This is a genomic window from Paenibacillus sp. ov031, assembly GCF_900143165.1.
In the GTDB taxonomy this organism is placed as follows: domain Bacteria; phylum Bacillota; class Bacilli; order Paenibacillales; family Paenibacillaceae; genus Paenibacillus; species Paenibacillus marchantiae.
Window position 1 is genome coordinate 346,029 of the sequence record NZ_FRDO01000005.1, and the last position, 52,933, is coordinate 398,961.

Annotated in this window: 46 protein-coding genes, 12 tRNA genes and 1 rRNA gene; 18 read left to right on the plus strand and 41 right to left on the minus strand. The window is 48.6% G+C overall.

Annotated elements, in window-relative coordinates:
• Window positions 1-103: 103 nt before the first annotated feature.
• Both cdaS and BUA17_RS21915 read right to left on the minus strand, forming a co-directional pair.
• Window positions 104-733, minus strand: coding sequence for a sporulation-specific diadenylate cyclase CdaS (gene cdaS, locus BUA17_RS21910; RefSeq protein ID WP_063566290.1), 630 nt, complete (start codon window positions 731-733; stop codon window positions 104-106).
• Between the two features lie 145 nt (window positions 734-878).
• Complete coding sequence (locus BUA17_RS21915) at window positions 879-2,390, minus strand: DUF6359 domain-containing protein (RefSeq protein WP_072735020.1); 1,512 nt, start codon at window positions 2,388-2,390, stop codon at window positions 879-881.
• 217 nt (window positions 2,391-2,607) lie between these two features.
• On the opposite strand from BUA17_RS21915, the gene BUA17_RS21920 reads away from it, so the two are divergent.
• The 3 genes from BUA17_RS21920 (at window position 2,608) to BUA17_RS21925 (ending at window position 3,828) form a co-directional block, all read left to right on the plus strand.
• Entirely contained in the window at window positions 2,608-2,901 is a 294-nt protein-coding gene (locus BUA17_RS21920; RefSeq protein ID WP_139295713.1) for a hypothetical protein, read from the plus strand.
• Window positions 2,902-3,054: 153 nt separating this feature from the next.
• Window positions 3,055-3,210, plus strand: coding sequence for a hypothetical protein (locus BUA17_RS31315; RefSeq protein WP_162842450.1), 156 nt, complete (start codon window positions 3,055-3,057; stop codon window positions 3,208-3,210).
• An 87-nt stretch (window positions 3,211-3,297) separates the two neighbouring features.
• On the plus strand, window positions 3,298-3,828 hold the full coding sequence (locus BUA17_RS21925; protein ID WP_072734974.1) for a GNAT family N-acetyltransferase: 531 nt from the start codon (window positions 3,298-3,300) through the stop codon (window positions 3,826-3,828).
• Window positions 3,829-3,961: 133 nt separating this feature from the next.
• On the opposite strand, the gene BUA17_RS21930 is transcribed toward BUA17_RS21925, so the two are convergent.
• Together BUA17_RS21930 and BUA17_RS21935 are read right to left on the minus strand one after the other, a co-directional pair.
• Window positions 3,962-5,032 carry a serine hydrolase domain-containing protein gene (locus tag BUA17_RS21930; RefSeq protein ID WP_072734975.1) on the minus strand — a complete coding sequence of 357 codons (1,071 nt, stop codon included), beginning with the start codon at window positions 5,030-5,032 and terminating at the stop codon, window positions 3,962-3,964.
• A gap of 282 nt (window positions 5,033-5,314) precedes the next feature.
• A complete protein-coding gene (locus BUA17_RS21935) occupies window positions 5,315-6,091 on the minus strand; it encodes a Crp/Fnr family transcriptional regulator (protein WP_244552206.1) in 777 nt (258 codons plus the stop codon).
• A gap of 378 nt (window positions 6,092-6,469) precedes the next feature.
• On the opposite strand from BUA17_RS21935, the gene BUA17_RS21940 reads away from it, so the two are divergent.
• The 6 genes from BUA17_RS21940 (at window position 6,470) to BUA17_RS21965 (ending at window position 10,739) form a co-directional block, all read left to right on the plus strand.
• Window positions 6,470-6,901, plus strand: a complete 432-nt coding sequence (locus BUA17_RS21940) for a GAF domain-containing protein (RefSeq protein WP_072734976.1) — start codon at window positions 6,470-6,472, stop codon at window positions 6,899-6,901.
• Window positions 6,902-7,061: 160 nt separating this feature from the next.
• The gene (locus BUA17_RS21945; protein ID WP_053780067.1) at window positions 7,062-7,712 is read left to right on the plus strand and encodes a response regulator; all 651 of its coding nucleotides are present in this window, start codon (window positions 7,062-7,064) and stop codon (window positions 7,710-7,712) included.
• Entirely contained in the window at window positions 7,705-8,817 is a 1,113-nt protein-coding gene (locus BUA17_RS21950; protein ID WP_072734977.1) for a PAS domain-containing sensor histidine kinase, read from the plus strand. Before BUA17_RS21945 ends, BUA17_RS21950 begins: the two co-directional genes overlap by 8 nt.
• Window positions 8,818-9,095: 278 nt before the next feature.
• Entirely contained in the window at window positions 9,096-9,590 is a 495-nt protein-coding gene (locus tag BUA17_RS21955; protein ID WP_063566298.1) for a chromate efflux transcriptional regulator ChrS, read from the plus strand.
• A gap of 12 nt (window positions 9,591-9,602) precedes the next feature.
• Window positions 9,603-10,190, plus strand: a complete 588-nt coding sequence (locus BUA17_RS21960; RefSeq protein WP_063566299.1) for a chromate efflux transporter ChrB — start codon at window positions 9,603-9,605, stop codon at window positions 10,188-10,190.
• 3 nt (window positions 10,191-10,193) lie between these two features.
• Window positions 10,194-10,739 carry a chromate efflux transporter ChrA gene (locus tag BUA17_RS21965; RefSeq protein WP_072734978.1) on the plus strand — a complete coding sequence of 182 codons (546 nt, stop codon included), beginning with the start codon at window positions 10,194-10,196 and terminating at the stop codon, window positions 10,737-10,739.
• A gap of 204 nt (window positions 10,740-10,943) precedes the next feature.
• Here the strand turns inward: BUA17_RS21965 and BUA17_RS21970 are convergent, their stop codons facing one another.
• On the minus strand, window positions 10,944-13,319 hold the full coding sequence (locus BUA17_RS21970; RefSeq protein WP_244552207.1) for an Ig-like domain-containing protein: 2,376 nt from the start codon (window positions 13,317-13,319) through the stop codon (window positions 10,944-10,946).
• Between the two features lie 206 nt (window positions 13,320-13,525).
• Between BUA17_RS21970 and BUA17_RS21975 the strand changes: the two genes are divergently transcribed.
• Complete coding sequence (locus BUA17_RS21975) at window positions 13,526-14,146, plus strand: methyltransferase domain-containing protein (protein ID WP_072734980.1); 621 nt, start codon at window positions 13,526-13,528, stop codon at window positions 14,144-14,146.
• Between the two features lie 155 nt (window positions 14,147-14,301).
• On the opposite strand, the gene BUA17_RS21980 is transcribed toward BUA17_RS21975, so the two are convergent.
• The 8 genes from BUA17_RS21980 to BUA17_RS22015 form a co-directional block, all read right to left on the minus strand.
• The gene (locus BUA17_RS21980; RefSeq protein ID WP_072734981.1) at window positions 14,302-15,438 is read right to left on the minus strand and encodes a glycoside hydrolase family 88 protein; all 1,137 of its coding nucleotides are present in this window, start codon (window positions 15,436-15,438) and stop codon (window positions 14,302-14,304) included.
• A gap of 15 nt (window positions 15,439-15,453) precedes the next feature.
• Entirely contained in the window at window positions 15,454-17,394 is a 1,941-nt protein-coding gene (locus tag BUA17_RS21985; protein WP_072734982.1) for a glycosyl hydrolase, read from the minus strand.
• 19 nt (window positions 17,395-17,413) lie between these two features.
• Window positions 17,414-19,432, minus strand: coding sequence for a heparinase II/III domain-containing protein (locus BUA17_RS21990; protein WP_072734983.1), 2,019 nt, complete (start codon window positions 19,430-19,432; stop codon window positions 17,414-17,416).
• Between the two features lie 208 nt (window positions 19,433-19,640).
• Entirely contained in the window at window positions 19,641-20,300 is a 660-nt protein-coding gene (locus BUA17_RS21995; protein WP_063568036.1) for an SGNH/GDSL hydrolase family protein, read from the minus strand.
• A gap of 196 nt (window positions 20,301-20,496) precedes the next feature.
• Window positions 20,497-21,300 (minus strand): NAD-dependent epimerase/dehydratase family protein, encoded by an 804-nt coding sequence (locus BUA17_RS22000; RefSeq protein ID WP_072734984.1) that lies wholly within the window; start codon window positions 21,298-21,300, stop codon window positions 20,497-20,499.
• A 92-nt stretch (window positions 21,301-21,392) separates the two neighbouring features.
• Window positions 21,393-21,722, minus strand: a complete 330-nt coding sequence (locus tag BUA17_RS22005) for an AzlD domain-containing protein (RefSeq protein WP_072734985.1) — start codon at window positions 21,720-21,722, stop codon at window positions 21,393-21,395.
• Window positions 21,713-22,387: an AzlC family ABC transporter permease gene (locus BUA17_RS22010; RefSeq protein WP_063568035.1), complete on the minus strand. Its 675-nt coding sequence runs from the start codon at window positions 22,385-22,387 to the stop codon at window positions 21,713-21,715. Before BUA17_RS22010 ends, BUA17_RS22005 begins: the two co-directional genes overlap by 10 nt.
• Window positions 22,388-22,672: 285 nt before the next feature.
• Window positions 22,673-24,646: a methyl-accepting chemotaxis protein gene (locus BUA17_RS22015; RefSeq protein WP_063568024.1), complete on the minus strand. Its 1,974-nt coding sequence runs from the start codon at window positions 24,644-24,646 to the stop codon at window positions 22,673-22,675.
• Window positions 24,647-24,955: 309 nt separating this feature from the next.
• On the opposite strand from BUA17_RS22015, the gene BUA17_RS22020 reads away from it, so the two are divergent.
• The gene (locus BUA17_RS22020; protein ID WP_063568023.1) at window positions 24,956-26,311 is read left to right on the plus strand and encodes a serine hydrolase domain-containing protein; all 1,356 of its coding nucleotides are present in this window, start codon (window positions 24,956-24,958) and stop codon (window positions 26,309-26,311) included.
• A 120-nt stretch (window positions 26,312-26,431) separates the two neighbouring features.
• Here the strand turns inward: BUA17_RS22020 and nagZ are convergent, their stop codons facing one another.
• The 7 genes from nagZ to BUA17_RS22055 all read right to left on the minus strand — a co-directional run bounded on the left by nagZ (window position 26,432) and on the right by BUA17_RS22055 (window position 34,488).
• The gene (gene nagZ / locus BUA17_RS22025; RefSeq protein ID WP_083584817.1) at window positions 26,432-28,123 is read right to left on the minus strand and encodes a beta-N-acetylhexosaminidase; all 1,692 of its coding nucleotides are present in this window, start codon (window positions 28,121-28,123) and stop codon (window positions 26,432-26,434) included.
• Window positions 28,124-28,192: 69 nt separating this feature from the next.
• Window positions 28,193-29,359 (minus strand): exo-beta-N-acetylmuramidase NamZ family protein, encoded by a 1,167-nt coding sequence (locus BUA17_RS22030; RefSeq protein ID WP_072734986.1) that lies wholly within the window; start codon window positions 29,357-29,359, stop codon window positions 28,193-28,195.
• The gene (locus BUA17_RS22035) at window positions 29,359-30,069 is read right to left on the minus strand and encodes a hypothetical protein (protein WP_064642815.1); all 711 of its coding nucleotides are present in this window, start codon (window positions 30,067-30,069) and stop codon (window positions 29,359-29,361) included. Before BUA17_RS22035 ends, BUA17_RS22030 begins: the two co-directional genes overlap by 1 nt.
• Before the next feature lie 30 nt (window positions 30,070-30,099).
• Window positions 30,100-31,209, minus strand: coding sequence for an ABC transporter ATP-binding protein (ugpC, locus tag BUA17_RS22040; RefSeq protein ID WP_072734987.1), 1,110 nt, complete (start codon window positions 31,207-31,209; stop codon window positions 30,100-30,102).
• 49 nt (window positions 31,210-31,258) lie between these two features.
• On the minus strand, window positions 31,259-32,092 hold the full coding sequence (locus BUA17_RS22045; RefSeq protein ID WP_062322342.1) for a carbohydrate ABC transporter permease: 834 nt from the start codon (window positions 32,090-32,092) through the stop codon (window positions 31,259-31,261).
• A gap of 64 nt (window positions 32,093-32,156) precedes the next feature.
• Window positions 32,157-33,080, minus strand: a complete 924-nt coding sequence (locus tag BUA17_RS22050; protein WP_072734988.1) for a carbohydrate ABC transporter permease — start codon at window positions 33,078-33,080, stop codon at window positions 32,157-32,159.
• A 55-nt stretch (window positions 33,081-33,135) separates the two neighbouring features.
• Window positions 33,136-34,488 (minus strand): ABC transporter substrate-binding protein, encoded by a 1,353-nt coding sequence (locus tag BUA17_RS22055; RefSeq protein WP_072734989.1) that lies wholly within the window; start codon window positions 34,486-34,488, stop codon window positions 33,136-33,138.
• 361 nt (window positions 34,489-34,849) lie between these two features.
• Between BUA17_RS22055 and BUA17_RS22060 the strand changes: the two genes are divergently transcribed.
• Together BUA17_RS22060 and murQ are read left to right on the plus strand one after the other, a co-directional pair.
• Window positions 34,850-35,812: an N-acetylglucosamine kinase gene (locus BUA17_RS22060; RefSeq protein WP_072734990.1), complete on the plus strand. Its 963-nt coding sequence runs from the start codon at window positions 34,850-34,852 to the stop codon at window positions 35,810-35,812.
• A gap of 22 nt (window positions 35,813-35,834) precedes the next feature.
• Window positions 35,835-36,740, plus strand: coding sequence for an N-acetylmuramic acid 6-phosphate etherase (gene murQ / locus BUA17_RS22065; protein ID WP_072734991.1), 906 nt, complete (start codon window positions 35,835-35,837; stop codon window positions 36,738-36,740).
• A 148-nt stretch (window positions 36,741-36,888) separates the two neighbouring features.
• Here murQ and BUA17_RS22070 read toward each other — a convergent pair whose 3' ends face one another.
• Complete coding sequence (locus BUA17_RS22070; protein ID WP_072735023.1) at window positions 36,889-37,728, minus strand: MurR/RpiR family transcriptional regulator; 840 nt, start codon at window positions 37,726-37,728, stop codon at window positions 36,889-36,891.
• A 123-nt stretch (window positions 37,729-37,851) separates the two neighbouring features.
• Window positions 37,852-39,081, minus strand: coding sequence for an anhydro-N-acetylmuramic acid kinase (locus BUA17_RS22075; RefSeq protein ID WP_072734992.1), 1,230 nt, complete (start codon window positions 39,079-39,081; stop codon window positions 37,852-37,854).
• Window positions 39,082-39,377: 296 nt separating this feature from the next.
• Here BUA17_RS22075 and BUA17_RS22080 point away from each other — a divergent pair, with 296 nt between their 5' ends.
• The 3 genes from BUA17_RS22080 to BUA17_RS22090 are packed head-to-tail and all read left to right on the plus strand — an operon-like array spanning window position 39,378 to window position 42,244.
• Window positions 39,378-40,202, plus strand: coding sequence for a hypothetical protein (locus BUA17_RS22080; RefSeq protein WP_072734993.1), 825 nt, complete (start codon window positions 39,378-39,380; stop codon window positions 40,200-40,202).
• A 24-nt stretch (window positions 40,203-40,226) separates the two neighbouring features.
• Window positions 40,227-41,648, plus strand: a complete 1,422-nt coding sequence (locus BUA17_RS22085; RefSeq protein ID WP_072734994.1) for an N-acetylmuramoyl-L-alanine amidase family protein — start codon at window positions 40,227-40,229, stop codon at window positions 41,646-41,648.
• 41 nt (window positions 41,649-41,689) lie between these two features.
• Window positions 41,690-42,244 carry a GerMN domain-containing protein gene (locus tag BUA17_RS22090; RefSeq protein WP_083584818.1) on the plus strand — a complete coding sequence of 185 codons (555 nt, stop codon included), beginning with the start codon at window positions 41,690-41,692 and terminating at the stop codon, window positions 42,242-42,244.
• Window positions 42,245-42,414: 170 nt separating this feature from the next.
• Here BUA17_RS22090 and BUA17_RS22095 read toward each other — a convergent pair whose 3' ends face one another.
• The 4 genes from BUA17_RS22095 to BUA17_RS22115 form a co-directional block, all read right to left on the minus strand.
• Window positions 42,415-43,977 carry an MBL fold metallo-hydrolase gene (locus BUA17_RS22095; protein WP_244552208.1) on the minus strand — a complete coding sequence of 521 codons (1,563 nt, stop codon included), beginning with the start codon at window positions 43,975-43,977 and terminating at the stop codon, window positions 42,415-42,417.
• The gene (locus tag BUA17_RS22105; protein WP_063568011.1) at window positions 43,974-45,659 is read right to left on the minus strand and encodes an ABC transporter permease; all 1,686 of its coding nucleotides are present in this window, start codon (window positions 45,657-45,659) and stop codon (window positions 43,974-43,976) included. The genes BUA17_RS22095 and BUA17_RS22105 overlap by 4 nt, the downstream gene beginning before the upstream one ends.
• Before the next feature lie 90 nt (window positions 45,660-45,749).
• Window positions 45,750-46,826, minus strand: a complete 1,077-nt coding sequence (locus BUA17_RS22110) for an ABC transporter substrate-binding protein (protein ID WP_072734995.1) — start codon at window positions 46,824-46,826, stop codon at window positions 45,750-45,752.
• Between the two features lie 77 nt (window positions 46,827-46,903).
• Window positions 46,904-47,920 carry an ABC transporter ATP-binding protein gene (locus BUA17_RS22115; RefSeq protein WP_072735025.1) on the minus strand — a complete coding sequence of 339 codons (1,017 nt, stop codon included), beginning with the start codon at window positions 47,918-47,920 and terminating at the stop codon, window positions 46,904-46,906.
• A gap of 170 nt (window positions 47,921-48,090) precedes the next feature.
• Here BUA17_RS22115 and BUA17_RS22120 point away from each other — a divergent pair, with 170 nt between their 5' ends.
• Window positions 48,091-48,999: a LysR family transcriptional regulator gene (locus tag BUA17_RS22120; RefSeq protein ID WP_072734996.1), complete on the plus strand. Its 909-nt coding sequence runs from the start codon at window positions 48,091-48,093 to the stop codon at window positions 48,997-48,999.
• 144 nt (window positions 49,000-49,143) lie between these two features.
• Window positions 49,144-50,004: a CYTH domain-containing protein gene (locus BUA17_RS22125; RefSeq protein ID WP_139295715.1), complete on the plus strand. Its 861-nt coding sequence runs from the start codon at window positions 49,144-49,146 to the stop codon at window positions 50,002-50,004.
• A 258-nt stretch (window positions 50,005-50,262) separates the two neighbouring features.
• On the opposite strand, the gene BUA17_RS22130 is transcribed toward BUA17_RS22125, so the two are convergent.
• The 15 genes from BUA17_RS22130 to rrf all read right to left on the minus strand — a co-directional run bounded on the left by BUA17_RS22130 (window position 50,263) and on the right by rrf (window position 52,930).
• A complete protein-coding gene (locus BUA17_RS22130) occupies window positions 50,263-50,868 on the minus strand; it encodes a short chain dehydrogenase (RefSeq protein WP_072734997.1) in 606 nt (201 codons plus the stop codon).
• A gap of 86 nt (window positions 50,869-50,954) precedes the next feature.
• Complete coding sequence (locus BUA17_RS22135; protein ID WP_072734998.1) at window positions 50,955-51,593, minus strand: pentapeptide repeat-containing protein; 639 nt, start codon at window positions 51,591-51,593, stop codon at window positions 50,955-50,957.
• A gap of 87 nt (window positions 51,594-51,680) precedes the next feature.
• Window positions 51,681-51,751 (minus strand) — tRNA-Gly (locus BUA17_RS22140).
• Between the two features lie 8 nt (window positions 51,752-51,759).
• A tRNA-Pro gene (locus tag BUA17_RS22145) sits at window positions 51,760-51,833 on the minus strand.
• A gap of 16 nt (window positions 51,834-51,849) precedes the next feature.
• Window positions 51,850-51,926, minus strand: a tRNA-Arg gene (locus BUA17_RS22150).
• Between the two features lie 6 nt (window positions 51,927-51,932).
• Window positions 51,933-52,007 (minus strand) — tRNA-Gly (locus BUA17_RS22155).
• 24 nt (window positions 52,008-52,031) lie between these two features.
• Window positions 52,032-52,109 (minus strand) — tRNA-Asp (locus BUA17_RS22160).
• Window positions 52,110-52,136: 27 nt separating this feature from the next.
• Window positions 52,137-52,210 (minus strand) — tRNA-Met (locus BUA17_RS22165).
• A gap of 20 nt (window positions 52,211-52,230) precedes the next feature.
• Window positions 52,231-52,306, minus strand: a tRNA-Val gene (locus BUA17_RS22170).
• A 9-nt stretch (window positions 52,307-52,315) separates the two neighbouring features.
• Window positions 52,316-52,387 (minus strand) — tRNA-Glu (locus BUA17_RS22175).
• A 19-nt stretch (window positions 52,388-52,406) separates the two neighbouring features.
• Window positions 52,407-52,498 (minus strand) — tRNA-Ser (locus tag BUA17_RS22180).
• A 4-nt stretch (window positions 52,499-52,502) separates the two neighbouring features.
• Window positions 52,503-52,578: transfer RNA gene (locus tag BUA17_RS22185), tRNA-Asn, on the minus strand.
• A 1-nt stretch (window position 52,579) separates the two neighbouring features.
• A tRNA-Ala gene (locus BUA17_RS22190) sits at window positions 52,580-52,655 on the minus strand.
• 24 nt (window positions 52,656-52,679) lie between these two features.
• Window positions 52,680-52,756 (minus strand) — tRNA-Ile (locus BUA17_RS22195).
• Between the two features lie 57 nt (window positions 52,757-52,813).
• A 5S ribosomal RNA gene (gene rrf, locus BUA17_RS22200) occupies window positions 52,814-52,930 on the minus strand.
• Window positions 52,931-52,933 lie beyond the last annotated feature (3 nt).

Sequence of the window (52,933 nt, forward strand, 5' to 3'; positions counted from 1 at the left end):
GCAAAACCACATCACGATGTAACAAAAAGACCTTTCTCTCTTCACAGGGAAAAAGGTTCATTTACTCCAGCATGGAATCGGTAAAAAATCTAGCGACCAGTAATCATGGCAGGGTTTCAACCACGTTGATGGGATGCAGATCCCCTCCCACGGCGAATGAAGCTTGACCTGTCTCTTCCGAGACAACCAGCACAACCGCATCCGTCAGCTCACTTAATCCGAGAGCAGCCCTATGCCGTGTGCCAATTTTCCGTTCATGTGCAATGGCCTGTGACAAAGGTAATACATTGCCCGCGGATACAATCTGATTGCCCCGAATCAGCACCGCCCCATCATGCAGAGGTGCACCCGGTATAAACAGCGACTCCAGCAACGCATGCGTGACTCTGGCATCGACTGCAACCCCTGAGTGGATAATTGGTTCAAGCGGAACTTCCCGTTCAATTACAATGAGCGCACCATATCTGCGATCCGACAAATGCTGTACACTGGCAGTCAGTTCGGCAAATTTCTCCGTGAAGGGAGACAGATAACAATCCAGATAAAAGGAAGACGCCAGCACCTCGATCTGCTTGATCTCGGCCCGAATCTCCGCAAATTGGCCCAGCAGACACACACTGTCATGGTCAAAGGTGGATAACGTCTTGTTCATTCGATCTGCCACACGATGGAGGTCCCCTTTGAGTTTCTGCCTCATGGTCGAGCTGTCGCAGTCTGCTTGCCGATTCATCATGGTCTTCCTCCTCACCTTGGCATCTCACTCATCATTCATAATTACCCATACGTTTCCCTCTGCTCCGGGCATTTATGCAAAATAAAGCCTGTCCGCAATTGTGGCGAACAGGCCGATTTTCCGTATATTTTTCTTACTGCTTATCTTACTGCGCTTTGCCGTACGATCCTGCCTTAAACGTTGTAGGATCGTACCATTTGTAGCCTGCAGCCGGTGTAGCCCATGGTTCGGTTTGCGGCTCAGTGGAAGAAGCCGGAGCTTCAATAGCAAGCAGACTTGTCGGCGTATCCAATGTCAGTCCAGCGACCTGGGACAGACTTGTGTAACTTTCTTTCACTGCAAGCCATTTCACGGTATTCACGAGGAATACACCGTCATTCACTTCTTTAAAGCCATCATACGTTGTTTTGGCAGCGCCTGTTTCTTCACGTAGATATCTGGGAGTGGCATCCTCAACAGGTGAGGAGTCGCCGATAAATGCTGCTTTTCCTGCCCCGATCTTGGCGATCGCTGCGTAGGCTCCTTCAGCTCGTCCGCCGCCATTGTATACGCCCTGATCTACCGCGTTGCCCCATTTGGAAACCCCACTAGGTACATACACCAGACCTTTGGCTTTGTTCGGGTCAATAATGGCAAGTGTGGAACCAGCATGCATGGCCACTGCGTTCACGCCGGTTGTAATGCCGAACGACTGTGAAGGTGCGACGATATCCGTTGCATTAACATCTCCCAATGCATTGTAGCGGAAACGAATACCGAAGTTGGATGCCAACCAGTCCGAACTGGTCACGCCTTGCATAGCTGGAGATTCAGCTTCTGCTGACGACATGCCTTTGGCTGGATTCAAGAATGCACCACGGCGATAGCCGTTGAATACTTCGGAGGAATCCCAGCGGTTTTTGTTCCGGTCTGCGTTATAGTGGTCGGCAATGAAGAAGACACTGCCACCATTCTGTACATATTGCAGCAGTGCAGCCTGCTCTGTCGCTTTGAAAGGCACGTTCGCTTCGCCGATAACGAAGACATCATAATCTTTCAATTTATTAAAGGTGATGGCTTGCTCACCGAAGGTATACGGGATGCTGCGATCCAGCTGATCCACGGTAAAGCCTGCGTTTCGCAAACCATTCGCAAAGTCCGAAAATGCCCCATCAATAACCCAGTCCGCAGCCCCGGCTGTCTGAGCATGCGTGTTATCGAATAATACTTTCTTCCCTGTACCATCCGGCAGCGTTGTGCCTGGATCAGGATCAGGATTGGTTGTTCCAGAGGAGAGTGCGATTGAGGTAGGATTCTTAACTCCGGCAAAACTGTTGTATGCGCCAAGCGTTCCGGTTATGATAACCTTCTGCCCCACAAGATTCGGGTTGGTAGCCAGTCCATATTGCGAGCGGTACGACGCTGGAATCTGCACGTCGAGCAGTTTCGCGTTAGTCTTCTCTGTCGCTGAATCTGCAATCAAGAAGTTAAAATCATTGGCGTAAGGAGATGTAAACTTGGCTGTAAGCGAACCGGTGGCATGTCCAACAATATATCCTTCCACCGTTGCCGTTGCTCCGCCACTCTGGGCAGCGATGGCCTGCGATACCGTAATAGGTGCTGCAGCGGCCTGTACCGGACCTTGTGAACCAGGTTGAAGCAATGCCGTCGCCATCATGATGAAGATCAGGAATGCCCCGATCCAATGCTGCCATATCGCTTTCTTCATACTTGCCTTCTCCTCCTCGTAATTACCTGATAATGGGTTATCCACCTTTAATTTAATCGTTCATATGCTGAATTCCTCTTTCTTTTTGTAAAATGTTTGAAAAAAAATTTGGAAATTCCACCAATTGCCCATACTGTTTAACAAAAGTATCCCAAAGGAGACCTGTATGATGAAGTTTCTTTTTCTTCTGCTCCTGCTGATTGTTCCACTGATTATGGTTTTTGTTGCGCTTCGCTCTCCGATGGTGACCCGTGTTTTCCATGTACTTGCCCTGCTCTGCTTCTATAGTGCGGCGACTGTCATTGCCGGAGATGTGTACGCTACGAATGCCCATATGACAACGTTCACCACAGAAATTCACCATTTCCTGTTGAATGGATGGTTTCTTTATCCGTCTGCATACCTGGGTGTGTACGTTCCCTATGTGCTGTGGATGAGCCTTTTTTCGAAAAAAAGTTGAGTACATTCGAGCCTTGGCATTGCATTTTGACATCGTTCATTGCATAATGATAATATAACTGTGATAATGATTATCATTCTTGAGCTTGTCTCAAGTCTTCTGCCTACTGTACATGACTTAACGATTTTATAGATAAAGGGGAACGAACATCGAATGAATACAACTCTGCAAAAGGCTGATCTGCAGCTTGACGATTATTTGGATCTTCTGAACCTGGCAACCAACCTGGGTGACACGAAATGGCAAAAGGAAATTATTCGCAAGCTGGCTTATACTTATCCCGCAGTTGAATGTAAACAACCACAATAGCATGCCTTATACTTACATAGCTCGTAACCCATTCTTTACACGAATCGGTTATTGGGCTATTTTTGTTTTACTAGGAGGGGAATAGCTATGCAATTGGAGACCGAACGACTCATCATCCGGGATATTCTGGAGACAGACTGGGAAAGTATACATAGCTACACATCCATGACAGAAGTTACTCAGCATACGGCATGGGGACCGAATACAGAAGAAGATACGCGAGATTATGTGGAATTTGTGCTAAATTCACAGCAAACACAACCACGAGAGGGCTTCGAACTGGCGATATGCTTAAAAAATGAGGGCATCCTGATCGGCGGTGTTGGCCTTCACATAGAAAAGACGAACGCTGAAATCGGTTATGTGCTCAATCCCGTTTATCAGGGAAAAGGATACGCTGCCGAAGCAGCCCGAGCGATGCTTGGCTTTGGCTTCAATACACTTGGCGTACACCGTATTTATGCGAAATGCCGCCCGAACAACAGGGCTTCTGAGAAGGTTATGCAGAAGATTGGTATGCAGCGTGAAGGTCTGATGCGAGAGCATTGGTTTTACAAAGGGGAATATCATGATTCATGTCTATATTCGATTCTTGCAAAGGAATATATAGGTGAGTGAATACCATGGGTATAATGCAGGAGGGCGTTAACACGTCCTCTTTTGTATCATGGATTAGTTATCTTGGATGGGAGTCTTGAGATATAAGAAAACCACCTAATGATTAGTTGGCTAATACTGCTATCGTTTCCGGTTACTTTAATGACGCTTCTCTCTGCATGATTTCTTCTAAGATTTTTATACCTGTAGAGTCTATCATCGTTCCTTGTGAAGGCTCTTTTTTTGTAATCCATTTTATGATTTGAGCAAAATAATGATCCATAAGAGAATTTGAGAAAAAAGAATAATTGGATAGCAATACAACTCCTACACGGAGTTCCTTATTGAAAGCTAGATAACTATTAAAACCAGCTGAACCCCCGTTATGCCAGAGGATACCTTTATCTAGAAGATTATCCTCACCCCAGCCAAAATAACGGTTTGAATTTCCGATCGATATAGGGAGATGACTTTTTTGTAGTGTAGAGGCTATCGGATTATTATCATTTAGATTGGCTTGGACAAATAAACTCAAATCGCTAACAGATGACTTAATCCCCCCAGCTCCTACATGTATAGAAAGATCCCAATGAGGGACTCTTTTCCCAGATGAAGCATGTCCATTCAAAAACCTGCTATTCTGTTCTGCATCAAGCATAACGGCTGTCTCATTCATCTTTAATGGACTCGTTATATATTTTTTTAACAGTTCGTCATACGTACTTCCTGACACCTTACATAGTATGTATCCCAGTAAACCTACACCGATATTGGAATATCCAAACGAACCTATGCTATCCGTGTAATCAGCAGTAGATAAAAAAGCAGTTAAATCTTGCTCGGTATACATTGAATAAGGATTCGATCTTTTTTTAGCCAAATTGTGGTTGATTGCCAATATAGGTAATCCAGAGGTATGAGTAGCAAGGCTTCTCAAGGTAATCTTATTCAAATAATCGTTTTCAACGTTTTGCATGAACTTACCAACACTGTCATCCGAGGAAAGCAGTTTTTCTTGTTCCATTTCTAATAAAATTATGGATGTAAAAACTTTGGTTATGGAGCCGATCTCAAACAACTTATGCTCAGGAGGGATCACACTTTTCTTTTTATTATTATCAAATGAATAGTATTCAACATCTCTCTCCCTAACAATCCCGATAACAAGCTGTAAATGTTTCTTATCTTTTGTGTAATCTGAAACAAAACTTTGTAAATCCATCATGGTAAAATGTACTCCTTTTTTATGATTCTTTTATTACTTGAATGTTGAAATTACGTTGATCAACCTATTTTGAGCAAACCAAACTATGTATTCGTTTCCAATTCTTGATTTCCTGCCCGGATAACTGAACCCTCTAAACTTTTCGATTCAATACCACTGCTTCAAGCCGCTCATATCACGCCAAAAAGCTGACCCCGAGTAAATCGGACATCAGCTTTTTTGAATTCTCCGTAACGACCCCAATCGCCATGGAAGGAAACAACCCTATTCAACTTGATTTCATTACAATCGGCACAGCTCTACCGGGCAGCTTGGAAATGTCGGACATCCGCACATGCAGCGCAAGGCTGCCAGATCACGAATCATCAGCTTTCCATCCATGGTGTCCAGCGTCCCCTGTTCTTTCCAGGCTCCCAACATGCGCGTTACACTCTCCCGCGTGGCACCAATCATTTCCGATAATTCGGTATGATTCAGCTTCATGTCGAGCACGATGCCATCCGGCGTAATTTTGCCATACGAGTTGCTGGCACGAATGAGCGTCGATGCGAGTGCACCTGCCTTGCCATAGAGCAAGAGGTCACGGAAACGCGACTGGGTGATACGCTGGGCGAGCGCCATCCATTGCAGGAATTTCAAGGCAAGGTCACCGTGTTTGCTGAGTACACTTTCCAAGTCGCTGAGCGAGATGATCCCCAGCTCCCCTTTGCCAGCCATCTCTGCACTGTAGCTATGAGTCAATCCGCCAATGCCGCCAAACTCTCCAATCAGATCCCCGGTTTGTTGAATCGATAAAATAATTTCTTTCCCATCCTCAGTCGACTTGGTCAGCTTCACTCTTCCCGAGCGAATGTAGTACAGGTATCCGGCTTCATCGCCTTCCAGAAAGAGACTGTACCCCGACTTTACCCGTTTTGGCTGCATCTTCGCCTCGATCAAGCCCCACTGTTCAGCTGTCACGAACGAAAGGATTCCACCTGTCTCCCGTGTCATCTTGCTCGCCTCCGTCTGTTCTTGTTGTGTCGCCTGGGTTGTTCTTTCTGTAAATACCGTACCCATTACCATCGTCCCCCTCGGTGTTTCCTTATGTATCCATCATACCGCGAATATAGCGTGGGGGTTATCGGGGGATTACCTGAACCTCACGGGGAAACTCCCTGAATTTTCTGTGAGATAAATCACACTTACGAGATCCCTTTACGACTCCGTAATCGAAAAAAGCCTTGCCATTCATGGCCTGAATGCCTGTCCATACACAGGATCAGCAAATTGCAGAACGGAAATAGGGGTTTTCCCTGAATTACAACACGGAAGAAAGGGGCTACAATAGAAACAACAGCGAAATACCCTTATTTTAAGATGTTCCCTGACCACAGGATAACGATATTGATTACACCGTAACGTACGGTATGATTCCAAAAAAGGAAGTGTCCTCTCATGCATGATGAACTGCCATCTGGCATTCAGGAGATGATCGACGGCCTGCGCCTGAGTACCTCCAGCGATTTTTGCGGACTGGCCTGTCTGTCCGGCACGATGCTGCGCTGGAAATATACATCCGGCGCCAGTAACGAACGTGTGAAACGCATGGAGATGCGTCCCGGACAAGATCTGGTTGGCACAGCGCTTCGAACTGGACGCACCGCTCTATCTGATGCACAATCCACCGGGGAGCATACACCCGGCCGTTGCCCGTTAATGCTTGCGGAGCGGTTGGTATGTGCCATAGCGGTGCCTGTGTTCCAGCAAGGAAGTGTTCCTGGCGCCGTGTTGCTCCTTGGCAGCAGATTACCCTGCACGTTCTCACCAGAGATGGTCCGTCAGACCGAGCAGGTCGCTATACAGCTGCAGCCAAAAGTGTACGGATAAAGATAGCTGTCTGTAATACGTTAAGAAGTCTTGTTATTTCCTTATAGGAAGTAACACGGACTTACAGAGAATCGAAGCCATTCAGAGATTAACCTCTGAATGGCTTTCTTTTTTGGTATGATAAAGAAAGAACTGTGGAACCGGACAGGAGGAAAATGATGTGATTCAATTATTAGTTGTCGACGATCATGTAGTTGTACGCTCCGGGCTGATCGCCCTGCTCGACGGAAAGAATGATATACATATTGTTGGAGATGCAGCCGATGGTGATGAAGCTATTGCCAAGGCACAAGAACTGAAGCCGGATGTGGTCTTAATGGATTTCAGCATGCCGCCAGGCAAAGACGGTCTGACCGCTACTGCTGAACTGAAGAAATTGATGCCGGATGTCTCCATTTTGATCCTGACCATGCATGACGATGAAGAATATCTGTTCCGCGCTATCCACGCGGGAGCATCCGGATATATTCTCAAGAGCGCACCGCATGAAGAATTGCTTGCCGCTATTCGTTCTGTAGCAGAGGGTAGCGCCTATCTGTACCCAAGTGCGACCAAGCGGCTGATGAGTGAATACCTGGACAAAGCAAAGCAGGAGAACGCTGGACCGTATGACACGTTATCCGAGCGGGAGAAAGAGATTTTGTCCTGGATTGCCAAGGGTTACGCCAACAAGGAAATCGCTGAACATCTGGTGATCAGTGTCAAAACGGTTGAATCCCACAAAAGCAATCTGATGGAGAAGCTCGGCCTTCGAACCAGACCGGAACTGGTGAAGTTTGCGATGAAAAAGGGGTTGCTGAACTTTGAGTAGCACACGTAAAAACAGACTTAGCGGATTTGCCGACCAGCCTGTGCGTCAGTTATTAGAGGAAATCGACAGTCACATTACAGATACTGAATTTCGCAGCAGACTGAAAGGTTCCCTGCATCAGCTCAGTGATCTGAAGTTTGCCTTGGATGAGTCGTCCATTGTAGCCCTCACGGACCGCAAAGGAAAGATCCAGTATGTAAACGACAAGTTCTGCGAAATTTCACAATATAATCGGGAAGAATTGATCGGCCAGGATCATCGGATCATTAATTCGGGTTATCACGGCAAGAATTTTATGAAAAACCTGTGGGAAACCATCTCTTCCGGACGAGTGTGGAACGGAGAGATTCGTAATCGTGCCAGGGATGGCAGCCATTATTGGGTGAATACAACGATTGTGCCTTTTCTCGATAACGATGGTGAGCCCTATCAGTATTTGGCTGTTCGCAGTGAGGTAACCAAGTTGAAGCGGGTCGAAGCTGAGATACAGACGATGATGACCCAGGTCATGAACATTCAGGAAGAGGAGCGGCGTCGCATCTCGCGTGAGCTGCATGACGGCATTGGACAGAGTCTCTTCTCTCTTGTTATTCAGATGGATCGTCTGTTGGTGGACCAACCTCAATCTGGTGTGGAAGCACTGCGAAAACAAGTTACGGGCATTATGGAGGATGTACGCGGCATGGCATGGGAGCTGAGACCCTCCGTACTGGATGACCTTGGTGTCGTTCCGGCCATTCGCACGTATATCGAGAACTATACCCGGCACTACGGGATTGAAGTGGAGCTGGAATGTAATCTGCGAAAACGGCTGGAGATGAACCGAGAGATCGCCATGTACCGCATTATCCAGGAGGCGTTAACCAATGTAGCCAAGTACGCCGATGTGTCAGAAGCACATGTGACGGTGGAAGATTCGGAAGAGGCAACCGTTGTGAGAATCGAGGACCAAGGCGCAGGGTTCAACAGTACGACGGCTGGTAACGGTGTTGGTCTATTTAGCATGGAGGAGCGAGCTCGTGGAGCCGGAGGTACACTTGTAGTATCTTCGGAGCCTGGCGAAGGAACTGTAGTTACCTTTTGTCTACCCAAAACTGTTCATTAAGTCACTTCAACCTGTACTTTATATAGAAGACTGTTTACGGATGTGCTCCGTGAACAGTCTCTTTTTCGATTCATGCCTGCATCCTGCTCCCATTCATCATCTCTGATTGGTAAAAATGACAAAATGAAAGCTTTGAATCGGATAAATTCAACATTTACAATAAATATATTGACTCCAATTACGATTCGTCATTAAAATATGAATGCTGCATACAAATTGTACGTAGATTCTATCATAATTTTTTATTCTATATAGTTAAAAAAAAAGGATGGTCAATCATGTCAGAGAAACGCTCCTCCAAAGGGGGAGAAATCCCGCAAATGCACAATCTGGATGCAATCGATCGTAAAATCATTGCCGCTCTTCACCAAAATAGCCGGATATCCTACACCGATCTGGGTGCACAGATCGGTTTGTCCCGTGTGGCCGTTCAGGCCCGCATTAATGCCTTATCCGAAAAGGGAATCATTGAACGCTTCACCGTGGTTATCAATCCGGGCAAAGTTGGACTTCAGGTCTCTGCCTTTTTCAATGTCGATGTAGAACCGCTATTCCTGGATGAAGTGGCCGCGAAACTGGACGAAGAACCCGCAGTAACCAGCCTCTATCATATGACAGGCCCGAGTACCCTGCACATGCATGGTATTTTTGCAGATATGGAAGAGATGGAGCAGTTCCTGCTGGAGAAGCTCTACAAGATGCCAGGCATCGTCAAGGTAGAATCACAGCTGTTGTTAAAACGATATAAAAGCCGAATGGGCATGAGACTCTAGGAGGAAATCAGCATGAGTTGGAAAGATTACAACGGTCTCGTCATTGGGATGGTACGAACCGGAATTTTGGGATATGGCGGCGGCCCCTCGGTTATTCCACTGATCCGTTATGAAGCCGTTACCCGCTATAAGTGGGTGAGCGATGATGAGTTTGGCGAGATTTTGGCCATTGCCAACGCTCTGCCTGGTCCCATTGCTACCAAGATGGCCGCGTATCTCGGGTATAAAACGAAGGGCGTGCTGGGTGCTATTGTGTCCGTCCTGGCCCATATTTTGCCGACGAGCATCGCCATCATTGCGCTGCTTGGTTCCATGTACGCGCTGCGCGAATCGAAAATCGTAGCAGGCATGGTCGCAGCTGTTCGCCCGGTCATTTTTGTCATGCTCGGCATGATGGCATACGAATTCGCCAAGAAAGCATGGAAGGGACTCGGTACAACCTTTGCCGCCCTGTTCGGTGTCCTTGCCTTTGTACTGCTGCAGCTGCTGGATATTCACCCCGGTATTGTGATTGCCGTCTTTCTCGGATATGGCGTCTTCCATCTGGATGTGGTCCAGCGTTTCAAATCCAAACGCGATTCCGACAAGGGGGTGTCCTAAGCGATGCTTCAGACATGGTGGGAATTGTTTTGGGGATTTTTTGTAGCCAATATCTTGGGATACGGGGGCGGCCCTGCCTCCATTCCATTAATGCAGGAGGAAGTCGTCAACCACTACAAGTGGATGACCACCGAGCAATTCGGTGATGTACTGGCCATCGGCAATGCTCTTCCCGGTCCAATCGCGACCAAAATTGCCGCATTTGTCGGTTATCAGGTAGCTGGCTGGTTTGGCGCATTCATCGCCAGTTTTGCCACGGTTGTACCTTCGGCTGTCGCGTTAATTCTGCTGCTTCGTTTACTGAACAAGCATCGTACTTCACCAAAGGTGAAAGGGATGACGTTGCTCGTACAACCGGTTATTGCTGTACTTATGATCTTACTTACATGGGAATTCGGTCAGGTATCCACCAATTCCATCGGCATTTGGCAGACACTGATCATTGCAGGGATCGCGCTTTGGGTCATGACCAAGACCAAGCTGCATCCAGCCATCCTCATCGTTATTGCTTTCGCATATGGAGCGCTGGTTCTGTCTCATACGATGTAATTCATTGATTATTTAGATTCGGGGAACGTCTTGGAACAATGTGTTTTTATATCCAATATGGATATATGCACAAGTGCCGGGGCGTTTCTTTTTTTATATTGTTAGTTCGTTTGTATTTTTCCCATAAAAAAAACGGTGATGCCAGCATTTAAGCTGTCATCACCGCACATAGAATTACTTGTTTTACCTTCGTACTTGAAGATATTATTTCGCTTCAACGACTACAGTTACTTTGGTTTTCACACCTGCATAAGTTACAGTAATGGTTGCCTTACCCTTGCCATTGGCCTGAATGATACCATCTTTCACCGATGCTGTTGCAATACGGGAAGATTTCCAAAGTGCCGGCTTGGATACGTTCGCTTCGCTGCCATCGGCATACGTTGCTGTAGCAACCAGAGTTGCTTTGTCACCAGGCTTCATGGTCAGGGTTACTTTATCGGTTTGCAAATATTTCAGTGTATCTACATCGACTGCAATGGTTACCGTCTTGCTGCCGTACTTCGCTGTAATTTTTGCTTTACCTGAACCTGTCGCTTTTACTTTACCTTTGGTTACCTGAGCTACTTTGTAGCTGTTGGTTTTCCATTCCGCTTTGTCCGTGACATCACGCTCACTGCCATCGCTCAGATATGCGGTAACCGTAAGATCTACGGAATCACCGGTTTTCAGGGAAAGAGCCGGTTCGGATGCTTCAATGCGTGAAATAACGTCCACTTCAACCTGAATGGTCACTTTGTTGGAACCATATTCAGCCGTGATATTGGCTTTACCGCTGCTGTTGGCAGTGATAACCCCTTTTTTCACGTCGGCTACGCGGGAGTTGCTTGATTTCCATGTTGCATCAGATGAAACATCCTTGGTCAAGCCATCTTCATCCGTAGCTGTGAGTACGATTTGCTGTGTTTCCTTGGAGGACAACACCACAAAGTTCACATCTGCCTCCAGCCCGCTAGCCATACCTACTTCAACAGGCAGAGTTAACGTTTTACCTTCAATTTTGGCTGTGATGGTTACTTTACCTGTTGCAATACCTGTCACGACACCTTTGCTGTCCACTTCAGCGAGTTTCTCACTGCTGCTGCTCCAATCCGCATCTTCGGACACATCTTTGGATGTATCACCGTATACGGCCAATACTTTCACAGACAATGTACCACCAACGGCTACAGAACCTTTTTTCTTGTCCATTTCATACTTGTCCGGAACATCTACATTCACTGTAAATTTAACGGTTTTGCCGCCGTATGCCGCAGTGATGGTTGCATTTCCCGATTTATAGGCGATCAGCTCGCCGCCAGACACATATACAACATCCGCATTGCTGGATGTCCAAGTTGCTTTGGAAGTTACGTCTTCCGTACTTGCATCAATATATTCTGCATTGGCTACCAGTTTCTTGGTTTTGTTATCACCTGTAACGCTCATAGCCAGTTTATCTTCGACACCCGCAATATCCAGATATCTTGCTGTATCAACGTCAACCGTGATTTCCACTGTTTTGCCGCTATACGTTGCTTTGATTGTCGTAGAACCCGCACCAATCGCTGTAACTTGTCCCTTAAATACCGTCGCTACCTTATCGTTGCTGGATGTCCATGTTGCTTGATCCGTTACATTCACATCAGCACTGCTCGGGTAAGAGGCAGTCAATACTACATTTGCCGTTTTATTGGACTCGCTCAAACGGAAGAAAATGCTCTGTTTCTCCACACTCAGTTTGCTTGTCAGATCAACATCCACATCTACGGATACGGATTTCGTTCCGTATTTGGCTGTAATCTTAGCAGAACCTGCGGAGTATCCTGTAATTTCACCTTTTAATACATCTGCTACTTTTTCATTACTTGACGTCCACTCTGCCAGATCCGTTACATCTTTGGTTGTGCCATCTGGATAGGTGGCTGTCAATTTTACAGTTTCGCTTTTGTTCAAGAGCAGATTGACCTGCTTCTTGTCCACATCCACACGTTTAACAACCTCAACATTAACATCCACAGTCACGCTTTGACTGCCGACTTTACCTGTGATGACAGCTGTACCGGCGCTTTGTCCAGTAACTTTACCATTCACAACCGTTGCCACTTTCTCGTCATCGGATGACCATTCAGCTACTTTGGATGCATCTGCATTCGTCGTATTATCACTGTAAGTTGCTGTCAAAATAATGTCTTTGCTATCCCCTGTGCGCAAGTCCAGGGACTGCACGTTTTTGGAAAGGGCTTTAACCTTTTTGGTTACATTCACCTGAACCGTTTGACTCTGAGACAGATACGACGTTGTAATGGTTGCCGTACCTTCCTTTTTGGCAGTAATGGCACCATTATATACAGTCGCTATCGAAGTATCACTGCTACTCCAGGAAGAACTGATGGTTACGTTAGCCGATGTATTGTCGGTATATACTCCTGTCACCGTAACCGAACTGGAATCACCCACTTCGAGCGACAGCTCATTTTTGGAAACTACAATTTTGGACAGTTCTTTATCTGCCGCAGCGGCCAAGCCTACGTTGGAAATACTCAGCACCAATACCAGCATCATCACCATGTACTTGGTCAATCTTGGCTTTAACATCATTTCCCCCCGATTCTTTTCATTTTGTTCCTTAGTTTAATGTCGGCAAGTTCTTTCCAGATGTTTAGACTTTCAGGGAATTTTCAGGGGATTTCGTGGAATTCATTCATCCGAACTATCGATTTCCAAATGATTCATACCTGCAAATATTACGCATAACCTATGTATAGTCACTATTTTGAATTCATTTATATGATCGGGGGAGAAACATGAGTCAGCCTTTTGACTACAAAGGATATTGGGAACAAACGTATAGCTCAGGCGAGACATCCGGAAGGGGTTCGTATGGCGTACTGGCTGAATTCAAGGCAGAGGTCGTAAATGGACTGATTCAGCGTGAGGGTATTTCCAGCGTCATTGAATTTGGATGCGGGGATGGCAATCAACTGCAATATATGAATTATAATACGTATCTAGGTATCGATGTAGCCGGCTCGTCGGTGCGTCTATGCGCCTCCAAGTTTGCTAACGATACCTCCAAGAGTTTCATGTTATATACACCAGGTCTGTGGATTAACCGCGGTTTCCTTCAAGCTGATCTCACCGTGTGTCTGGATGTGCTCTATCATATTACGGATGAAACGGATTTTCGCAATACACTCTACGACATTCTGCACTCTTCGTCAGGGTGGGTTGTGTTGTACACTCGTTTGAAAGAAAACGGTAATCCAGGAGTTAGCACCATTCAGGACCGAAATATTTTTGACTATCTGTTCGACTATCCCGAATTCAAAGTACATGAAATTATTCCTCAGCGATATCCCGACCAGTCCTCGGCCGACTTTGTCATCTTAAGACGCACACCCGGCATCGAAAATAAATCGGTCTGAGACCAAGGGTGTGCTCCGCCTCCAAGACAGGAATACCCTTTCCCACTAGGAGGCAGGCACACTCGAACGGCTGTATGGTGGGTCGCCTACTCATGCAACTCACGCATACTCGCCGCTTGAAGTGTGACATTCCTGATTCCCTGATTCTCGTTTCTCTAAAATAAACCCGGGCGGCCACGCAGCTTCGCCAGCGCCTCCATATAGAAATAATCGCCGTATATAATCGGCACATTCAAGCCACGACCCTCTGGATAATGCACCGTGCCCTGCATGATTAGACCTTCTTCCGCTGCCGTCTCACCGGAGCTGTAGTTCTCATGCAGCCCGCGGAGGATACGCTCTGCCGCGGCTGCATATTCCTCGCCGCGCGGCGACAGCTTCGCCAGCTCCAACAGGCCGCTTGCGGCAATCGCCGAAGCGGACGAGTCCCACGCCACCTGATGCTCGGCAGGTGCGCGGAAATCCCACACCGGCACGATCTCTTCGCCAAGCATGGCGAGGAAGAAATCGGCCGCCCGCTCCGCTGTCTCCAGATAGCGGGCTTCGCCCGTATACCGGAAAGACAGCGCAAACCCGTGCAACGCCCAGGCGGTACCCCGCGCCCAGGCCGAACCTGGCGCATGGCCCTGCCCGCCATGCTCCTGCAGCTTCTGCCCCGTGAGTGGATCGAACTCCACCACATGGCAGATGGACCCGTCAGCGCGGACGAATTCGCGCGCCACGGTGTCCGCATGCGCTTCCGCCAGGCAGCGGAAGCGCGGGTCGCCGCTCTGCTCGGAAGCCCAGTAGAGCAGCGGCAGGTTCATCATGCTGTCAATGATGGCTACGCCGCGCGTATCCATGGTTGACGAGCTGAAGTTCCAGGCGCGGATGAATTCACCGCGCACGTTAAAGCGGGCAGCGAGCAGATTGGCGGCGAGCATTCCCCGCCGCCGGCCATCTGCGCTGCCGGTCTGGCGGTAGTTGGCTACGCCACTAAGCAGCCAGATGAACCCGAGATCGTGATCCACCGATTCGGGATCACGCAGACAACCTTCCAATTGCCGCTCACAACTTTCGGCAATGCGGGACAACGGAGCGAAAGCTTCGTTGTCCCGCGACTCGCCATAGACAAGCCATAACAGCCCCGGCCAGAAGCCGGCGGTCCACCATTCGGGATCATTCCGGTCATATATGCCCTGCGGGGCGGTGTGCGGAAATGTATCCTTGATGCGCTTCGCGTTGCGAATCGTTTTGGCCGCTCCTTGCCGCCATGCTTCCTCCAGCCATTTTACTGATGTTGATGTATTCATAAACCTATCCCTCCTCTAATTGATACCCAATCTGATCGTAAACGTTATACTTCGCACGCCGCTCACTTCCATCCGCGCTTCCTTCAGCAGCCCATTGCGGAATGCCACCGGCTGTTGCTTGAGCTGAATAATGGCTCCTTCATCCAGCACGGTGGATTCCACATAAGCTCCCCGGTACTCGCTGCGCACAGCCTGCTTGGAATGAGTGATGACAGCCTGCTCGCGGCCGTCACTGAACATCAATGGAATGAGTGCTCCGACAGCCTCAAGCTCACCGTCGAATTCATATGTCACAGTAAGTAAATCAACCTGCTGTACATAACGGGTGCGCAGTGAATCGAGCCCGATTAGTGGGCCGAGCCATGTCACTGTAAATGCATTGGCCTGTTCCTGATGCTTCCCATCATCTTCCTCTGGGGAAGCTGAATCATCTCGGACCTCTCGATCTACCGTTTCAAGCAAAATCGAACCTCCGCCATCGGCAGGATTAATCCCGGCATCCCGGTCATAATCAGCACCTGACGGAATGCCCTCGGCAAGACTGTGCCAGTTCCCATCTGCCGTCTTCCAGACAGGACAATAGCTCAGCGGACTAACTTCCCCTTCCGCAAACTCTGTGAATCCAGATTGCGCATGTCCAGCAGCGGATGGACCGATCAGCCCTGACAATCCCGCCTGTTGTATGCGCACGAGACCGGGAACCGTGTATGGATCATTCATAGCTGTATGCAGAATCATTTGTTGACCTGGTACCGAGGCAATGATCGTTTCAAACCATCCATCGGTCTGCAACACCCGGTTGCCTAACTCGGAAGGAAGGTATATTTCCGTTACATCTTCACCAGGATCGCTAAGGCAGGCATGGGCCAGCGCTGCTGCCGTCCACAGATTATAACCCGTATGATTCGTATAGATTTCGTAGCCATGACGTGCATCAGGCGCATACTCGTTCCGAACAATTTTCAGACGCCCATCTTCCATCTTCCAGCGCTCCACAGCTTCGAAACACCGATTGGCCGCACGAGCGAACGCTCCAGCCATCACCCGATCTCCAGTCTGTAAGGCCTGTGTTGCATGGACAGAACATACGTAGGCTGCAGCCGCTTCATTCCATTGATGTTGGGAGCTGCGTCCACGCGGAGGAATCTCCCCCAGCGGTGACAGTGTAAGCAGGGTACTGAATGCACCATGACGTAATTGTTCCTTTAACTCACCAGCGCAGGCCCCCTCATAACCCGCTTCAAGCATGACATCCAGATGATAGCGCGTTGCAATATCATAGGAAAATGGACAATTGGGTCGGTCCAGCGGCCCGTCCTGATATAGTCCAAGCGCCGTAAATCGTGGCAGATGATACAGATTCAGATAACGATCCATCCAATCCGTACCCTCACTGGCGAGATGTTCCCTCAAGCGCAGATATTCTCCCGAGATCATGATGGCGTTCCAGTTAATCATGCGATTGGGATTGTTCATTTTTCTCATTGTAAAAACATAATCTTGTTCTGGCTGTATCTTCTTAAGAGCCTCTGCCCAGACCTTTGCTTGCTCAGGCATATGCGGCTTCAACAGGATGTAAGCTCTCATCATCAACACAGGGAAAAAGTCCGGGTGATGATCCGGTGCACAACCCTTCACAACAACATCGATGCTGTGTGACAGGGCCGATGCGGCCGAAGCAAGCAGGTCCATATGTCCCGCTTGAACAAGAACCGATGCAGCCATTGCATATGCTGGTGTGGAATAATATCGTTCGGCCTCCGAGAACGGATCAATAATGGCGCCACTACTGTCCTGGTAAGGTGTATAAGCCCGAACAACACTCTCCACAAGGGCCAATTTGCGAGCCTGATTCCAACCATCTGATGGGGCAGGCCTCGCCTTTTCCGCCAGTGTACGATAATTTTCGAGAGCATCTCTCCATGGATACGTTGATGCGGCTGTATACTTACTCACGTATGCTCACCTCCATCTTTCACTTTGGTTCAATCGTGAATTTCAGCTCACACATCGTCTCCAGCAGATCGGTTTCATCACTTCCCGCACTGGAGTTATCCGACTGCTCTCGCCATTCAAGTGATGTCCGATAGAATGTAACTGGCACATTGTAATGATCAACCGTATTAATGATCTCTATGTCAGCCTGCCATTGGTTTGCATCATACGTCATACAGACCGTTGCTCGTTCGCCATGCCATTGAATCTGCCCCTCATGTACGATCTCAGGTACCTTTCTGCTCATAAACCGCTCCGTCACATTCGACCGATTCAATTCGCCCACCGAATTTAACGTGCTTGATGAAGACGCCACTCTGTTTTTCCATTGAAATCGATCCTTCAGACGCAGTTCTGCTACGCTCCCGGCATCATTAGCAGAACCGCTCCAATGCAGCTGGCGTGTATAACGAGCGAGCGAAGTTGCTTCAGGATAAGCTGCTGTCAGTTCCAAGCAGGCATCCAGTGTACGGTCATCGTCCGAAACCGTCGCCTCAAGAATCTGTGCTTGCGCCTCGCGCCCTGAGCTCTGCTCCTTCCCCTCAATCCGCGGCACGCTATGCCCGGCCGAACTAATGTGGAACAACCGCTCTCTGCCCGGAGCAAAATAGGCTTGTGTATACAGCCCTGCTCCCGGATCACAAAGAATGTTTTCGCCACCACAATGAATCATAAATTGCCCCAGATCATTATGGTTATGGGGTTCATCGTTATGCCCGGCCTTGACGGAAAAAGCAACAGCGAGAGGTTTATCTCCGGTAAGTTCAGCGCTTGGAGAATCAAGTGCTCCCTTCGCAATCATCCAGCCCAAATCTTCCAAAATGATCACTCGTTCCGCCGGAACAGCCCCCTTTTCTTGCAGGTACATTGCCGGACTGCTCCACATCACGTTGCGCAGCAGGTGAGCCCAACGATGACAGGGATCATCGGTAAACAAAGGAATATGAAACGGCAGATCGATCTGTATACCGAAACGAGATGCCAGAAGTGAAAGCAAGCCCGAAGGAATCTCTTGCTGCTCCGCACTATCCGAATAATTCACGAAGGTTCCCCCCGACAGATGAACCCGCAGTGGGAAGGCTGCTATCGCCGCTATCTTTGAACCATTCAGCAGATCCAACTCACCTTTACTGTATTCGCGTAGCATGTCGGCATAATAGACGAAATAGCCGAACCCATACACCCAGTAACCAATGCCTTCTGCACAGCCACCATCCATGCCATATCCACTCAGAAATGCCTGCATGGATCGAATCGCCTGACCAACCGATTCCGTCAGAATCGCTTCTTCCTCCAGCAGTAATAGTCCAGCCATGCCACAGCATCCGCTGCACACAGCAGACCAGTTATGCTCTGCATCTTGCCAGTGATAGGTACGTTGTTCCCGATAGAGCGGTGTGAAGATGCGCCGCTCGGCCTCAGCCCTAATCCGCTGGATGATACGTGCGTCCAATCGATCCGCGTGAATCGTCACGATTTCGGCCAGCATATGTACCGTCTCCGCGGCAAACAGATCAATATTACCGTTGACCTGTTCCACTCCCCCTGAACCCAAATGTGCAGGCAAACACCATGTATACTCACCACACACATCCCACAACATATCTTCCAATGTCTCTATCCATCTCGGCGCATTCGAATCCACTGCAAGCAGCGCTATTGCCGCCAGACGTCCCCTGCGTTCAAAGTACGCATCCTCATACAACTTTCGTTCCCCTATATCCCCAAACTTCCGATAAAGACCGAATGACAGCGAAGGCAAGCTTTCGTTCAGAGCACGTTCCCCATAGCTGCTCAGATCTGTGTAAAAAGAAGCTAGCTCTGGTTGCAATAATGCCTTTCCAATGGCATTGATAGAGCAGATTGAGGGTGCTGCTGAAGCAAGCAGAAGCTGCTGACTCCTATTTCTGTCTCGTACCATCCGATGTACTGCCTGCTGAATGACCGTAGAATCCGGGATGCAGATGGAGCTGACTTTACTTTGATTGGTGTTTTCCATTGAATTCACCCTAATCTATATGGAATACGAAACCTTCATTATATGTAACCGATTTCATTTTACCGGATAATGCTGTACATTTGAAGAGTTATCCATCATATCCAACCAAATTAACCACAGAATTCCTGTCCCAATATAAAAAAACGAAGAACCCCTCTGGGTTCCTCGTTGCATTCAGCTTTTTAGCTCAAACTGGATATTTCTAATTCTATTTACCAATCGCAAGTGGAGAACTCTGTACAACGGACAGCCATTGACGGGCAATCAGCTCATGACCCGCTGCGGTTGGATGCACACCATCCCATAACCAGTAGGCTGCGTCAGCTTGTTCGAGAGCATCGTTGAACGTTTGCTGCAAAGGTACCCAGACCGCCCCGAACTCACTTGCGAGTTCACGGACCAGATTTTGATACTGCCCGATACGCGCCTGCCAAGTATCCCAAAGCTCCACTGTAGCTCCCGTTTTAAGAATGAACGGCTCCATTAAAATCAGCCCGGTATTCGGCATTACTTCCCGTGTTTCCTCCAGCAAATGACGATATGCACGTCCAAGACGATCCGTCACTCCACTAGGTTCGCCATTCATGGTACGCCATGCATCATTAACACCAATTAGAATGCTAATCAGATCCGGCTTCAAACTAAAAGTATCCTCGTTCCAACGTGCATAAAGATCAGAAGCGCGGTCCCCGCTAATTCCTCTGTTGTAGAACGTTGGCTGTTTGGCTGCCAGTTCCACACCCAGTTTGCTTGAGATCAAATACGCATAGCCATGCCCGAGAAAATGATTCGGATCGTCATTGCGCGATCTTCCGCCGTCTGTAATGGAATCTCCCTGAAAAAGTATAACGGATGAATGTGTACTCATAATCGAAACCGTTCCTTCCTGTATGTAAAATGAAAACCTCAACCCTGCAGTCTCCATTTTATCCCTTTCGGACGCAATAGAAAATAGCGTTTTCAGAACGATACTTTTCAGTTAACTCTCCGCATTGTACTTCCTACAAAGTCACCCGTAGTTCTCCACGTCTTGAGACATTGCAGGTCTTTAAGATTTCAGGATTTCAGGATTTCGGGTCCTTCGCGACATATCCTCCGCCCTGATATTCCGTCTCATCCTGCTTATCCGGCGTTCCCTTACGTTTCGCTTCTTCCCATAGCTCTGCTGCATCGTCCTCCGGGCGGTACCCAATCATCTGTTCCAGATATCCAATATCATAATAATTGTCCGTATTCGCTGAAGTTCCATATAGATTAACGTATTTCATGCTCGAATCCGCCTCAATGCAGCATTCGGCAAGCTGTACCATATCTCTTGGTGATATCCAAATGTGTGCGGAACGCTCAGAATGCGGATGTGCATCGCCCGAGAAGTTGCCAATTCGAATATTGAATGACGACAAATCATATTTATCCACGTAATATCTGCCAAGCAGCTCTATATAACATTTACTGAGCCCATAGAAACTATCTGGACGATATGGATCATCCACTTCGATATCCTCACCTGTTGGATAAAATCCTGTCGCATGATTTGAACTCGCAAAAATAACCCGCTGTACACCGTTCAACCGTGCAGCTTCATACACATGGTAGGCCCCTGTAACGTTGATTGGCAGGACTTTGCCCAGAAAGTCTTCTTCATCCTTGGCCCATGCAATATGCAGCACCGTCTGAACACCCTGCATCAGCTCTTTCAGTCGTTCTCCGTCGGTCACATCCATCGCTACAATGCCTGCTTGAGGATCATCATGAAGATCGGCAGCCACGATGTCATACTTGCCCTTTTCCCTCAGCCCCTCCAGCAGGCTGCGACCAATGACTCCCGCTGCTCCCGTAATCAATATTCTGTGCTTCGAGTTGCTCATGGATTTAGCTCCCTTCGCTCTATTACGATCCTATAGAACATTATTAACCGTTAGAGCGAAGGATTTACCTGATCCAATAAAGGCCCCGTATATTATCCCATCAAGTACCGCAAAATCATCATTGCAACAATACCGACAAGTACGGTTCCGAGCAGACTTCGTGTCCAGATGGCTACAGCAATCGTAGGCAGTGCTGCCCACAAAGCTGGATTATGTGTAATCGGCAACAACTGGTTGTCCGCCATAAACAGTTCCTGACCAATCAGTGCCGCCATGACCGCCACGGGTACATATTCAAGCCAGCGTAACAGCCACATCGGAATCTGTATTTTACTGAACAGCATGAGCGGCAATACGCGCGGGATGAACGTTAACAAAGCCGAACCCATTATAATCCAGAATACATCCCATCTTACTTCCATCGTTCCATCACTACTCCCATCGTTGCCGCAATGACCGCAGCCACAATGACACTCATGCTGCCAAGTGAAGCCATGCTGGCGAAGATTACACAGACAACGGCGATGATCGCCACATTGATGTGTAATTTTTTATTTTTGCGCTGCATCAGCTGAAGCACTACCAGACCTATAAACATTGCAGGCAGGGCAAAATCAAGTCCAAGCCGCTCGGGATTGGTTATCCAGCGTCCAAAGTAAGCCCCCGCCATATTCGCCACAAACCAATTCAGGTATGCTGTAATGTTCAGACCGTGCATCCAGCGCTCACTCAACGTTTTCCGGCCAATCGCTCGCGTCATCGCCACGCCAAAGGACTCGTCGGTAAGCAGCGAGCCGATCCACATATTTTTAAGCGGCGTCAGATGACGAAAGTACGGTGATACGGCTGCACTCAGCAGCAGATGGCGAAGATTCACGAAGAATATGGTGAAAATGATAGCAGTCGCTGAACCACTCGAGGCAAGCATGCCTGCGGCAATAAACTGAGCCGATCCAGCGTATACAATCAGACTGAGCAGAGCCGTTTCCGCCAAACTTAAGCCTGCCGTCATTTCAATGACACCCGCTGCAAACCCAATACTTAAATATCCAAGCAGTGTTGGAATACAGTCCTTAACCCCTTGCATAAATGTAGCATCATCCAGCACCTCTTCGGTATTTGCGGGCCCGGATGTCAGTGGTATGGATTTATCCAAATCTGGTTCATCCTCTCTCCATGTCATCCACATCATGTAGATTACTTTTAATTTAGAAATATACCACAGGATGAGACATTCAGGGAAAGACAGATTCACTTTTACAGAACAGATCCGTTCCGAGCGTTCATAAACCGTTGATTAACGATAAATCACCAACGAGAAAAAGACTGAAGGGTTTCACCCCCACAGTCTCCTTCTAGAAATGCTATTGAACTATAACTTGAATTTCTCAATCAGGCTTTGCAGATCTTCAGCCATGCGAGACAATGCCGCAGAAGAAGCTGCAACCTCTTCCATCGTAGCCAGCTGCTCCTGCGCAGCAGCTGAACCATCTTCGGTTCCTGAGGCAATTTGATTGGATAATTCAATGGTATCATTCACTTCCTTGGACACATGACTCATGCCTCCATCAATCTGACGGGAAGCTGCCGACACTTCTCCAGCTTGTGCAGCAACCAACTGCACGGCGCTACGGATATTTTGGAAGGCCTCTCCCGCCTCCGTAATCATTTGCGTACCTTTAATCATGCCTTCTCCTGTACGGGCAAAGGTAGACTGTACCGCATTCGTTTTCTCTTGCATCTCACGCATAAGTTCATTAATACGTTCAGCTGCACTGCCCGAATTGTTGGCTAGCGATTTTACTTCATTGGCAACGACAGCAAAGCCTCGACCTTGTTCACCTGCTCTTGAAGCTTCAATGGATGCGTTCAAGGCAAGGATATTGGTCTGTTTGGCGATGTTGGTAATCTCGGCCACAATCTCAACAATCTCTTCATTTTTCGCTCGAAGATCCTGAATGACAGCAGCCATGGCCTCACTCTCATTATTCACCTTCTGAATATGAGCAACCGCCTCTTCCACCGTAACCATACCCGCTTCGGACTTGGAAGATGCTTCTACAGCTATACGAGCCGTGTCTTCAGCACTCGATGAGATTTCTTTGACACCTATAGACATTTCACCGACGAGTTGGCCCGTTGCAGCAAGGCTGGCGTTTTGTTTGTTCGTTCCTGCCGCTGCATCCTGCATCAATTCGGCAACCTGTTCCGTTGCTCTGGATGTCTGTTCAGAACTCGCCATCAGCTCCTCAGAGGATGCCGCTAGCTGGCTTGATGTATCATGCACTTCGCCAAGAACGTTACGTAGCGAAGATGTCATGGTATCGAAGCTTGCCCCGAGTTGTCCAAACTCGTCACGGCGCTGTAAACCTACACGAACTGTCAGATCACCCGCGCTTACTTTGGATGCTGCTTGCGTTAGTTGCAACAATGGACGGTGAATACTGCGAATAATGAACACAAGCAGAATAATACCAATGATCAACGAGGTCCCTACCAGAGTGTAGGCACGAATCAAGATCGGTCTTACCGCATCTGCTGCTTCAGAAGGAACCATCTCACCGACAATTTTCCAGCCTGTTTCTGGATTCGTATAGAATACGGCTTCCAATTCTTGTCCATCATACGTGTACTTTACAGTTCCTTGATCTTTTTTATACATCTCATTAATGTAGCTCTCATTGGACTGCACACCGGATTCGATATTGTAATGAAACAGGAACTTCCCGCCGTTATCCAGCATATACAGTTTTCCCTTTTCACCAATATGTATCTTATCAACGGAATCTTTCAAATAATTGAGACTTACATTGGCTCCAATTACCCCTTTACCATCGGCTAGCTTGGCAGCTGCGGTGACAACCCATTCACCCGTGGTTACCGACTGGAACGTGTCCGAGATAATTGGTTCATCCTGTGACATACCCATCGTATACCAGCTGCGTTCCCGTGGATCGTAGATTTGTTGTCCGGGGTCAGGGGATTTCATCCAGCTGCCATCTTCAGCACCTGCTGTTATTACACCCAATTCTTTGTGAGCTTTGGACATACGATCCATTTGTCTCTGAACAGCTGGTGATTTATTGATAATATCTGTTGAAGTAATACCCGCTGCAAACTGCGCTGCGTTATCCTTCTCCATATCCAGCATTTGAGTAATCTGCAGACTGAGCATTTCCGTTTTGGCCTGTGCAGAAAGAATGATTTCTTCCCTGACCTGGTCTGCTGCTTTTAAATAAGACAACCATCCCACGCTAATGCTCGGTACAATCAAGAACAAGAGCAACGAAGCGATCAGACGTTTCTTAACCGTTAATGTAAACCAATTGCGAATCCTTTTCTTCATTTAAATATCCCCCATCATCATCTTCACCCCTTTTTTATCGGACAAACGTAGTAAAAATATTATGTATGGATACTAAAATGAATCGAAATTGCATTATTTTTGTTAGGGAAATAGAAAATGATGCTCACGCCTCGTTTTGACCCTCTCTGCGAGATCGTTTACAATATCTCATAAGCTGGTTATCCATGAAACGATTGGAAGGAGAGGATTCGAATCTTACGCAAGTCACATGTGCAACAACCTGTTACCAGATTATATTCATCCATGTTACGTATTCTGTTAGCCCTCATCCTTTGTGCAGGCCCTATTATGGGACAAGCCAGTTTCACGGCATCCGCGGCACAAGAGACGCAAACAGTTCACATTGAAGTGAATGGTCAAGAGCAATCGTGGAAAAATGCACCCCTTGTATACAAAGGTACAACGTATGTTCCATTGCGAGATGTGGTTACCTCTGTAAATGGCACCTTGAAGTGGGAAGCTCGTACCAAAACGGCTACGATTACCGTTGGTCGAGACAAGCTCGTTCACCAAGCTGGCAGTGACTTCATTCAAGTTAATCACGTTCGCCTGTCCTCCGGTGTGCAATCCCGCACCATTAACGGCACCCTGATGTTACCTGTCCGCGCGCTTGCCAATGCTCTCAAGGCAGATATTAAAGTTCAACGTACAGCCTCAGGGCAGATGAGTGTTAATATCCAGACGGACAAAGTGAGCCTATTAAATAGTCAAGTCGCTAGTGTAGACAGCTATTTGCGCGAAATTGATTTTCCAGGCATGGCTCTGATTGCCCGCAATGGCGAAGTGCTGCTTCGCCAAGGCTACGGACTAGCGGATGAACAGACGCTGAATCGTCCAGATCAGAAGACCAGAATTGCCTCTCTGAGCAAATCCTTCACCGCAGCCTCCATTCTCAGCTTGGTGGAAAAAGGGAAGCTCGATGTGCAAGATCCAATATCCAAGTACATCTCCGGTATACCAAAGGGAGATCAGATCACGCTCCATATGCTGTTATCCCAAACTTCAGGTATTCCATCCGCCTTTGGCCGGGGTGAAGGCACTTCATTGGAAGAAACGGTAGAGGAAATCCGGCACAAAACATTAAAATTCGAACCGGGTAGTGCCTATTTATACAGTAACAGTGGTTATGTTCTGCTGGCCTATGTTATTGAACAGGTATCTGGCATGAGTTATGCCGATTATGTAGAACAGACCATTCTGAAGCCACTCGGCATGAAGAACTCCGGAGAAGCTTCACGCAAGGTCCATACGACCAGCGGGTTTGTTTCGGAGAATAAGCAGTGGGTACCTGCCCCTTATTATGTTTCACAATCAGGTTCAGGGACGATCTACTCCACGGTGGATGATTTGCTGAAGTGGGATCGGGCACTGTACACGGACAAAATTCTAAGCCAGGATACGATTGAACAGATGTATGAGCCGTATTCGGATAAAAATTATGGCTACGCCTGGATTCTTAAGGAAAGCGATCAGAATCGTACCGTGTTCCATAACGGTAGCGGCGGTGGTTTTGCCACAGCGTTCTCACGCAATTTAACAGATGATGTTACCATTATTCTGCTCGGCAATCATGCGGGCATGGATATGACTTCGCTTATGGATAAAGTCGAGGCTAAGACAGCTCAGGCACTGAATCTGCAATAATTTTGCAATTATCCATTAGATATAGCAGAAGGGACGGTCCATTATAGGATCGTCCCTTCTGCTATATTGGTCTTCATATTCCGAATCAAACTTTCGCTTCGTTCGTCATTTAACGCCTGTCTACTTAATGGATACAGGAAGTTTCCCGGCAAAAGGAATATGCCCCATCAGCGCCCGAGCGGCGCTATCCATGGCAAGCGGCCTACTCTCGTAAGCTGCCACATACACCTGAACCTCCGGGATTGCAAGCAGATCATAGGGACTGCGGAGCGCCACAACAGCGAGCGGTTTGCCCAATTGCTGCAGCCAGCCGATCAACCTGAACTGCGGATCACCAGAGGCACTGCCTGCATTATACGTCCCCACCACAATCTGGCGAACGTCATCCTCTTCGGCAGCTTGAAGCAGACGGGCAGAACGAATGGCAACCTCCTCTGGCGTGACTGTTACTTCGAACACATCCAGACCGCAGTGCGACAAAGCCGAACCTAGAGTAACCGCCTGAGTCAGCTGTTCGTCGGCAATCGTTGTCACAGATGTAGCAACCGTTATGACCAGTGTACGTTCCGGCTTCAAAGGCAGCATGTTCAGTTGGTCACGCACCAGCGTGATGCTGTTCTCACTGATTCGTCGAGCCACCTCTTGGTGTAACGGTTGGTTGCGCTCTTGGAGCTTCGATGAAGCTGAATCGGTTAATACCTCAGCGGAGAGTGAAGTCGACACAGAATCGTGTACTTCATCATTACCTGTGCCTGTGCCCGTTCCCTTCTCCATCAGGCCTCGTTTGGCCTTGTACTTCAGCAACCGGGTTACAGATTCGTCTATGCGGGCCTCGCTGATTCGCCCGCTCTGCACGGCTGCCAGCAGCGCTTCAAACGCCCCTGCCTGAAGATGAGCTGTGTGGCTGATCAACACCAGATCTGCGCCGGCCTCTACCGCCATCACAGCTGCATCGACAGTGCCATAGTTGGCGGCAATCGCGTCCATCTCCATACAATCCGTTACAATCATGCCGTCATATCCCAGTTCCTGACGAAGCAATCCACTTAACACGGCTCGCGATAGTGTCACAGGTAGACGCTCCGGTTCCAGAGCCGGAAAATAAATATGTGCCGACATCATCGCATCAACACCTGCCGCTATGGCAGCCCGGAACGGAATCAGCTCCACACGGTCTACCCGTTCCCGATCATGGGTGATGACCGGGAGATCCAGGTGCGAATCGGTATCCGTATCCCCGTGTCCCGGGAAATGTTTAGCTGTCGCTGAAATGCCAGCATCTTGGACTCCCGCAATGCTCCTGGCCCCATACGCTGCCACGGACTGCGGTGATTCCCCAAATGAACGCACACCAATTACCGGATTGGCGGCGTTATTATTTACATCAAGAACCGGAGCAAAGTTCATGTTAATTCCCATCGATCTAAGCTCCACCCCACTGATATAGGCTGCCTGGTATGCATCCTCGATGGAACCTGCTGCCGCAATCGCCATCTGTCCCGGCATCAGGGTGATCCCTTCGGTAATCCGGGCCACCATACCGCCCTCCTGATCAATGGATATCCAAAGCGGTACATTACCGCTATCGACAGCAATCCGTTGCAGCCCCGACGATAACCGCTCTACCTGCTCCGGCGACTCGACGTTGCGCGCAAAATAGATTACGCCGCCAATGGGATACTTTCGCAGAAAAGCATCCACATCACCGGTAGCCTCAGTGCCATGAAATCCACAAAGCAGCATTTGTCCAATTTTCTCACGCAGGGTCATCTGTTTCAGCTTCACCGGGTATATCTCTTTTGGCTCACTCATTCCATGCCTCCTCCCCATGACAAACATCATCCGTACATTACGTGACATTCTATTGATGAATTCCATACTTTATGGGTATAGCAAAAACGGCTTACGCCGTTCCTTCCATTCCTTTGCCTCTGCATTCCATGCTTCCATCAAGCGTACTAACTCTTCACGGTCATGAATGACATCCCTGACTTTCCTGCCTCCGGTCAACAGATCAATAAAATAACGGGAACCCGGCTGTGGCGGCTCCAACCAGCGAAATTGCTCCGGATAGAGCGATGCCAGTTCATGCAAAAGCACCAGACCTGTATCTACCGCCCGGAATGCCCTGCTATCTGTCACGAAAATCCTCACACCTCCGCACAGCTCACCTGCATGTTTGGAGAAGCTTGGCGACATGTACACCGGATGCACATGCACCCCCTCCATTTTATGTTCCCGAAAGCGTTCCGCCAGTCGTTCACCCTCAATCCAGGGGGCTCCAATCCACTCAAATGGGCGAGTCGTGCCCCTGCCCTCTGATACATTGGTGCCTTCGAACAGGCAAGTACCCGCATACACCCGCACACTGTCCAGCGTGGGCATATTGGGAGAGGGCAGCATCCAAGGAAGCTCACAATTCGTAAACTCCATGGAGCGCCGCCATCCTTCCATTGCTATCACATCCAGTTCGCAGGGCACCTCCATCTCACTGTTGACCAACAGAGCCAATTCACCGACCGTCAGTCCGGTGCGGACAGGAACACGCCAAGCGCCAACGAGTGATTCATACCCCGCGCTTAGCAGGCCGCCTTCCACACTATCCCCGCCCAGCGGATTGGGACGGTCCAGCACCAACAAGCGTTTGCCTGCTTCGGCACAGGCCTCCATCATGTGGAACAGAGTGGATGCATACGTGTAATAACGAACGCCCACATCCTGGATATCAAACAGCACCGTATCCACCTCAGCCAGCATCGCAGGCGTAGGCTTCTTGTGTTCCCCATAAAGGCTGAACACAGGGATGCCCAGACATGGGTGCACCGTATCCCCGAATCGAACACCAGCTTGAAGCTCACCATCCAGCCCGTGCTCACACGCATAAAGCGCTGTAAGCTTGGCATCTGCCAACCCGGCACAAACATCCACCGTAGAGACAAAGTCGGCCGTAATACCAGTGGAGTTCGTCATCAGGCCAATACGCGTATCCGTTAACCATGGGTGGGAGAATCCTCCCGACAGAAGATCAACTCCAGTTCTTACAACCATCACACATTCCCCTGGCTTATCCACCCCGTATGTTGGTGGTCATTGCCGCCAGATGTGACAGGTTCCTCTTCCGGTTCAAGCACATTAAGGGCGACCTTATGCTGATAGATGGCAAACATGCCCGCGAACAGCGCTCCGAAGCCAACAACCGTCAGCATTAGCAAAGCCGTCAGACACAGCGCCTGAAAACAGGCTCCCATCGTGTACCCCGGATGACGGAAGAATAGCTTCACACTTTCCCCCATCGCCTGAATGATGCCCATGTTTTTTTGCAAAACAAGCTGCCAGGTATAGAATTGCGACATCAGCGCCATGAGGACGAAGAACGTTTGGAACATGCTCACCGCTGTGCCTGTAATCCCGCCCTGTCCGCCGTAATACCACCAGGTTGACCAGAGAATGAAGCCAAGCACGGCGAAAAGCACACCTACTGCCCCTCCCGGGATGAATCCCTTCATCGTTCCGTTCCAGATATCCTTAAGACCATTGCGGCGTTCCTTGCGTTCCAGCCTGTGATGCACGGCATAACTGACACCGAACAGGATTGGCATATAAATCACGGCCAAAAGCAGCACCGCGATTGGCAGCGGAGCAAACATCAGAATGGGTACCAGCACGATGGAGCTGACAACACTGTACAGGGCCACCGGAATAATATCCCGATAGATTTCCGCCCCCGACTTGACCAACACTTCACTCAGCTTACGCATCCCCACACTCCCTTTCTTGCAGCTCGTTTCTTATTCCCGTCCAATCGCCAGTTCCGTCTCTGGGTCAAAAAAGTGCGCCTTACGCAGGTCCAGTACAAAATTCTTGTCCATTCCTACATAAGCATGTGTTTCCGGGTGAACCTTGGCCGTAACGGTACGGGCACCCGAATGGAAATACACTAGATTCTCGGAGCCCAGATGCTCTACAACCTGAACCCGCGCCTGCAGCATATGATCTGTCGGGATATTCGGAGCGACATCGTCACCAAAAATATGCTCTGGACGCAGACCCATAATCACCGGTTTGCCTTGATAGCTCTGAAGACGAGCGAGTACATCTTCTGGCAAGGTGAATGATGCTCCGTCCACAACAACCTGCGTGCCTTCAATCCGGGCATCAATGAAATTCATTGCCGGGGAACCGATAAATCCGGCAACAAACATATTACGCGGACTCGCATACAATTCTTTCGGTGAAGCCACCTGCTGGATATCTCCATGATTCATGACCACGATTCGCTCCCCAAGTGTCATGGCCTCCACCTGGTCATGCGTGACATATACAATTGTGGCACCGAGCCGCTTATGCAGTTCGCCCAATTCCACCCGCATCTGTACCCGCAGCTTCGCATCCAGATTGGATAGCGGCTCATCGAACAGAAACACCTGCGGATCACGGACGATCGCACGCCCTACCGCCACACGCTGGCGCTGACCACCGGACAGCTCGCGCGGTTTGCGCTCCAGCATCGCCTCCAGCCCCAGAATGGCGGCCGCATTCTGTACCTGTTCATCAATATAGGATTTTGGTTTCTTGAGATTTTTCAGACCAAAGGACAGATTTTCACGTATCGTCATATGCGGATAAAGTGCATAATCCTGAAATACCATCGCGATATCGCGATCCTTCGGATGCAGGTCGTTCACGACCCGTTCCCCGATGACAATATCGCCACTCGTCTGTTTTTCCAGTCCCGCAATCATCCGCAGTGATGTCGTCTTGCCACAGCCCGAAGGACCCACAAAAACCACGAATTCCTTATCCTCTATAACAAAGTCCGAGCCGGCCACAGCCGTGAACGTTCCTTTATGATCGTCTTTGAATTCTTTGCGCACTTGGCGAAACTCCACGCGTGCCATAGGTAGATCCCCCTTTACGTTGTCGCTTGTCCTGAACTAACAGTTCACCTTAACCTTTTACTGCACCGATCGTAATGCCCTGTAGGAAATAACGTTGCAGTGAGAAAAACAGAATGATCATCGGCAGCGCACCAATTGTTGCCCCTGCCATCATTGCGCCGAAATCCGTTGATTCGGCAAATACGAACGAAGCCAGCCCCACCTGAACGGTGCGCATCTCGTTGGAGTTAGTGATCAGGAATGGCCAGAAAAATTCATTCCACGAAGCTACAAACGTGAAAATCGCCAGCACCGCGATCCCTGGCTTCGCCATCGGCAGAATCACTTTCCAGAAGATGCCGAACTCACTGCATGCATCAATACGTGCCGCATGAATCAGCGATGTGGGCAGCGTTGACATGAACTGTTTCATCAAGAAAATGTTGCCCACACTGACCGCAGCAGGCAGAATAATGGCCGTATACGTATCCCCCAGGTCAAACACGTTGACCATCAGAATATACAAGGGAATCAGGGTCACCTGTGCCGGAATCATCATCGTCCCCAGCAAGGTCCAGAATACCGCCTGACTTCCCGGGAATTTCAGTTTGGCGAACGCATATCCCGCCAGGGAGGCGAAGAACACATTCGTCACGGTTAGAATGACCGAGATGAGCAGCGAGTTGTACAGCCAGCGCCAGGCATCAGTTTTGGCAAAAAAGCGCTCATATGGTGATAACGACAGCTGCTCCGGGATCATCTGCGGTTTGAAGGAAGCCGACATCGCACTATCCTGCACCGAACCGACTAGCATCCAGTACATCGGAATGACCGTCACCAGTGCCCAAACCACCAGCAGAATGGATGCAACGACAAGCAGTGTCTTTTTCTGTGTTGATTTCATGGATTTCATTCACCCCCGGATGCTTAATGCAACATGCTCTAATAGTCCGTGTTTTGAACTACCTCTAATACTCAATATCGCTGGAGAAATATTTGAACTGGATGACGGAGATAACAATGATGATAATCGCCAGTACGAACGACTGTGCAGAAGCCAATCCGAACTCATAGAACTTGAATGCCGTCTCATAGATCAGATAAGCGATCGTTGTTGTCGCAAAGTTCGGTCCACCCTGTGTCATCAGATATACCGATATGAACACCTGGAAAGACGTGATCACACCTGTCACGAGCAGATACAACGTCGTTGGTTTGAGGAGCGGCCATGTAATCTTGCTGAACTGGGTCCAGCCGCTGGCATGATCAATATCCGCCGCTTCGTACAGCGATTTCGGAATACCGCCCATGGCTGCCAGATACAGAATAATGCCCGCTCCGTGCGATCCGAGCCAGTTCATCAGAATGAGTGAAAAGAGTGCCGTTCCCGATTGGCCCAGCCAGATCACCGGATCAAGGCCTAACAGGCTGAGGAAGCGGTTCAGCAGTCCAGAATCTGTCGGGTCAAAGATCGCCAGCCATACGATGGAGATGGTTACTCCGGATGCTACCGCAGGCAGGTACAATGTTGCTTTGAAGAACGTCTGCCACTTGCTTTTCATCTGGTAGATGAAGTAGGACAGTACAAATGTAATGAGAATATTGACCGGTACCGTACCTACAGTAAAGATGAGTGTATTTTTAATCGACTTCCAGAACGTCTCATCTTTCACCAGTCGCTCGTAGTTATCCAATCCAACCCACGTCGAGTTCATAATGTTGTATTTCTGGAAGCTCATCACGAGAGCCGTCAGAACGGGATACAGTGTGAAAATGAGAAACAGCAGGACAGGCGCCAAAATAAACAAATACGCCCACCCGTAGTCTCGCCAAAACCGGGCAACCCGGGAAGTCCGGGGCACAGACGGTTTTGGCGCAAGGGCGGTCTGCATGGCGAATCCTCCTCTCCTAATCAGTGTAGTTTTGCGTTATGTTGTATGGTCCGAGTTATTGTCCAAACATCTGCTGGCCTTTGTTCTTGAAGTCTTCTGCGATCTGCTCCGGTGTCTTCTCACCCGAGAACAGCGCCTGAATGTTAGGCTTCACAACTTGTTCCTTGAATTGTTTTTGCTGTGATGCTTTGTCGATATCCAGTTCCAGTACAACCGGCATAGCGATATTCTCTGCCATGACTTTTGCAGCAGCCAGATTATCCGGTTGACCAAGTTCTTTTCCTTTAAACAGATCCACCTGGGATTGTCTTACGAATGGAAGCGCCAGTTCATTGGCCGAGTTCCCTGCTTTGGCACCACTGAGTGCCTCCATAACCAGGAACGTATTTTTAGCATGCTGTTCACCTTTGTCCTTCTTCTGTTTGAAGGCTACATACCCTTCGCCACCCATCGTTGTTGCCGCAGGTTGATCATCATTATGCGGTACAGGCAGCAGGACAAAATCAATTTTCTCCCCTTGTACCTTGCCGTCATCAATATCCTTGTTGCGGTTCTGAATCATCACATCATAATAAGGAATCGCTTTGGAGATGATCGCCGTTTCACCCGCGTAGAACATATCCGTCCGTTTTGCTGGAGCAAGAGCAGCCGTTTCCTTCGGCATATAACCTTGATCCATCAGATTTTTGATAAAAGAGAGAGTATCCAGAATGCGGCCATCATTCCATTGGAATGTGCCAGCTTTATCGAGAACGTCAATCATGCCGTTGTTTCGGGACAACATTTCAATGAAATCAAGCGAGGTTCCGTCGGTAACCAGTGCATATTGTTTAGCCCCACCATCCAGCGTTTTGGTCAGCTTGGCTGCGGCAGCGTTGAATTCGGACCAGGTCCAACCATTTTGCTGAATGGATTTCCAGTCAATACCCGCTTCCTCGAGAATGCGTTTGTTGCCACCCCATGCCCATTGGAATTGATACAACGGCATTCCGTACTGTTTCCCTTGGATCTGGCCTAATTCAAGCGTACCTGGCAGATAGTCATCCTTGATCTCAGGTGTCAGGTAGTTGTCCAGCTCAAGTGCCAATCCCGTATTCACATATGTGCCATCTACACTATGAAAGTAAAGATCCGGCGGGTTGCCCGCGTTCAGAGCGACATCGAATTTTTTGGGCCCTTCCGCCCAGGAGAGCATTTCCGTCTTCACGGTAATGTTCGGGTGTTCTTTATTGAAATCAACGATCAGATCCTTCAGTTCATCTTCATATGTCCCATGTACTGGATAAGTCCATACGGTCACCGTATCTTCTGCATTGGGATCATCTGAAGCAGCGCCCCCGCTATTCCCGCAGGCAGTAACCCAGACCATCATCAACAACATTGCCCATACCAGACCCTTCTTTTTCATCCCTTCATCTCCTTCGCGTGTCGTCTCCCGATAATTGCATTGCCTAACCATGCTACCCCTTTTGAAATCATCCATCCTTAAACGACTTAACAGATTATTGAGCGTGGCAGTAAGGAAAATGCACCTCCCTTATGGATTAGACCTGAACGTACGCAGGATTAATCTCTTAAATGCAATATTAACGTCAACTTAGTTAACATTAACAGTATTAATTCCTTCCAAAATTGTAGATTGAGTTCATTATATGAGCTATGAAATAAAAATTCAACATTATTTTTTATTATAAAATTTAATTTTACTTTTTCATTTTATGCCTCTATACTATGTAAAAAGAAAACTCAAGCAATCGAGGTGAGCCACTTTGCGAGTATATGTAGGCGTAGATGGAGGCGGTACCAATACTGATGCAGCAATCATTTCTGAGTTTGGCGAAATTCTCGCCCGGCTCAGCGGCGGTCCCACAAATCCTCACAGCGTACCACTGGAACAGGCCCTTTCCGAACTGCAACGAGTGCTGGAACAGCTATTTAATCTAAAAAGTGATTTATCGACAAATTGTGAAGGTATATGCCTCGGCATGTCAGGTGTAGATACGATCCAAGAACGGCAACTTATAGCCGACGCAGTTAATAACTATATGAAGAGTCGGAATCGACAGGGATCAGAAGGGTGTCCAGTCTGGGTTGTATCCGAAGGAGAGATTGCTCTGATGGCCTCTCTCGGACATACTCACGGTGTATTGTGCATCTCTGGAACAGGATCCATCGTGTACGGATTTACGCTGGAAGGAGAGCGATACCGTGCAGGAGGCTGGGGTCATCTGCTCGGAGATGAGGGGAGCGGCTATCGTATTGGGCAGCGTGCACTCCAAGTGGTAATGCAGAGCTATGACGGTGTTCTTCCTCCAACCCGTTTAACCCCGCTTCTTCTAAGGAAACTGAACCTTCGGGATATATCGGAGTTAAAGGCACGGGTGTACCAGACGGATTGGGGCAAAACCGAGACCGCATCCATCGCCCGTCTGGCTATAGAGGCTGCTGAATCCGGGGATGAGGCCGCCCGGGCACTGATCATCGATGAGGCCGCACAATTGGCGGATACCGCCAAGGCGCTGATTGCCCGTCATCCCGAATTTGCATCCACTCAGGTTGTCCTGTCTGGATCATTGTTTCGATACGCTGCACTTTTCCGAACTACATTTATCCAGAAGTTATCGGGATATTATGAAGAGTTGGACTTTGTATATCGTGAAGATGCCCCTGCTCCAGCGATTGGTGCAGCACAACTGGCAAGAAGACGCTGTTCCTTGAATGAATCATTTTAAAAGAGAGAAGGAGGCCATACGGATGAATCACATGCTGAACTCACTACTAACGGAACAACCCAATCCACTAACGGATCATATAGATGAATTGCCTTCGGCAGAAATTATGGAGCTAATTAATAAGGAAGATCAACGGATTGCGGAGCTCATTCAGCCCCTGATTCCGGTCATTGCTCAAGCGGCGGACCTGATTTTGAAGGCCTTTCAATCTGGCGGCAGGCTATTTTATGTAGGTGCAGGTACCAGTGGACGATTGGGAATACTTGACGCTTCGGAATGCCCTCCTACTTACGGAACCCCTCCCTCCATGGTGCAGGGTATTATTGCAGGAGGATTCAGGGCAGTGAAGGACCCGGTTGAAGGTGCTGAGGATAGCGAGGAATTGGGAGCCGCAGACCTTGATGAACATAGAATAGACGAAAACGATGTCGTGGTTGGCATTGCAGCCAGTGGCCGGACGCCGTATGTGCTGGGTGCGATGAGACACGCCAAAGAGATCGGAGCTACTGTGATCAGCCTGAGTAACAACGCAGGTACGCCGATGACCCTTTTGGCTGATGTGAGCATCGAGGCTGTTGTCGGCCCGGAGGTTGTCATGGGTTCAACACGTATGAAGGCAGGCAGCGCCCAGAAAATGATTCTGAACATGCTCACCACTACCGCCATGATTCGTCTGGGCAAGGTTTACCGTAATTTCATGGTCGATCTGAACCCTTCGAACGAAAAGCTTGTCCATCGGGCCAAACGCATGATTCATCTGGCAACCGGAGCGAACGAAGCGGACATTGAACAGGCTTTTGCCGGTGCAGACGGTCATGTAAAAACGGCAATCGTCATGCTGATGGCAGGGGTGGACGCCGTGGAAGCTCAGCGAAGACTGGATCTGGCTGACGGATTTGTCCGCGCCGCCATTGTGGGTCCTTCCTGAGCCGTACAGAAGTATTCCTAGAGGTTGAAAGAGAAGAGCCCGACATTAGTCTGGGCTCTTTTTTTAATTTTTTTATACTAATAGCGAATATAATCCGTCAAAAAAATCCCCTTCTGTATAAACAGAAAGGGATTCATATGCTTCTACTTCACTTATGCTCCAGAATAGCCTGCCGGCTCTTCTCCAAATATTCCACCGACTGGTTGTAGTCGCGGCTGGCAATCGCCAGATACAAAATGTCGATCACGTTCAGCTGTGCGATGCGTGACGAAGTTGCTCCGCTCCGGATATCGCTTTCGGTGGAAGTAATCATCAGGGGTACATCCGCCAAACTGCTGAGCGTATTGCTCCCCCACTTGGTAATGCTAATCGTTGCAGCGCCGCCTTCACGAGCATGCTTCAGACAGGAGATCACGTTCGAAGTCTCCCCTGAATACGAGATACATACCACCGCATCATCTTCGCGAAGCGTCGTTGCGGACGAAATCTGCATATGCGGATCGGCGAACGAAAAGCTTGTGCGATTGATTCGCATGAACTTGTAGTGTGCATCCAGCGCAATCAGGTTGGAGGCCCCCACCCCGTAGAAAAAGATCCGGTTCGCCCGATGAAGAACATCCACTGCCCGCTCCACCAGACGCGGGTCCAAAATATGAACGGTATCCTTCACCGACTGAATATTGTTTGCGGACACATGCTGAATAATGCTCTCCATGGAGTCCTGGGGACGAATCTCCGTATATTGGTATTGCTCACCTGTCTGCAAATCTCCGGCAATCTTCAGCTTCAGCTCCTGGAAACCCGTTACACCCAGTGATTTGCAGAGACGGATAATGGCAGCCGGGCTGCCACCGCTCCGTTCAGACAGCTGTGCCACCGAGGACTGAACCGTCTCTTGGGGATGATCGAGAATGTAAGCACCGATCTTCCGTTCCGACGGAGTCAAATCATCCATTAATGCGCGTAAACGTACAAGTCCACCTTTCATGCCTTCCATCCGCTCCTCCTTTCCGTACTGCCTTCATGTACAAGCATTTTATCCTATAATTCCAATAGAGTCTAATTGATTAAACGCCCTTGCTTATTCAACTCATTCAAAAGCCATGCTGCACTACAGTGTCAGGTTGCCCGATATTACGGCGTGTTTCGCGCCGGTTACTGCCGGGAGCGTGTTGGTTCTACCCATGAGTGCCTCATGGCCAAGGAGGGCAAATCCAATCGCTTCACGGGCATCATCTGGTATACCATAGTCCGCTGTTCGCTCCAAACGGATACCTTCCGGGAGTCTCTGACGGATCATCTCCATTAACGTGGCATTGGAAGTGCCACCACCGCAGGCGAGCATGGCCGATATGTGCACCTTGGGCAGGATAAAATCCTTCACTGCACGCACGATCGTCTCCGCGGTCAGACAAGTGGCGGTAGCCAGCGTATCCTCCAGGGATAAAGAACGCGCAGCAGCCATCTCCATCAAGCGTGCTGCATATGCTGCACCGTACACTTCACGTCCAGTACTCTTGGGAGGCAGCCTTTTGAAATAGGTATCGTCCAAACACAGATCCACCAGATCCTGATCAAACTTTCCCTGTGCGGCGATGCTTCCATTTGGATCATAGTGCTGCCGCCCACCAGTTGCCTGGCGTACGATCGCGTCCATCACCATATTGCCAGGTCCCGTATCAAAAGCCGAAATGCCTTCATTAGAAGACGCTGATGGAAGCACGGTAACGTTGCCAATACCGCCGATATTTTGCACCAGTCGTCCTTCCTCCGGGCTGCGGAACATCAACGCATCGGCGTAAGGGGTAAGGGGCGCCCCCTCCCCGCCAGCCGCCATATCCCGTGCCCGCAAATTGCCGATCACTGGCAGGCCCGTTCGTTCACGTACAACGGCGCTTTCGCCAATCTGCAACGTGGACACCACTGGAAGACTCTCGCCTGCTGGCCCTGGAAAAGCCGAAGCTACAGGTGCGTGCCATACGGTCTGTCCGTGCATGCTTATCGCATCCACCTGCCCGGATGAGATTCCTGAGGATCGAATAAGCTCTCTGACACTCTGAGCATACCACTCCGATACGCCAAAATGTGCAGCCGTCAGCTCATCCACACGTGCCGTCTCCGGTGAACATAGTCGAATCAGCACTTCTCTCAATTCATTGGAGTAAGGTACGCAGACGAAGTCAACCAGATCGATCTTTTGCAATGCCCCGCTGTCATCTGTCAGAATACGCACCAATGCCGCATCCGTCCCGTCGAGGGACGTGCCTGACATCAGTCCAATGATGTAATGCTCCCGTTTCAAGCGATATTGCTCCCACATCGGATAGCTGCCTGTATCCATCCATTCACAACCTCCCGCCAGACCCGATGAACACGTCATCCTGCCATAATTTCACCCAGTATATGATATAAAATTTCACAAGTCAAATATTTTATGAAATTTAATTACACTCTTCCAACCATAGCGACTCTTTGTCCGAAATGAAATGCTCACAAGATGCTTCTATAAATAAAAATAGATAAATAACGATCAAAAAAGAAACATTTTTACAATTTTACCGTTTATATAACGAAGGTATATTTTGGAATCGATATGTTGAGGGTTATAAACTGTCTCTAGCGGAAGGAGATACCAAGATGAACAACGCTGCTATTTGGTTTTCAACTGTGTTATTACTGGGGGGATTGACGACTACATCGTCATCTATTGTTGGTGCCAAACCAGCTGCACCAGAACAAATTTCACAACGTTCCGTTAATGCGCCTTCTGTAACTCCTTCCATCTATTCAAGCGTCACACCTTTTAAAAAGAGCAACAGTACCAACAAAATCATCTTGAAGGGAGGAAATATTACTTTAACCGCTACTACAGTGAAGTTGGAAGGTATGCCCACATTTGAACAAAACGTAATTCAATCCATTGTCGTCACCAAGGGGAGCCAGAAATATACGATTGAAACGAGTGACTTGGAGGACAATTGGCTCGATATCACAAGTGTTGTTGCCTCTAACTCCAATACATGGCTTGCTATACACGCAGAACGTAGCTCAGGAAACACTCTGATGCTGCTTAACCTTCAAACGGGTGAAGTGACGGAATTAAATGACCGATTGAAAAAAGCAGGCAAGAAAAACATAGAAACGATTGCCGACTATAACTGGGCACCCAACGAAGATCAGATAGCCTTCTCTTACGGAGATCCCTCCAAAAGCTCAATAGCCATCTACAATGTTCAGAAAGAAAGCTTTGTATACCTACCAAGGGCAACCAATTATATTAGTACCAATCTGATTTTGTGGCAAAAAAACGGAAAAATACTAGATTACATCAGTGAGTATCCGTCTGATCAAATGATACTTTATAGGTATAGCATGGAGAGTAACAAGGTGAAGCCTGTTAAGAAAATCAGCCGTAATGAGTTTGCCGAATGGTTTAAGCTGGATAAGTATTCCATACAGTAACGATCTAAATAGTAGAGGTGCATAATGAAAAAATCGATTTTACTCCTGTTTTTGAGTCTGTTCTTGCTGGTTGTACTCCCTCATCAGGGAAATGCGGCTGCAAGCACGTCGAAAATCTTCTTGGACGGCGAGGAATTAATCCTCCCAAGTGACGTTCAGGTGACCATCGTGAATAAGAATGTTATGATTCCGATTCGTGTCGTTGCCGAAAATTTGAAATTCAAAGTGGATTGGAATCAAAATACACGTAATGTAAAGATCCAGCAAAATGACAAGACGATTTCTTTAACCGTTGATCAAAAGCAAGCCATGGTCGCTGACAAGCAAGTTACCCTGAACACAGCTCCACTCATTTTAAATAACACCATGGTGGTACCCATTCGATTTGTCAGTGAACAAATGGGACTCAACGTGAAATGGAACAACAAGGAGAAGATTGTATACTTAATCAACACCGCCACCAGTAAAGAGCCCAATGTTGAGCCGGGCAACGGTTCAGGAAACGGTAGCCCAGCATCGCTAACACATGTTACCGATATCCAATTTGCCAACAATCAGCTCGTCGTGTCTATGGATGGTGAATCCAAACCAGTGATGACGACTTTGAAGAATCCCGATCGTCTGGTCGTGGATCTGCCCGGAGCAGTGTTTGGTGATCTATCGCAACCTTTGAATCACAACATGAATGGTAAATTGGATGTGGACGCATACCCCAATGTAACGGAAGTTAGATATTCTCTTTTTAAACAAGACCCTGGTCAAGTTCGAATTGTCGTTGAATTGAATCAGGTGAAGGATGTACAGTACAGCCAGAACATCATTGCCGATAAACTAATTATCGATCTAAATGTTTCGGGAGATAACGTCACATCCGTTCCTGTAACTCCTGTAGGCGATTCAGGACGCAAGGTTGTTGTCATCGATCCAGGCCATGGGGGTAAAGATCCAGGTTCAACCAGCATCACCAACAAACCCGAGAAAGAATATAATCTGGCATTGGCTCTCAAAGTACAAGCACTGCTTCTCAATGAGCCGGATATCGAATTAGTGATGACTCGTGACGGTGATACTTACCCCACTCGCCCGGAGCGTGTTCGGCTCGCTAATCAATTAAACGCGGATGTTTTTGTATCTATCCATGGCAATAATGTGGAGTCCTCACCCCAGGCGACAGGTACAGAGACGTTCTACTATCAACGCAGCAGCAGCAAGGAATTAGCCAATATCATTCATCAACGTTTGGTTAAAGCCATGGGGCTCAAAGACCGTGGTGTGAAAAATGGCAACTTGGAAGTGATCAGAGATACGACCATGGCTGCAGTACTTTTGGAAGTGGGATTCCTGAGTAATGTTATAGATGAAGAACTGATGTCGTCCGATGTCGTTCAGATGAAAGCCGCGCAAGCGATAGCAGATGGAATTAAGGAATATCTGGGTATAAATTAAATAATAAAACATAATGAAAATATGCTGGAGGATGTGATCCATTGAAAACGAAATTGGGATGTGCACTCGTCTTATCCTTCTTAATGATAGTTGGCATTGGTTGTGCTCAGAAGCCAGTCAGTGAATCCGGATCGGCCGAACCTGCTGTTCAGGGAGGACAGTCACCAAACCCATCCGAAACAGAGGTGGATCTGGGCTCAATGAACACAAAAGCGGTTGATGTGTATTTCGCAGATGCCCAGGTACTGGAACTTGAGAAAAAAGAGCAGGAAATTGAATACAAGGACGATTCCGAGAAATACAAAAAAACATTTGAAGCTTTACAAAAAAATACCGATTCGGAGCTCGTATCCCTCTGGGAAAAAGTCGAATTGCTCTCCCTACAGTACGGTGAGGGCAAAGTCACTTTGGATGTTCATATTCCGGATGAGGCCAAATTGGGAACCAGTGGCGAGCTGCTTGCATTGGATGCACTGACCCAGACGATGTTTCAATACGATGAAGTAGAAAGTATCGATATCCTGGTGGACGGTGAAGCCCTCGATAGCTTGATGGGCCATTCAGAGCTGGAGCATCCTATTCAGCGCGAGCCCTAATCTAATTTTAAAAGACAGCGGATGATTTCCAGATGATTCTCCCCTTGAATCATCTCCCATGCATGATGAGAAGCATAACTTCTCATCATGCTTTTTTTTATTAAAAATCCACATTCAAAAAGACGTCCCCAGGGACGCCCTACATAGATCCAATCTTTATCCAATTCAACTTACAGATACAGCTCATCTCCAGGAGATAGCGAATGCAAAATCCCTTTCCCCGAGACCGATTTTTCGCTGAGTAAGCCTTCTCTCAGTTTATCCGTCTCTGCCCGGTCCGCATGCACAAGCACCGTATGCCTCGCAGGAACCTGATGCAGCATTCTCTCGACATCCTTCCAACCCTGATGCACCTTATAACGAATTTTCCGTACCTCGCACGCTCCGTGTTTTGCAGGATTCTGCAACAGCCTGTAAGCATAGGTGCCGGCAGAGACATGCCCAGTGAGCAGTACCAGATTATGTTCATCGTCCGCAAACTGGCTATAGTACCAGCGAGCAAGAGAGGACTGCATCATTCCGTCCGGAATGAACCACAAAGAGGCAGCATGTTGATGCAGTAGCCGCTCTCGATTTTCCTTTGTTACAGGCATTTCCCAACCATAACCCCTCAAAAAACGCTCAATTGCTTCCTTTACAGAGCCCGATATGTGTTCTTCCTCTTCCTTTAGCCAATATGGAGCACGTAAAAGCTGCTTCAGACCGTCCACCAGCCCTTGTTCCACTACAATTGGAACGTCCGGGAACTGCTGCTGTGCCCACAGCATGATTTCCTGACCACGACCCACTGAGGGCATAGGCATTAGCACCTTCCCACCCCGGGCAATGGTCTCATGAATGGCCTGCTCCAGCTGTTCCAGCTTGTTGGCCTGCGTATCGCGATCTGTTCCATAGGCAGCATCCATAATCACCAAATCGAGCAGGCCGGATGAAGATGCTTGGTTCATTTCGACTTCCTTGGATACGGCATAGGAATCCCCTTGCTCCACAGTTCTCCCTGCTGATACATGGGATCGTAATACCCCTTCGGATGCAGCAAAGGGGAGAGTCTGCGACGCGGATGGCTCTCCTGCCAAGACATGCCCACCATTCACGGCGGTTCGTATATCCGTTTTCCAACGTTGACTAACCGAAGTATCGAATCCACGCTTGTTACGTGGTACCCTTGCCTGCCAGAATACATCCGCTGGACAATCCTCCTGCAAAAGCATGGATTCGGAGGTGTAATCACCGGAATAGAATATCCGCTTATCCTCCATTTCCAGTCCGAACCATACCGATCCTGCAAGGTGTCCACTGCGCCCCCACACCACCGAGACGCCAGGGGCCATTTCAAACCAGATTCCACCCTCGGCTTCATCCTCCAGAAATCGGTAGCGAATCAGTTGTTCATCGCCTTCTTCGTATGGGAGGGTGTGTCCTGCCCGCTCCATATTTCTTCGCCAAGCTCTGAAGTAGGTGTCCAGTTGCTCTCTGGTTTCCCGCGTCGTCCATACTTCACCCTGATACCCCATCTTATAAAGCAATGGAATAGCGACAGAATGATCCTCATGGGCGTGAGACAACAAAACCATATCCAGCTCTTTAACGATTTCCGATTCAATCAACGGATACTCGCCGGCTCCTTCTTTTTTCACGCCACAATCCAGCAAAAGTTGAACCCGGCTCCCTCTCAGGAGATAGGCAGAGCGCCCGTGTTCCCCGGCGCCGCCCCATACCTTCAGTTTGATCATGATGCATTCCACTTTCTCTTCGAATTCAGAACTTCAATGCCGAGCAACATCAGTACCGTCATAACGACAGTAACCACGGCCATCGCCATTCCCAATGAAACCTGACCTTGTTCAAATTGAGCAAAAATATACGTAGCCGATGTCTGCATCGATGGAGGCAAAATCAACAGTGATCCCACCAGCTCCCGCGTGGCAATGGTGAATGTCATCATCCACCCGGCCAACATACCGGGAATGATCAGTGGTAGAAGAATGCGCCGCAGAATATACAACGGTCTTCCGCCAAAGACCTGACCCGCCTGGAACAACGTACCGTCTATCTGGGTGAAGCTTGATTTGACATACTGCACCGTGTACGGCAGGAAGAGCACCACATACGTCAGAACAACCATTCCGTACGAGTTGTACAGGGTGAACGGCATCCATGGTGAATTCCAGAACAGGATGAGACCCACCACCATGACAATGCCAGGTACCGTATTCGGCAGCAGACTGAACAGGTCAATGACACGCTGCATAAAGGAAGACGATTTACCAATCGTCAATGCAAAACCTGTACCGATAATAACCGCAACCGTTGAAGCTGCTAGTGACAGCCCTAGACTGTTCCCGATTGCTTTCATACTGACCGATCCCCAGGACAACAATTCCCGGTAATGATCCAGCGTCAGATTGTCGAAGGACAATCCTGCGCCGCGCAGCTTCATAGTCGATGCAGCAATAATGGAGAAATACGGAATGCCCACCGACAGAATCAGCAGCAACGCGAGATACAACCCACACAACCAACCCGCTCCGCCGCGTAGGGAGTATCGTTTGGATCGCTGCCCTTTGCCCCCTACCAGACGGTACGTGAACTTCCGACTCATGGCAGACTGCATGTACCACATCACCAGACAGACCGACAGCAGCACCGATGCAAGCGAGGTTGCCTTGCCAAAATCAATCGGCCAACTGGAGATATACTTGTGAATCTCAGATGTCATGACATAATAACCGATACGGCGCCCGAAGGTGGCCGGTGTTCCGAATTCCGCAATCGTTTTGACAAAGACGAGCATGATCCCCATGCCATAGGAAGACAACAGCAGTGGCAAAATAATGCGTCTGAATCGGTATCCCGCACGTCCCCCGTGCACCGCTCCCGCTTCTTCTAGGTTGCCTCCAATGCGAATGATGGCATCCCGAAGCAACAGATATAGGAAAGGGAACAGATGTAGGCTCATAATGAGCACCATGCCCCAGAAGCTGAAGAACAACTCACTCCAGCTCGCAGCGGAGGGCACCCATTGCTGCAGGTATCCCCCTTTTTGCATAAACAGAATCCAGCCCATGGAGCCGATATACGGCGGGGTCATGAACGGAATCATCAGGATTACGTCCACCCAGCGATGCTGACCCATGCGGGTCTTCGCCATCATCCAGGCCAGTGGCAATGCCAGCAGCGTTGTTACAGCTACCACGCAGATCCCCAGCCAGACGGAATTCAGCAGCACCCCGGATAAATGCTGTCCGGTAATGGTCCGAATCGGAGCCATCCAATCCCACTGCCCGTCTGGATACACACTTTCCCAGAAAATCAGCAAGAGCGGTACACCAATGCTTATCGTCAGCAGAAAGAGGGCCAGAATCACGCCCACTCTCCGAAAAATACGGTTGTTGTCTATTACACCAGGTTTCACTACGATTTCACCTCACATGACTTCCACAAAACAATCGTCTCTTCACTCTAGTTGCTCTAGTTACTCAATCGTTAGGTCATAACACTATGCTTATTTAAAAGTCTCGGAGAAACGTGCCGCTGTCTCATCTCCGTGTTCACTCATCCAGTTCCAATCCACTTTAAGCTGCGGGATATCTTTCAGATTTGCCCGGTTAGTCGCCTCGATGTCTTCACGACCCGGAATCAGGTAAGCATCTGCAACGAGCTTTTGTGCCTCATCAGACAACAGGTAGTCGATAAACGCCTTTGCATTCTCCACATTCTGACTCGATTTCAGAATCGCTGCCGGTCTTGGACTGATTACAGTCCCTTCCTCTGGATATACGATGTCCAGCGGTTCACCTTTGGCTTTGGAGGAATACGCCATGTAGTCCACACCTGCTGCTACGATGCTCTTCGCTCCAGTAATAACCGGGTCAAGTGCTTCCTGATTCGCTCCTGCCATCGCAACACCATTCGCTTTGTAGCTTTCCAGCAAGTCCCAGCCCTTATCTCCATTCACACTCAGGTATCCCGTAATGAAGTCCAGTGCAGAACCGGACAGTGTAGGATCAGGAATGTTCACAACATCTTTCCAGGCAGGTGTTGCCAGCTCAGACCAACTGCTTGGTGGCGTGGACACCAGCTTCGTATTGTAGACAATTCCAAGTGCCGAAGCACTGGAGCTAAAATAGTTGCCGTCGGCATCCGACCAGTCCTTGTTCAGCTTGTCTGCATTCTCCGCATCAGGATATGGGAGTGTCAGACCATCTGCTTTCAGTGCTTGTGCCGAAGGCAGGGAGGCCAGGATAACCACGTCCGCTACCGGATTAGATTTTTCAGCTTCCATGCGAGCCAGAATTTTACCTGTCGTACCCTGGAACATCTCCACTTCAATGCCCGTCTTGGCTGTAAATCCGCTGATGATGTTATCCGCCAGCTTCTGAGGTCCTGCACTGTACAATACCAGCTTACCGCCAGCTGGTTTTGTTGTTTCCGCCGATGCAGTAGCCGTACTGCCTTCCCCAGCAGCTTGACCCGCATTCCCGGTAGTTGAATTACCTGTGCTACATCCGAACAAACTGATACTCATTACCGCTGATAATAATAGCATTGCACTTCTTTTCCGTGTTTTCATACCCAACATTTTCATTCCATCTCCCTTGGTTTCTGATTATATTAGTATTCAAGTTTCTGCAAACTCACGCTGTATGCTCATCATGATCAGTTGGCTGCTGCGATGAACTCTCTAGGCTTCACATTCGGAGTGTCTTGTCCGTTCATTCGGCAAATCCGCTCCGGGGCTACATATAGCTGAACCTTCTCTCCTACGCGTACTCTTCGATCCAGATAGGCTGTCCATACACCCAGTCCCTCCATCTGCACCCGAATTTCATAACGCTCTCCTACATAACTGACACTGAGCACTATCGCCTGATAACACAGATCGTCATGACCTGTTTTGCTCCAGGAGACATGTTCCGGTCTCACCATGGACTGATTAGGCGTAAGCCAGTTAGACTTTCCGATAAACGAAGCAACAAAAGGATCGCTTGGCGATGCGTAGATCGTTTCCGGGGTTCCCTTTTGCAATATGCGCCCCTTCTCCATCACCACAATCTCATCGGACATCGACATCGCCTCAACCTGATCATGGGTGACGTACAGCGCTGTCAATCCCATATCCCGTACCAATGACATCATCTCAATTCGCATCTCTTCCCGCAGCACGGCATCCAGTGCACTTAGTGGCTCATCGAACAGGATAATCCCGGGTCTTACTGCTACCGCTCTGGCAAAAGCAACCCGTTGCTGCTGTCCTCCCGACAGCTGATGAGGATAACGATCCTCCATGCCTTGCAGGCGAACCATGCTTAGTGCTTCGGTCACCTTCTGGCGCAGATCCAATTTTTGCTTTCCGGCTTTCAAGCCGAACGCCACATTTTCGTATACAGTCATATGCGGCCATAATGCAAAATCCTGAAACACCATGCCCAGATTACGCTTATGTGTCGGTACATCTATTCGCTTCGTCGCCGAGTAGAAACTCTTGCCATCCGCGACGATTTCTCCCGCATCCGGTTGCTCCAGCCCCGCCAGCATGCGCAGCAACGTCGTTTTACCACAGCCGGATGGGCCGAGCAGCGTCGTAAACTGTCCATGCTGAAGTGTTAAATCCGTGGGCAGCAGCGCGGGAGTGCGATTGAATGATTTTTGAATTCCCCTAATTTCCATTTTCATAAGCATCCCTGCCTGTCTTCTTGTACTGTTCTCAGTCTAACGTCCGCTTTCGCGAGTTGTATGTTAGAAATGTAAAATTGGAATTAACTTTTTAGATGAATTCTGTTGATCTTCATAGATTAAATCTATATAAGGTGATTAAAAGTTACCTGAGAGGAGTGTTGAGTTCGTTGAACCTGATTAAACTGCAAATTGTTGAACTCATTGATAAGCATCATCATATGACCAGCGTGGCCGAACTTCTAGGTATCAAGCAGCCTACTGTTACCTTTCATATGAAGTCTCTGGAGGAAGAGATGGGGGTGCGATTATTCGAATCGCGTAGTGGAAAGACATTTCTAACCGAAGCTGGACAAGCCCTTTTACACTATTCCGTCAAAATCAATGCCCTGACCCAGGAGGCGCGCAGAGTAGTACAGGAATATGACAGCCTCTATCGGGGCACCCTGCACATTGGAGCGAGCTATGTACCAGCCACGTATCTGCTGCCACCTATTTTGAATACATTTTCTCAGGAATTCCCCGGTATTCGAATTATGTTATCGGTCAAACCTTCACCCGTTATCCGCGAAATGTTGATCCGTCACCAGATTGATCTGGGTGTAATCTCTTCCGAACCGTTTGTAGGGCCGGTGCTGCAAGCAGAGACGTTGTGTGAAGACGATCTGGTATTAATCTGCTCACCACAGCATGCCTTGGCTCAGAGGGATGTGCTGAAACCTGAGCATATGGCACAGGTTCCTTTTGCACTGCATGGGGATGAATCCAGCACTCGCCGTTTAACCAACCAATGGCTGGAGCAACATGATATTCGTCTGCGGAGCACCGTTGAGATGGACTCTCTGGAAGCGATCAAGCAGTTGGTTCTACTCGGCGGTCATATCTCGTTCATGTCACGAATGGCCGTACAGTGGGAAGAGCAGCATAGACTCATCAAGGTCCTCCCCATTCCGGGGGAGCAGGCTCCGCGGCATATTTACACCGTCCACAACAAAGATCGTCATCCTTCCGTCCAGGTCAACCGCTTCAAGGAAGTACTGCGGGACATGAGCCACAGCATCTCTCTTTTTAATTCATGATCCCGCTATCCCATATAAACTATCGCTTGGCATTCATCAAATCTATGCAGGGTTAACGCAACGAGCCCTTCCATTTAATCGCTTTCACATACTCGGACGATAAAGTGGGTCTGTACGTTAATCCAGCCTAGGGAGTGATTGGTTTTGAAAAAATGGAAAAAGGTAACCGCCTCATTCATGCTGAGCATCGTGACATTGGGAAGTGGACTGACGTTTCTGGAAGCACCACAGGCCTCAGCAGCAGCCAACGCCGTTCCTGCTTATGAAGTGAAGTTCCTGGCTAAGCCGGAGCTGGTTTTGAACACAGATGGCACACCACGCAGTGAAGTCATTCAGACACTTGGCTTGAACTCCACAGCAAGAAACATTAGTGCAGAGTATTTCGACACTAACGCACTCAATCTAAATCAAGCAGGATGGGATGTCCGTTTTCGGAAGAAGGATGACAAGAACAATTATGAACTGACTTATAAAAAGCGCTATCCTGTCATCAATGGTGATGTTAATGCGGCGTTGACTCTGGCTAACCAAGAGGGATTTAATGCGTCAGATGATAACTACGAGGCTGAAATTGACTGGGGATATGGCAAACAAACATTAAGCTTCTCCAACACGAAAAAGGTGGATACCAACGCTACAGGCGTACAACTTCCATCACAGCAGGAAGCCTTGAGCATGTTATTGGACAAGCTGCCTGGCAAATTAAAAAACTGGTCCTCCTCCAACTGGGGTAAACAACAACTCACGGCATCCCGTGCCTACGGCCCGGTAACGTTCCAACGTTATGAAGGTACATGGAATGGACAGGAACTCACCCTTGAAGTATGGCCAATTCGCAACGCAGCAGGCACAGGTGTAGAGAATATCGTTGAGATCTCTTTCAAAACAGCAGATTCTACAGCTGTTTCTGGACTGCGTACTCAACTGATGCAAGTCCTAGCAAACAAAAACTGGCTCATTCCTGCCGATGGCCTGAAAACTCAGCTCATCTTGGAAAGATACTAATTGGTTGTTGCTGCCCATACCGTATAAGTCTAAGTATGGTATCTAGCGGTTTAAAGGCAACGGGGAAAATGGGCATGTCTATGTTCTTAATGAAACGAAACGAATCATGGTCTTTCCCCTTCCTATACCCTATCGCTTAAACATACAATGATATGTTTGGTTTATCTGCCCATTCAAGCCTACATCCATTTTCATCCAAAACAAAAGGAGATCAACAGGAACATTCTGTTGATCTCCTTTATTTAATATTCCTTACAGTTAATATATTTTAAAGTTCTGGGCTGTTTCGATACCAAGTGCACTCTGGATAAACGTATTGGCGACCCGCTCCACAGGAACCGGATTAAATCCAATAAACACACCCTTATATTTCTCTGCGGATTCAACAAACAGGTTAGGACTAACCGAATTCAGACGTATACCTCGCGGCAACTCATACGCTGCTGCTTTGGCAAACGAATCAATTGCACCGTTGACCATAGCACTGGATGCGCCCTTCAGAATGGGATGGTCCTGTATAATGCCGCTGACCAGCGTAAAGCTTCCCTTATCGTTGATGTAGTGCTGCCCAATCAAGACGATGTTCACTTGACCGAGTAATTTCCCCTGCACACTAATCATGTTGTTCTCAGGAGTCAGCTCCTCCAACTTCGCATAATGGGTCTGGCCTGCTGCAACAATGACATAATCAATATTAGTTACCGTTTCAAAGAGGGATGTAATACTCTCTGTCGAGGTCATATCCACCTGGTAGTCCCCGGATTGCCTGCCGGCTGTAATTACCTCAACGGAATACTCCTGAAGCTTCGCAACAACAGCTTTGCCTAATGTTCCATTTCCTCCAATAACGAGAGCCCTTTTCATAATACGCCTCCTTTTTTCAGTGAAAGCATGATATTCTACATTCATTGATCTCTTCATTTAAACAAAGATCACTCGCATAATCAAACCTACTTCACAATTAAGCCTAATAATCCAACAAAAGAGGCGGCCTGAGCATCTGAGATGATACATCCGTCCAGGTCCTCAATATCCACGTGTAACCTTTCAAAGCTACAGTCACTAAGGTCCACTCCCTTAAGCTTAACCCCAGACAAAAGAGCTTGATCTATATTGCATTCAGAAAACTCCAGGTTTTGAGCTGTAGCTTGAAAGAAATCGCCACTAACCAGAGAACATTCCGTGTACTTCACCTGTTTAAACTTGGAAAATCGAAATAAAGAAAGGTCAGCTACACAGCCCTGAAAGCTTACATTTTGGAGCCTGCTATTTGCAAAATTGGTACCAAGCAATTTACAGTTTCTAAATTCTGTCCGGTGGAGGAAAGAACCGTTAAAGTCCATATTGGACAGATCACATTTATCAAAAATCACATCAGTAAGCTCAACTTCGGGGAGAGAGGACTGGCTGAAGATCACGTTCTCAAAGACCACTATATCGAATGAAACCCTGCTGGCGCTCTGATTCTCAATAGAGATATTGGTAAATCGTCCATGTTTGATTTCTTCTTTACTCTCCCATGCTTCTAAAGTTAACGATAAGTCCTCGAGTTCCAGGGGAATCTTTGGCGTTTCTATTTTATTTTTCATAAGTCCTCCCACTATTTTCTTATTTAAGATTACTATATCAAAAAGAGCCCCTGCACTAAGCAAGAGCTCTCTTTGATGTTACCATGAAGCGGGTGATGGGAATCGAACCCACGCTATTAGCTTGGAAGGCTAAAGTTCTACCATTGAACTACACCCGCATATAAAATCGGGATGACACGATTTGAACATGCGACCCCCTGGTCCCAAACCAGGTGCTCTACCAAGCTGAGCTACATCCCGATACTTATGAAAATAATGGCGCGCCCTGAGAGATTCGAACTCCCGGCCTTTTGATTCGTAGTCAAACGCTCTATCCAGCTGAGCTAAGGGCGCAAATATTGGAGCGGAAGACGGGAATCGAACCCGCGACCCTCGCCTTGGCAAGGCGATGCTCTACCGCTGAGCCACTTCCGCAAAATATATGGTGCGATATAAAAATGGCGGAACCGACGGGATTCGAACCCGCGATCTCCTGCGTGACAGGCAGGCATGTTAGGCCAACTACACCACGGTTCCAGATCACTTTCTTGAAAGAAAGTATAATTGCGGGGGCAGGATTTGAACCTGCGGCCTTCGGGTTATGAGCCCGACGAGCTACCGGGCTGCTCCACCCCGCGTCGTTATTCAGAAATCTATATGGTGGAGGCTGAGGGGATCGAACCCCCGACCCTCTGCTTGTAAGGCAGATGCTCTCCCAGCTGAGCTAAGCCTCCATGTAAATATGACCCGTAGGGGATTCGAACCCCTGTTACCTCCGTGAAAGGGAGGTGTCTTAACCCCTTGACCAACGGGCCACAGTAACAAAATTCTATCTGGCGGAGAGAGAGGGATTCGAACCCTCGAGACGCTTTTGGCGCCTACACGATTTCCAATCGTGCTCCTTCGACCAACTCGGACACCTCTCCTGAATGGCTCCCCGAACAGGGCTCGAACCTGTGACAACTCGATTAACAGTCGAGTGCTCTACCAACTGAGCTATCAGGGAATGGTGGAGCCAAGCGGGATCGAACCGCTGACCTCCTGCTTGCAAGGCAGGCGCTCTCCCAGCTGAGCTATGGCCCCATACACTGTGGTTTAAAACTTAAATGGTGGGCCCTGGTGGACTCGAACCACCGGCCTCACCCTTATCAGAGGTGCGCTCTAACCAACTGAGCTAAGGGCCCCAATATATTTCCCTTTTCCTTACGAGGGGGGCAAAAAAAATACCCCAAAGGGAATTCGCTTGGCGGCGTCCTACTCTCCCAGGACCCTGCGGTCCAAGTACCATCGGCGCTAGAGGGCTTAACGGTCGTGTTCGGGATGGGTACGTGTGGAACCCCTCCGCCATCGCCACCAAACGC

What these genes read in the sequence shown, in the direction of transcription:
- cdaS (WP_063566290.1), bottom strand. Translation starts at nt 733, where the DNA reads ATGATGAATCGGCAAGCAGACTGCGACAGCTCGACCATGAGGCAGAAA.
- BUA17_RS21915 (WP_072735020.1), bottom strand. Translation starts at nt 2,390, where the DNA reads ATGATGGCGACGGCATTGCTTCAACCTGGTTCACAAGGTCCGGTACAG.
- BUA17_RS21920 (WP_139295713.1), top strand. Translation starts at nt 2,608, where the DNA reads ATGATGAAGTTTCTTTTTCTTCTGCTCCTGCTGATTGTTCCACTGATT.
- BUA17_RS31315 (WP_162842450.1), top strand. Translation starts at nt 3,055, where the DNA reads ATGAATACAACTCTGCAAAAGGCTGATCTGCAGCTTGACGATTATTTG.
- BUA17_RS21925 (WP_072734974.1), top strand. Translation starts at nt 3,298, where the DNA reads ATGCAATTGGAGACCGAACGACTCATCATCCGGGATATTCTGGAGACA.
- BUA17_RS21930 (WP_072734975.1), bottom strand. Translation starts at nt 5,032, where the DNA reads ATGATGGATTTACAAAGTTTTGTTTCAGATTACACAAAAGATAAGAAA.
- BUA17_RS21935 (WP_244552206.1), bottom strand. Translation starts at nt 6,091, where the DNA reads ATGGGTACGGTATTTACAGAAAGAACAACCCAGGCGACACAACAAGAA.
- BUA17_RS21940 (WP_072734976.1), top strand. Translation starts at nt 6,470, where the DNA reads ATGCATGATGAACTGCCATCTGGCATTCAGGAGATGATCGACGGCCTG.
- BUA17_RS21955 (WP_063566298.1), top strand. Translation starts at nt 9,096, where the DNA reads ATGTCAGAGAAACGCTCCTCCAAAGGGGGAGAAATCCCGCAAATGCAC.
- BUA17_RS21960 (WP_063566299.1), top strand. Translation starts at nt 9,603, where the DNA reads ATGAGTTGGAAAGATTACAACGGTCTCGTCATTGGGATGGTACGAACC.
- BUA17_RS21965 (WP_072734978.1), top strand. Translation starts at nt 10,194, where the DNA reads ATGCTTCAGACATGGTGGGAATTGTTTTGGGGATTTTTTGTAGCCAAT.
- BUA17_RS21970 (WP_244552207.1), bottom strand. Translation starts at nt 13,319, where the DNA reads ATGATGTTAAAGCCAAGATTGACCAAGTACATGGTGATGATGCTGGTA.
- BUA17_RS21975 (WP_072734980.1), top strand. Translation starts at nt 13,526, where the DNA reads ATGAGTCAGCCTTTTGACTACAAAGGATATTGGGAACAAACGTATAGC.
- BUA17_RS21980 (WP_072734981.1), bottom strand. Translation starts at nt 15,438, where the DNA reads ATGAATACATCAACATCAGTAAAATGGCTGGAGGAAGCATGGCGGCAA.
- BUA17_RS21990 (WP_072734983.1), bottom strand. Translation starts at nt 19,432, where the DNA reads ATGGAAAACACCAATCAAAGTAAAGTCAGCTCCATCTGCATCCCGGAT.
- BUA17_RS21995 (WP_063568036.1), bottom strand. Translation starts at nt 20,300, where the DNA reads ATGAGTACACATTCATCCGTTATACTTTTTCAGGGAGATTCCATTACA.
- BUA17_RS22000 (WP_072734984.1), bottom strand. Translation starts at nt 21,300, where the DNA reads ATGAGCAACTCGAAGCACAGAATATTGATTACGGGAGCAGCGGGAGTC.
- BUA17_RS22005 (WP_072734985.1), bottom strand. Translation starts at nt 21,722, where the DNA reads ATGGAAGTAAGATGGGATGTATTCTGGATTATAATGGGTTCGGCTTTG.
- BUA17_RS22010 (WP_063568035.1), bottom strand. Translation starts at nt 22,387, where the DNA reads ATGCAAGGGGTTAAGGACTGTATTCCAACACTGCTTGGATATTTAAGT.
- BUA17_RS22015 (WP_063568024.1), bottom strand. Translation starts at nt 24,646, where the DNA reads ATGAAGAAAAGGATTCGCAATTGGTTTACATTAACGGTTAAGAAACGT.
- BUA17_RS22020 (WP_063568023.1), top strand. Translation starts at nt 24,956, where the DNA reads ATGGGACAAGCCAGTTTCACGGCATCCGCGGCACAAGAGACGCAAACA.
- nagZ (WP_083584817.1), bottom strand. Translation starts at nt 28,123, where the DNA reads ATGAGTGAGCCAAAAGAGATATACCCGGTGAAGCTGAAACAGATGACC.
- BUA17_RS22030 (WP_072734986.1), bottom strand. Translation starts at nt 29,359, where the DNA reads ATGGTTGTAAGAACTGGAGTTGATCTTCTGTCGGGAGGATTCTCCCAC.
- BUA17_RS22035 (WP_064642815.1), bottom strand. Translation starts at nt 30,069, where the DNA reads ATGCGTAAGCTGAGTGAAGTGTTGGTCAAGTCGGGGGCGGAAATCTAT.
- ugpC (WP_072734987.1), bottom strand. Translation starts at nt 31,209, where the DNA reads ATGGCACGCGTGGAGTTTCGCCAAGTGCGCAAAGAATTCAAAGACGAT.
- BUA17_RS22045 (WP_062322342.1), bottom strand. Translation starts at nt 32,092, where the DNA reads ATGAAATCAACACAGAAAAAGACACTGCTTGTCGTTGCATCCATTCTG.
- BUA17_RS22050 (WP_072734988.1), bottom strand. Translation starts at nt 33,080, where the DNA reads ATGCAGACCGCCCTTGCGCCAAAACCGTCTGTGCCCCGGACTTCCCGG.
- BUA17_RS22055 (WP_072734989.1), bottom strand. Translation starts at nt 34,488, where the DNA reads ATGAAAAAGAAGGGTCTGGTATGGGCAATGTTGTTGATGATGGTCTGG.
- murQ (WP_072734991.1), top strand. Translation starts at nt 35,835, where the DNA reads ATGAATCACATGCTGAACTCACTACTAACGGAACAACCCAATCCACTA.
- BUA17_RS22070 (WP_072735023.1), bottom strand. Translation starts at nt 37,728, where the DNA reads ATGAAAGGTGGACTTGTACGTTTACGCGCATTAATGGATGATTTGACT.
- BUA17_RS22075 (WP_072734992.1), bottom strand. Translation starts at nt 39,081, where the DNA reads ATGGATACAGGCAGCTATCCGATGTGGGAGCAATATCGCTTGAAACGG.
- BUA17_RS22080 (WP_072734993.1), top strand. Translation starts at nt 39,378, where the DNA reads ATGAACAACGCTGCTATTTGGTTTTCAACTGTGTTATTACTGGGGGGA.
- BUA17_RS22085 (WP_072734994.1), top strand. Translation starts at nt 40,227, where the DNA reads ATGAAAAAATCGATTTTACTCCTGTTTTTGAGTCTGTTCTTGCTGGTT.
- BUA17_RS22095 (WP_244552208.1), bottom strand. Translation starts at nt 43,977, where the DNA reads ATGATCAAACTGAAGGTATGGGGCGGCGCCGGGGAACACGGGCGCTCT.
- BUA17_RS22110 (WP_072734995.1), bottom strand. Translation starts at nt 46,826, where the DNA reads ATGTTGGGTATGAAAACACGGAAAAGAAGTGCAATGCTATTATTATCA.
- BUA17_RS22115 (WP_072735025.1), bottom strand. Translation starts at nt 47,920, where the DNA reads ATGAAAATGGAAATTAGGGGAATTCAAAAATCATTCAATCGCACTCCC.
- BUA17_RS22130 (WP_072734997.1), bottom strand. Translation starts at nt 50,868, where the DNA reads ATGAAAAGGGCTCTCGTTATTGGAGGAAATGGAACATTAGGCAAAGCT.
- BUA17_RS22135 (WP_072734998.1), bottom strand. Translation starts at nt 51,593, where the DNA reads ATGAAAAATAAAATAGAAACGCCAAAGATTCCCCTGGAACTCGAGGAC.